General features: G+C 66.2%; 44 protein-coding genes. 15 read left to right on the forward strand and 29 right to left on the reverse strand.

The annotated features are described in order from the left end of the window. From HMPREF2883_RS01055 to dnaK, 5 genes are all read right to left on the reverse strand, one after another. Nucleotides 1-1,242: DUF418 domain-containing protein (locus HMPREF2883_RS01055; protein ID WP_070658371.1), on the reverse strand; the 1,242-nt coding region annotated here is incomplete at its 3' end. Between the two features lie 200 nt (nucleotides 1,243-1,442). Beyond that, nucleotides 1,443-1,955: a heat shock protein transcriptional repressor HspR gene (locus tag HMPREF2883_RS01060; protein WP_070658373.1), complete on the reverse strand. Its 513-nt coding sequence runs from the start codon at nucleotides 1,953-1,955 to the stop codon at nucleotides 1,443-1,445. Continuing rightward, entirely contained in the window at nucleotides 1,952-2,986 is a 1,035-nt protein-coding gene (locus HMPREF2883_RS01065) for a DnaJ C-terminal domain-containing protein (RefSeq protein WP_070658375.1), read from the reverse strand. Before HMPREF2883_RS01065 ends, HMPREF2883_RS01060 begins: the two co-directional genes overlap by 4 nt. 185 nt (nucleotides 2,987-3,171) lie before the next feature. Further along, complete coding sequence (locus tag HMPREF2883_RS01070; RefSeq protein WP_070658377.1) at nucleotides 3,172-3,801, reverse strand: nucleotide exchange factor GrpE; 630 nt, start codon at nucleotides 3,799-3,801, stop codon at nucleotides 3,172-3,174. Next, on the reverse strand, nucleotides 3,798-5,657 hold the full coding sequence (gene dnaK / locus HMPREF2883_RS01075) for a molecular chaperone DnaK (protein ID WP_070658379.1): 1,860 nt from the start codon (nucleotides 5,655-5,657) through the stop codon (nucleotides 3,798-3,800). The genes HMPREF2883_RS01070 and dnaK overlap by 4 nt, the downstream gene beginning before the upstream one ends. An 808-nt stretch (nucleotides 5,658-6,465) precedes the next feature. On the opposite strand from dnaK, the gene HMPREF2883_RS01080 reads away from it, so the two are divergent. The 3 genes from HMPREF2883_RS01080 to HMPREF2883_RS13815 are packed head-to-tail and all read left to right on the forward strand — an operon-like array spanning nucleotide 6,466 to nucleotide 7,138. Further along, the gene (locus tag HMPREF2883_RS01080) at nucleotides 6,466-6,693 is read left to right on the forward strand and encodes a hypothetical protein (RefSeq protein WP_070658381.1); all 228 of its coding nucleotides are present in this window, start codon (nucleotides 6,466-6,468) and stop codon (nucleotides 6,691-6,693) included. Nucleotides 6,694-6,698: 5 nt separating this feature from the next. Further along, nucleotides 6,699-6,968, forward strand: a complete 270-nt coding sequence (locus HMPREF2883_RS01085) for a hypothetical protein (protein WP_248371254.1) — start codon at nucleotides 6,699-6,701, stop codon at nucleotides 6,966-6,968. A gap of 2 nt (nucleotides 6,969-6,970) precedes the next feature. Then, a complete protein-coding gene (locus tag HMPREF2883_RS13815; protein ID WP_256277263.1) occupies nucleotides 6,971-7,138 on the forward strand; it encodes a hypothetical protein in 168 nt (55 codons plus the stop codon). 9 nt (nucleotides 7,139-7,147) lie between these two features. Here HMPREF2883_RS13815 and HMPREF2883_RS01090 read toward each other — a convergent pair whose 3' ends face one another. Further along, on the reverse strand, nucleotides 7,148-8,455 hold the full coding sequence (locus HMPREF2883_RS01090; protein ID WP_070658385.1) for a multidrug effflux MFS transporter: 1,308 nt from the start codon (nucleotides 8,453-8,455) through the stop codon (nucleotides 7,148-7,150). 128 nt (nucleotides 8,456-8,583) lie between these two features. Here HMPREF2883_RS01090 and HMPREF2883_RS01095 point away from each other — a divergent pair, with 128 nt between their 5' ends. Beyond that, nucleotides 8,584-9,990, forward strand: coding sequence for an ATP-binding protein (locus HMPREF2883_RS01095; protein ID WP_070658387.1), 1,407 nt, complete (start codon nucleotides 8,584-8,586; stop codon nucleotides 9,988-9,990). Continuing rightward, nucleotides 9,987-11,042, forward strand: a complete 1,056-nt coding sequence (locus HMPREF2883_RS01100) for a tetratricopeptide repeat protein (protein ID WP_070658389.1) — start codon at nucleotides 9,987-9,989, stop codon at nucleotides 11,040-11,042. The genes HMPREF2883_RS01095 and HMPREF2883_RS01100 overlap by 4 nt, the downstream gene beginning before the upstream one ends. 84 nt (nucleotides 11,043-11,126) lie before the next feature. Here HMPREF2883_RS01100 and HMPREF2883_RS01105 read toward each other — a convergent pair whose 3' ends face one another. From HMPREF2883_RS01105 to HMPREF2883_RS01130, 6 genes are all read right to left on the reverse strand, one after another. Then, the gene (locus HMPREF2883_RS01105; protein ID WP_070658391.1) at nucleotides 11,127-11,885 is read right to left on the reverse strand and encodes an ABC transporter ATP-binding protein; all 759 of its coding nucleotides are present in this window, start codon (nucleotides 11,883-11,885) and stop codon (nucleotides 11,127-11,129) included. Then, entirely contained in the window at nucleotides 11,882-13,057 is a 1,176-nt protein-coding gene (locus tag HMPREF2883_RS01110; protein ID WP_081384549.1) for a FecCD family ABC transporter permease, read from the reverse strand. The genes HMPREF2883_RS01105 and HMPREF2883_RS01110 overlap by 4 nt, the downstream gene beginning before the upstream one ends. Next, nucleotides 13,057-14,229, reverse strand: coding sequence for an ABC transporter substrate-binding protein (locus HMPREF2883_RS01115; protein WP_070658393.1), 1,173 nt, complete (start codon nucleotides 14,227-14,229; stop codon nucleotides 13,057-13,059). Before HMPREF2883_RS01115 ends, HMPREF2883_RS01110 begins: the two co-directional genes overlap by 1 nt. Nucleotides 14,230-14,406: 177 nt before the next feature. Continuing rightward, a complete protein-coding gene (locus HMPREF2883_RS01120) occupies nucleotides 14,407-15,549 on the reverse strand; it encodes a hypothetical protein (protein WP_070658395.1) in 1,143 nt (380 codons plus the stop codon). After that, entirely contained in the window at nucleotides 15,524-16,240 is a 717-nt protein-coding gene (locus HMPREF2883_RS01125) for an ABC transporter ATP-binding protein (RefSeq protein ID WP_070658397.1), read from the reverse strand. Before HMPREF2883_RS01125 ends, HMPREF2883_RS01120 begins: the two co-directional genes overlap by 26 nt. Then, the gene (locus tag HMPREF2883_RS01130; RefSeq protein WP_010615509.1) at nucleotides 16,237-16,440 is read right to left on the reverse strand and encodes a hypothetical protein; all 204 of its coding nucleotides are present in this window, start codon (nucleotides 16,438-16,440) and stop codon (nucleotides 16,237-16,239) included. The genes HMPREF2883_RS01125 and HMPREF2883_RS01130 overlap by 4 nt, the downstream gene beginning before the upstream one ends. Nucleotides 16,441-16,770: 330 nt before the next feature. Between HMPREF2883_RS01130 and HMPREF2883_RS01135 the strand changes: the two genes are divergently transcribed. Further along, entirely contained in the window at nucleotides 16,771-17,799 is a 1,029-nt protein-coding gene (locus HMPREF2883_RS01135) for a phosphodiester glycosidase family protein (protein WP_070658398.1), read from the forward strand. A 1-nt stretch (nucleotide 17,800) separates the two neighbouring features. Then, nucleotides 17,801-19,195: a bifunctional glycosyltransferase family 2/GtrA family protein gene (locus HMPREF2883_RS01140; protein ID WP_256277264.1), complete on the forward strand. Its 1,395-nt coding sequence runs from the start codon at nucleotides 17,801-17,803 to the stop codon at nucleotides 19,193-19,195. A 274-nt stretch (nucleotides 19,196-19,469) separates the two neighbouring features. Here HMPREF2883_RS01140 and HMPREF2883_RS01145 read toward each other — a convergent pair whose 3' ends face one another. Together HMPREF2883_RS01145 and HMPREF2883_RS01150 are read right to left on the reverse strand one after the other, a co-directional pair. Continuing rightward, entirely contained in the window at nucleotides 19,470-20,195 is a 726-nt protein-coding gene (locus HMPREF2883_RS01145) for a response regulator (RefSeq protein ID WP_070658400.1), read from the reverse strand. Beyond that, nucleotides 20,192-21,262: a sensor histidine kinase gene (locus HMPREF2883_RS01150; RefSeq protein WP_070658402.1), complete on the reverse strand. Its 1,071-nt coding sequence runs from the start codon at nucleotides 21,260-21,262 to the stop codon at nucleotides 20,192-20,194. Before HMPREF2883_RS01150 ends, HMPREF2883_RS01145 begins: the two co-directional genes overlap by 4 nt. Nucleotides 21,263-21,392: 130 nt before the next feature. Here HMPREF2883_RS01150 and HMPREF2883_RS01155 point away from each other — a divergent pair, with 130 nt between their 5' ends. The 5 genes from HMPREF2883_RS01155 (at nucleotide 21,393) to HMPREF2883_RS01175 (ending at nucleotide 25,277) form a co-directional block, all read left to right on the forward strand. After that, nucleotides 21,393-22,157 carry an ABC transporter ATP-binding protein gene (locus tag HMPREF2883_RS01155; RefSeq protein ID WP_070658404.1) on the forward strand — a complete coding sequence of 255 codons (765 nt, stop codon included), beginning with the start codon at nucleotides 21,393-21,395 and terminating at the stop codon, nucleotides 22,155-22,157. Beyond that, nucleotides 22,154-22,963, forward strand: a complete 810-nt coding sequence (locus tag HMPREF2883_RS01160; protein ID WP_070658406.1) for an ABC transporter — start codon at nucleotides 22,154-22,156, stop codon at nucleotides 22,961-22,963. The genes HMPREF2883_RS01155 and HMPREF2883_RS01160 overlap by 4 nt, the downstream gene beginning before the upstream one ends. After that, on the forward strand, nucleotides 22,960-23,703 hold the full coding sequence (locus HMPREF2883_RS01165) for a cupin (RefSeq protein ID WP_070658408.1): 744 nt from the start codon (nucleotides 22,960-22,962) through the stop codon (nucleotides 23,701-23,703). The genes HMPREF2883_RS01160 and HMPREF2883_RS01165 overlap by 4 nt, the downstream gene beginning before the upstream one ends. A gap of 207 nt (nucleotides 23,704-23,910) precedes the next feature. Next, on the forward strand, nucleotides 23,911-24,855 hold the full coding sequence (locus HMPREF2883_RS01170; RefSeq protein ID WP_070658411.1) for an HNH endonuclease: 945 nt from the start codon (nucleotides 23,911-23,913) through the stop codon (nucleotides 24,853-24,855). A 68-nt stretch (nucleotides 24,856-24,923) separates the two neighbouring features. Next, on the forward strand, nucleotides 24,924-25,277 hold the full coding sequence (locus HMPREF2883_RS01175) for a hypothetical protein (protein ID WP_256277265.1): 354 nt from the start codon (nucleotides 24,924-24,926) through the stop codon (nucleotides 25,275-25,277). Nucleotides 25,278-25,376: 99 nt separating this feature from the next. On the opposite strand, the gene HMPREF2883_RS01180 is transcribed toward HMPREF2883_RS01175, so the two are convergent. The 3 genes from HMPREF2883_RS01180 to HMPREF2883_RS01185 form a co-directional block, all read right to left on the reverse strand. Beyond that, nucleotides 25,377-26,456, reverse strand: a complete 1,080-nt coding sequence (locus HMPREF2883_RS01180) for a type I restriction enzyme HsdR N-terminal domain-containing protein (RefSeq protein WP_070658412.1) — start codon at nucleotides 26,454-26,456, stop codon at nucleotides 25,377-25,379. A gap of 456 nt (nucleotides 26,457-26,912) precedes the next feature. Beyond that, entirely contained in the window at nucleotides 26,913-27,470 is a 558-nt protein-coding gene (locus tag HMPREF2883_RS13820; protein WP_081384599.1) for an excalibur calcium-binding domain-containing protein, read from the reverse strand. A gap of 494 nt (nucleotides 27,471-27,964) precedes the next feature. Next, nucleotides 27,965-28,198 carry an excalibur calcium-binding domain-containing protein gene (locus HMPREF2883_RS01185; RefSeq protein ID WP_070658414.1) on the reverse strand — a complete coding sequence of 78 codons (234 nt, stop codon included), beginning with the start codon at nucleotides 28,196-28,198 and terminating at the stop codon, nucleotides 27,965-27,967. Between HMPREF2883_RS01185 and HMPREF2883_RS13825 the strand changes: the two genes are divergently transcribed. Continuing rightward, nucleotides 28,197-28,460, forward strand: coding sequence for a hypothetical protein (locus HMPREF2883_RS13825; RefSeq protein ID WP_081384598.1), 264 nt, complete (start codon nucleotides 28,197-28,199; stop codon nucleotides 28,458-28,460). The two genes, HMPREF2883_RS01185 and HMPREF2883_RS13825, sit on opposite strands and share 2 nt — an antisense overlap. 221 nt (nucleotides 28,461-28,681) lie before the next feature. On the opposite strand, the gene HMPREF2883_RS01190 is transcribed toward HMPREF2883_RS13825, so the two are convergent. Then, on the reverse strand, nucleotides 28,682-29,113 hold the full coding sequence (locus tag HMPREF2883_RS01190; protein WP_070658416.1) for an excalibur calcium-binding domain-containing protein: 432 nt from the start codon (nucleotides 29,111-29,113) through the stop codon (nucleotides 28,682-28,684). A 461-nt stretch (nucleotides 29,114-29,574) separates the two neighbouring features. Between HMPREF2883_RS01190 and HMPREF2883_RS01195 the strand changes: the two genes are divergently transcribed. Together HMPREF2883_RS01195 and HMPREF2883_RS01200 are read left to right on the forward strand one after the other, a co-directional pair. After that, on the forward strand, nucleotides 29,575-30,360 hold the full coding sequence (locus HMPREF2883_RS01195; protein WP_070658418.1) for a CPBP family intramembrane glutamic endopeptidase: 786 nt from the start codon (nucleotides 29,575-29,577) through the stop codon (nucleotides 30,358-30,360). A 462-nt stretch (nucleotides 30,361-30,822) separates the two neighbouring features. Further along, on the forward strand, nucleotides 30,823-31,461 hold the full coding sequence (locus HMPREF2883_RS01200) for a malonic semialdehyde reductase (RefSeq protein WP_070658421.1): 639 nt from the start codon (nucleotides 30,823-30,825) through the stop codon (nucleotides 31,459-31,461). Here HMPREF2883_RS01200 and HMPREF2883_RS01205 read toward each other — a convergent pair. From HMPREF2883_RS01205 to HMPREF2883_RS15365, 11 genes are all read right to left on the reverse strand, one after another. Then, nucleotides 31,456-31,857 (reverse strand): PIN domain-containing protein, encoded by a 402-nt coding sequence (locus HMPREF2883_RS01205; protein ID WP_070658423.1) that lies wholly within the window; start codon nucleotides 31,855-31,857, stop codon nucleotides 31,456-31,458. The genes HMPREF2883_RS01200 and HMPREF2883_RS01205 overlap by 6 nt on opposite strands. Next, on the reverse strand, nucleotides 31,854-32,165 hold the full coding sequence (locus HMPREF2883_RS01210) for a type II toxin-antitoxin system Phd/YefM family antitoxin (RefSeq protein ID WP_070658425.1): 312 nt from the start codon (nucleotides 32,163-32,165) through the stop codon (nucleotides 31,854-31,856). Before HMPREF2883_RS01210 ends, HMPREF2883_RS01205 begins: the two co-directional genes overlap by 4 nt. Before the next feature lie 97 nt (nucleotides 32,166-32,262). Then, nucleotides 32,263-32,652, reverse strand: a complete 390-nt coding sequence (locus HMPREF2883_RS01215; RefSeq protein WP_070658427.1) for a hypothetical protein — start codon at nucleotides 32,650-32,652, stop codon at nucleotides 32,263-32,265. Between the two features lie 125 nt (nucleotides 32,653-32,777). Beyond that, the gene (locus tag HMPREF2883_RS01220) at nucleotides 32,778-34,409 is read right to left on the reverse strand and encodes a catalase (RefSeq protein WP_256277270.1); all 1,632 of its coding nucleotides are present in this window, start codon (nucleotides 34,407-34,409) and stop codon (nucleotides 32,778-32,780) included. 347 nt (nucleotides 34,410-34,756) lie between these two features. After that, nucleotides 34,757-35,209: a hypothetical protein gene (locus tag HMPREF2883_RS01225; protein ID WP_070658431.1), complete on the reverse strand. Its 453-nt coding sequence runs from the start codon at nucleotides 35,207-35,209 to the stop codon at nucleotides 34,757-34,759. 113 nt (nucleotides 35,210-35,322) lie between these two features. Then, nucleotides 35,323-36,243 carry a hypothetical protein gene (locus HMPREF2883_RS14540; protein WP_141758979.1) on the reverse strand — a complete coding sequence of 307 codons (921 nt, stop codon included), beginning with the start codon at nucleotides 36,241-36,243 and terminating at the stop codon, nucleotides 35,323-35,325. Nucleotides 36,244-37,174: 931 nt separating this feature from the next. Further along, nucleotides 37,175-37,906: an anaerobic ribonucleoside-triphosphate reductase activating protein gene (locus HMPREF2883_RS01230; protein WP_256277266.1), complete on the reverse strand. Its 732-nt coding sequence runs from the start codon at nucleotides 37,904-37,906 to the stop codon at nucleotides 37,175-37,177. 22 nt (nucleotides 37,907-37,928) lie between these two features. Beyond that, on the reverse strand, nucleotides 37,929-38,165 hold the full coding sequence (locus HMPREF2883_RS01235; RefSeq protein WP_070658461.1) for a type II toxin-antitoxin system RelB family antitoxin: 237 nt from the start codon (nucleotides 38,163-38,165) through the stop codon (nucleotides 37,929-37,931). Nucleotides 38,166-38,314: 149 nt separating this feature from the next. Beyond that, the gene (locus HMPREF2883_RS01240; protein ID WP_070658433.1) at nucleotides 38,315-38,584 is read right to left on the reverse strand and encodes a type II toxin-antitoxin system RelE family toxin; all 270 of its coding nucleotides are present in this window, start codon (nucleotides 38,582-38,584) and stop codon (nucleotides 38,315-38,317) included. A 31-nt stretch (nucleotides 38,585-38,615) separates the two neighbouring features. Beyond that, the gene (locus tag HMPREF2883_RS01245; RefSeq protein ID WP_371080169.1) at nucleotides 38,616-40,631 is read right to left on the reverse strand and encodes a ribonucleoside triphosphate reductase; all 2,016 of its coding nucleotides are present in this window, start codon (nucleotides 40,629-40,631) and stop codon (nucleotides 38,616-38,618) included. A 560-nt stretch (nucleotides 40,632-41,191) separates the two neighbouring features. After that, nucleotides 41,192-41,500: an endonuclease domain-containing protein gene (locus HMPREF2883_RS15365; RefSeq protein ID WP_256277267.1), complete on the reverse strand. Its 309-nt coding sequence runs from the start codon at nucleotides 41,498-41,500 to the stop codon at nucleotides 41,192-41,194. Nucleotides 41,501-42,297 lie beyond the last annotated feature (797 nt).

Consider the following 42,297-nt stretch of genomic DNA (forward strand, 5'->3'; position numbering starts at 1 on the left):
GCGCTCGCTGCGGGCGACGGCGGTGCGCAGCAGGGTCTCGAAGGGGCCGGCATGACCACCGCGCTCCAGCAGGAGGCACAGGACCACGGTTGCCAGCCAGACACCCAGGGCGACGAGGGCGGCCGCGGCCTGCCCCATCCACAGGCGCCTGCCCGTCACCAGGAGCGGAATGATGCCGAAGATGATGCCGAACAGGATCGTCTGGCTCAGGTACACGGTCATGGAGCGGCGGCCGACGGCGGAGGCGAGCCGGCGCAGCCCCGTGAGCCGACCATCCGGCCTGGGTCCGCCGGCGTACAGCACCAGCAGTGCCAGCCAGCCGCAGGCGCCGGCCAGACCGAAGAACTCTGTGGCGGCGAAGTCCGTCGGCCAGCGCTGTATCGACGTCGCGAGCGTCAGCGCGCCGTGGAACGCCGCGAGCGCCCCCAGCGCCAAACCGCCCAGGCCCACCGAGATCAGCAAGCGACGGTGCCGCTCCGGCTGGGTGAGGATGTCGGTGTCGGCCAGGCGGGCGCCGATCACCACGGCGGGAATGATGAGGGCAATGAGGACCTGCACGACCAGCACGATGACCCACTGCACGATGTTGCTGCCGACCCAGAGCAGTGCCGCTGTGAGCGAGACCGACTGCTCCCCGGAGGCCGTCAGGGTGTCGCCGCCCGACAGGGTCCCGGAGGCCAGATACGTCCCCAGCGCCAGCACGGAGATGATGCCCCCGGTGAGGTAGAGCGCCGCGTAGTTCTTACGGGCCAGCAGGTTGGCCAGGAGGACGGCGACCAGCCCATAGGCGCCGATGATGTCACCGGGGAAGACGAGGCCGTGGACGAATCCGAACAGGAGCATCCACCAGCCGCGGCGCCGCACCAGGCGGTAGGCGTCAATGGTGGCCATCTCGCGGGCCCAGGCCGCCTCGTGCGGCATCGGCTCGCGGCCCTCCGGCGCGCCGGGAAGGGAAGCGAGGTAGGTCTGGGTCCCGGAGGCGATGCGTCGGTTGATCATGGTCATGAGCCCGAAGCCGAAGAGCATCGCGAACAGCGGGTAGGCCCGGTGGTCCACCAGCAGCGTGCGGACGAACATCCACCAGCCGTCAACGGAGGACACCGGCGGTTCGGCCCCGTTGGGCATCTTGTTCCATGACGGAACGTTGGCGACCGCGATGAGCAGGAGCATGAAGCCACGGGCCACGTCTGGGGCGGGGTATCGCACGCCCCGTGAACCGGTGAAGGAGGTTGTCATCCGCATGAGCGGAACCTTACGGGCGGTTGTAGACCGACGGCATCCGCCCGGAGAATGAGGTGCGGGGGCTGTCCGCTGGCCCCGCCTCAGTGGCTGACGGGCTCAGTGCCGTATCAGTGCCCGAGTCCAGAGCCCGCCGGCGCTCATCATTGCCCGCCGGCGCTCGTCATTGCCCGCCGGCGCTCGCCAGTCCCCGTCAGTGCCAGTCAGCGCCACCGACCCATGGGCACGAGAGCGGTGCTCACGCCTCCCGCAGTGCCCGCTGTCCCCGTCGCACCGGCGCGTGCGCGCCCCGCCTCGGGGTGGCGCGCGGCGGGTCCGCGGCCCTGGCGACCGGGCGCGACGACCTGAACCTCGCCGTCAGCGGCCGCCGCGAAGATCCGCTGGACGACGGCCTCGCGGCTGCGCATGCGGGCGTTGTCCGCCTCCAGCTCCTCCACGCGGGCCTCCAGGGCGAGGATGCGGCGGATGCCCTCGAGGTTGATGCCCTCCTGGGACAAGGACTGGATGCGGCGCAGGCGCTCGACGTCGCGGTGGGAGTAGCGCCGGCCCCGCCCGCTAGTCCGGGCGGGGCTGACCAGTCCGAGCCGGTCGTACTGGCGCAGGGTCTGGGGGTGCATCCCGGCAAGCTCGGCCGCCACCGAGACCACGTAGACCGCGCGCTCGGCGGCGTCGTCGGCCAGGTATCCCAGGCCCTGCCCGGCCCGGCGCCGGCTCACGTCGCCGCCTCCTCCATGAGGGTGGCCCGCGGGTCGGTGTCACCCATGGCCTCGTCGAAGGCGTTGAGCGCCTCCTTGGCGGCCTTGGAGAGCTTCTTGGGGACGGCCACCTCGATGGTCACCAGCAGGTCGCCGGTCTTCTTGCGGGTGGTGGCGCCCTTGCCGCGCAGGCGCATGACGGTGCCCGAGGAGGTGCCGGGCTTGATCTTGATCTTGGAGGTGCCGCCGTCGAGCAGGGGGACCTCGACCGTGGCGCCCAGGGCCGCCTCACGCAGGGTGACCGGCAGGTCCATGCGCAGGTTGGTGCCGTCGACCGGGTCAACGGAGTACACGGGGTGCTTCTTGATGCTGATGGTCACCACCATGTCGCCGTTCTCGCCGCCGTTCAGGCCGGCTCGGCCCTTGCCGCGCAGGCGGATCTTCTGGCCGTCGCGCACGCCCGCCGGGATGCGGACCTTCATGGTGCGTCCGTCCGCGGTGAGCTCCACCGTGGTCCCGGCGACGGCGTCGCGCAGGTCCAGCGCGGCCGAGGTCAGGACGTCGGCGCCCTTCTGCGGGCGGGGCTGGGGGGTGAAGCCGCCGAACCCGAAGGGGCCTGAGCGGCCGCCGGAGCGGGTGGGGCTGGGGGTGCCGCCGAACATGCGCAGCAGGTCGTCGAGGTCGGGCTCGCCTGCGGAGCCGCCGGTCTCGAAGCGGACACTGCCGCCCTGGCCGCCGAACATGGAGGAGAAGATGTCCTCGAAGCCGGCGCCGCCGGCCCCTCCCGGGCCTCCGGCCTGGAAGCGGGCGCCGCCTCCGGCCATGGAGCGGATCGCGTCGTACTGCTTGCGCTCGGCCTCGTCGGACAGGACGGCGTAGGCCTCTCCGATCTCCTTGAACTTCTCGGCCGCCGCGGCGTCGTCGGGGTTGCGGTCGGGGTGGTACTTCTTTGCGAGTGTGCGGTAGGCCTTCTTGATTGCGGCGGCGTCGGCGTCCTTACTCACGCCGAGGACCGCGTAGAAGTCCTTGGTCATCCAGTCCTGACTGGCCATGGTCGCGTCACCGCCTCCTTATCTGGGTGATCGTGGGGTTTCCTTACTGAAGCTGAAGATGGGGGCACCTCGGCCCTGGGGCCTCGGGCGTCCCGGTGCACCTGTCGGTCCGACGGCGGACCCGGACCGGCCAGAGCTGCTGGCTCGGGTCCGCCGTCGGGCCGAGGTGAGTGGTGCGGTGGGTATCAGGCCGGGTTGGCGACCTGGACGCGGGCGGCGCGCACAACGCGCTCACCCAGGCGGTATCCAGGCTGGAGGACCGCGGCGATGGTGGGCTCAGTGACCTCGCTAGACTCGGTGGCCATGAGGGCCTCGTGCAGCGTGGGGTCGAAGACCTCGCCCACGGCGCCGAAGCGCTCCAGGGAGTACTTCTCGGCCAGGATCGTCTCGAGCTTGCCGGCCGTGGTCTCGAAGGTGCCGGTCAGGTCGCCGTGCTGGCGGGCCAGCTCGATCTCGTCGAGGACCGGGATGAGGGCCTCGACGACGCCGGCCGCACCAGCGTCCCGGTGGGAGGCCGCGCCCTCACGGGAGCGGCGCACGAACCCCTGGTACTCCTGCTGGAGGTTGTAGAGGTCCGCCCGGGTCCGGGCCAGGTCGTCGGCCGCCTGAGCGGCCTGGGCCTGAGCCTGGGCCAAGAGGTCCTCCCCCGCCGCCTCCTCGGAGGCGGCGTCGGCCTGGCCGGCCTCGCCCTCGGACGCGCCCTGGGCGAGCTCCTCGCGGACGTCGTCGGACACCTCCTCGAAGGCCGACTCGACGGCCGCCTGGAGCTCGGGGTCGATGCCCTCGTCCTCAGGGGTGGGACCTGCCGAGGTCACTTGGAGTCCTCCTCGTCAACGATCTCGGCGTCCACAATGTCCTCGTCGTCGGAGGACGTGGAGCCACCGGCGGCGGAGGCGGCGTCACCCGCGGCCTGGGCGGCGGCGTCGGCCTGGTAGAGGGCCTCACCGACCTTCTGGGCCACCGAGCTCAGCTTCTCCTGAGCGGTCTTGACCGGCTCGATGTCGTCACCCTCGAGGGCCTTCTTGAGGTCGGCGACGGCCTCGGAGACCTCGGAGTGGACGTCCTCGGGCAGCTTGTCCTTGTTGTCCTTGAGGAGCTTCTCGATGGAGTAGGCCTGCTGCTCGGCGGAGTTGCGGGTCTCAGCGTCCTCGCGGCGCTTCTTGTCCTCCTCGGCGTGAGCCTCGGCCTCCTTGACCATGCGGTCGATGTCCTCCTTGGGCAGGGCGGAGCCGCCGGAGATGGTCATGGACTGCTCCTTGCCGGTGCCGCGGTCCTTGGCCGAGACGTGGACGATGCCGTTGGCGTCGATGTCGAAGGAGACCTCGATCTGGGGCACGCCGCGGGGGGCCGGGGCGATGCCGGTCAGCTCGAAGGTGCCCAGCGGCTTGTTGTCCCGGGCGAACTCGCGCTCGCCCTGGTAGACCTGGATGAGCACGGAGGGCTGGTTGTCCTCGGCGGTGGAGAAGACCTCGGAGCGCTTGGTCGGGATGGCCGTGTTGCGCTCGATGAGCTTGGTCATGACCCCGCCCTTGGTCTCGATGCCCAGGGACAGCGGCGTGACGTCGATGAGCAGGACGTCGCTGCGGTCGCCCTGGATGACACCGGCCTGGAGGGCCGCACCGATGGCGACGACCTCATCGGGGTTGACGCCCTTGTTGGGGTCCTTACCGGTCAGCTCGCGCACCACGTCGGCGACGGCGGGCATACGGGTGGAGCCGCCCACGAGGACCACGTGGTCGATGTCGGAAACCTTGACCCCGGCGTCCTTGATGACGTTGTGGAAGGGGATCTTGGTGCGCTCGAGCAGGTCCGCGGTCATCTCCTGGAAGTTGGAGCGGGTGAGCTTCTCATCGAGATGGATGGGGCCGGACTCGCTCATGGAGAGGTACTGCAGGTTGATGTTCGTGGAGGTCGCCGAGGACAGCTCCTTCTTGGCCTGCTCGGCGGCGTCCTTGAGGCGCTGCATGGCGATCTTGTCCTTGGACAGGTCCACGCCGTCCTTGCTCTTGACCTGCTTGACCAGCCAGTCGACGATGCGGGCGTCCCAGTCGTCACCGCCCAGGCGGTTGTCACCGTTGGTGGCGCGCACCTGGATGGTGGAGAAGCCATCGTCGTCCTTGCCGACCTCGAGCAGGGAGACGTCGAAGGTACCGCCACCGAGGTCGAAGACGAGGATGAGCTCGTCCTCCTTGCCCTTGTCCAGGCCGTAGGCCAGGGCCGCGGCGGTGGGCTCGTTGACGATGCGGTCCACGGTCAGGCCCGCGATGGTGCCGGCCTCCTTGGTGGCCTGGCGCTCGGCGTCGTTGAAGTAGGCCGGGACGGTGATGACCGCGTTGGTGACGGGCTCACCCAGGTAGGCCTCGGCGTCGGCCTTGAGCTTGGCCAGGATGCGGGCGCTGATCTCCTGGGCGGTGTACTTCTTGTCGTCGATCTCCACGGACCAGTCGGTGCCCATGTGGCGCTTGACCGAGGAGATGGTGCGGTCGACGTTGGTGACCGCCTGACGCTTGGCGATCTCGCCGACGAGGATTTCGCCGGACTTGGAGAAGGCGACGACGGAGGGGGTGGTGCGGCCGCCCTCGGCGTTCGGGATGATGGTGGGCTCGCCACCCTCGAGGACGGCGATAGCAGAGTTGGTGGTACCCAGGTCGATACCGACAGCGCGTGCCATGTGATGTGCTCCTTGTGCTTGCTGAGTTGTGGTCAGTCGATGTTTGAGGTGAGGGCCGGAGGTTCCGGCGCCTTCATGTTGAGTCGTATGCACTCAGGATTGTGATTGAGTCAGGCTCTGTCAACTTGACTGCATACAACCTTGAGTCTGACTGGCTCAACCCTGGCGGGCCGCAGTCCATTCCCGGAGTCAACAGTGACCTGCGACACAGGATTGCCATGCGAACACAGCGCGAGCCACCTGCCTCTCGAAGCGCCCTGGCCGCGACAGGGCGGACAGCTCCGGCTGCGCCAGAGCAGCGCACCCCAGCCGCACGGACTGCGATACCCGGCGAGGACTGCGCTCTCCTGCAGACGACTGGGGCCCCACCCGCGAGTTCTGTGAACGCAGTCCTCGTCAGTACGTTCTCGATCAGCCCGCCCAGCCCCACGCACCGCCGAAAGTGTCACGATTGGCGACTTTTCAGAGCCCACCAGCCTCGCCCCGCCACACTCCCCCTCCCCGCAACCAGCCCTGACCAGCACAGACGCCCCCAAGTCACCTCTGCGAGGTTGCCGACCGATGCCGTACGGCCCCCGAATAGTCGCCAATCGTGACACCAGTCCGCAGAAACGACAGGCCTGCACCGGCGTGGAGACATTCACCAGCCCGGTAGCCTGGCGCATATGAGCGCCCCGCTCGACGCCGATGTCAGCCAAGGCATCTGCGGCGCACGCTCACCGGGCGCACATTCCCGCAACAGCCGCCGGCTGACACTCCGGGACCACAACCCTCGACCGAACAACGCATCACAAGTTACCTTGGATCTGTGGACGATCCGATCATTGCCAGATCGGCGCTGAAGCACGGCCTGAGCGAGGCCGACATCCCTCACGCCTATCACCACCCCAACCGGGCCTGGGACATGGGAGATGGTTTCACCATGCTCCTGGGAGCCAACCGGGCTGCCCTTGTTCTCGAGATTGGCTACATTCAAGGCATCACCACAATCGTCATCGTCCACGCCATGCGTGCCCGAGAGAAGCTTCTGAGGTGATGACGATGCCCCGTACTGTTGACGAGATCCTGGCGCATGCCGACGAGCTGGCCGCTCGATTCGAGAGCTACGAGCCAGTCGAGGCCGATGAGGTCGACGTGGCCGCATTAGCGGCCTTGCGAGACGCGGTTGCTGAACAGGCCCAGGCCGAACGGCATGTCCTTGATGCCATCAGAGGTGCTCGGGACGCTGGGATGTCCTGGGCGGCCATTGGAAATATGGTCGGAACCTCCGGTGAGGCCGCCCGCCAGCGCTATCAGCCACTCGTGGCTTGAGGATGATCAAGCCACGCCAGAGGCGACAGGCCTGCGCTGACGTAGCGGCGTTCGCCAGGGCGGTGGAGGACCTGTCGGCCACCAGCATCGCCAAGTCCGTGGACCTCATCGGCGCCATCGAGCTGCCCCTCCCGACGAGGCGGCTGCGCTCAGCGAGTGCGCGCTGCTGACCGGAGCCTTCACCCGCCCAGGCGCTGCTGTCGGCGCTCGCTCGCCTGGGCGGCCAGGCGCTGCTTCTCGCCCCTCTCGCGCAGACCGAAGACCGCCAGGAGGTTCGCGATGGCACCGACGGCCACGATGACGACGCCGAAGGCCACGCCGCTGGCCTCCCCGGTCAGCCCCACCAGCGGGCTGACGAGTCCGCCGACGACGAACTGCAGAAAACCAAGCAGCGCGGAGCCGGTTCCCGCCCACCGGCCGGTGCGGTCGAGCGCGAGCGCGGGGGCGTTGCCCATCGACAGCCCCAGACAGGCCACGTGCGCCAGGAAGAGCGCCACGACCGCCACCAGCAGCGGTATCCGCACCGACCCGGCCACCGGCTCGCGCAGCCACATGAGGCACACCGCGGCGAAGACCGTGTCGACGACCAGCCCCGCAATGAGTCCGACCCTCACCTGGCGGGCCTGGGAGAAGCGGCGTACCAGAGACGCCGCCACCGCGATCGTCACCGTGACCGTCGTCCCGCACAGCCCGAAGACCGCCGTATAGGCCACCGTTCCCATGCCCAGCACGTTGCGCAGCACGAAGGGAGCCGCGGACAGGTAGGCCATGAGCAGCCCGAAGGACAGGGCATTGATGAGCAGAAGACGCACGAGGACGTGATCGCGGGCCAGCTCGCGGGTGCCGTCGAGCAGCATCCGCAGGCCGCCGTCGTGTCGCTGCTCGGCGGGCAGGGACTCGGGTACCCAGAGAAGGACCATGACCACGAGCAGCCCGGTGAAGGCGGCCACGACCCCCAGGATGCCGCGCCACCCGACGGGCTCGACGAGCACGCCCCCGAGAATCGGCGCCATCACCGGGGCGATGCCCTGAATCGCCATGACGACGCTGAGGGCCCGGGCGGCGGTGATCCCACGGGAGCGGTCGGAGATGACTGCCCGGCCCAGGACCATGCCGGCCGCGCCCCCAAGCCCCTGGAAGAAGCGGGCGATCAGGAGAACGGGCAGGCTCGGGGACAGAGCGGCGCCAACGCTGGCTGCCAGGGCGAGCACGCTGCCCCACAGCAGAAGGGGACGCCAGCCGACGCGGTCGGACAGGACCCCGATGCCCAGCTGGCCGAGCGCGATACCCACGAGGAACGTGGTCATCGTCAGCTGAACGCTGGAGGCGGAGACACCCAGGTCGTCGGCCATCTGGGCGAAGGCCGGCAGGTAGGCGTCGGTGGCCAGAGGTGCGACGGCGGCGAGCGCGGCCAGGGCGATGAGAAGCGTGGCGGGGAAGGCCGTCCTCAGCCCGTGGTCGGGCGAGGCGGCCGGCGAAGCTGTCATGGCCTGAGAGTACGGAGATTTCCGACCGAGGCGTCAGCACACACGTCCGTGATGCGGTGCACGGAGCGAAAGGCGTTCCACACAGTGACACCAGCACCCACGTCACTGTCCGCCTCTAGACTGACCGAGTGACCGACCCACTGATTGCTTCTTTGACACGTGCGGTGGAGGCCGCTCCGGACGACGTCCGGCTGCGCACCCATCTGGCTGAGCTCCTCATCGGGGTCGGTCGAGGCGCTGAAGCGGTGACTCACTGCGCCATCGCCCTTCAGCACGCCCCCACCGACGAGGCCGCCCGAGCCCTCATGTCCAGGGCGCTCTCGCCGCAGGCCGCTCAGGCGCCCGCCGAGAGGACAGCAGGTACGGCGCCAGAGCCGGCTGCCGAAGCGCCAGTACCGGCCGAGGCCTCTCACCCCTCACCGCCGCCCCCAGCACCCACCCCGCCACAGGCCCCGGCGGCCACCGGCTCGACGACGCCGGACGGCACCGGGAGCACCGGCGACTTCGACTGGCGGCGGGCTGAGGAGGACCTCGGCGGCGGACCGGCCGCACCTTTCGTGTCCTCGGAATCCTCGCAGTTCCCCGGGTCCTCCGACGCCGACCCGGCTCTCTCCGAGCCCCGTTCGGTCCAGGCCGACGGCCCCGGCGCCCCCACGGACTGGGAGGTGGAGCGGGCCGGCGTCCGTCTGGCCGACGTCGGAGGCATGACCGAGGTCAAGAACCGGCTGGAGGCGTCGTTCCTGGCTCCGATGCGCAATCCCGAGCTGCGCCGGCTCTACGGCAAGAGCCTGCGCGGCGGCCTGCTCCTGTACGGCCCGCCGGGGACGGGCAAGACCTTCATCGCCCGCGCCGTGGCCGGTGAGATGGGAGCCGGGTTCCTGTCGGTGACGATCTCCGACATCCTCGACCCCTATATCGGCAACTCCGAGGCCAATCTCCACAACATCTTCCAGCAGGCACGCAAGCACGCCCCCTGTGTCCTCTTCCTCGATGAGCTCGACGCCATCGGCATCAAGCGCTCCCTGGCACGCAACTCGAGCATGCGCAGCACCGTCAACCAGCTCCTCGAGGAGCTCGACGGCGTCAGCAGCGACAATGATGGCGTCTACCTGCTGGCCGCCACCAACGCCCCCTGGGACATCGATCCGGCGCTGCGCCGGCCGGGACGACTGGACCGGACCCTGCTCGTCCTGCCGCCGGACGAGCCGGCGCGCGCCGCCATCCTGCACACGCACCTGCGCGAGCGACCTGTGGAGGGCATCGATCTGCAGGCCCTGGCGCGGGCCACCGAGGGGCTGACCGGAGCGGACCTGTCGCACGTGTGCGACTCCGCCGCGGAGAACGCGCTCATGGACTCGGTGCGCACCGGCCGGCCTCGGCTCATGAACATGAAGGACATGTACGCGGCCCTCAAGGAGGTCCGCCCCTCGAGCGGACCCTGGTTCGAGACCGCGCGCGCCGTCGTCGAGTACGCCGACGTCTCCGGGGAGTATGCGGAGCTGCGCGAGTGGATGAAACGGCACCGCATGCTATGAGCGACGACGTCTACCGTCAGGAGATGGACCGGGCCGAGTGGCTCGCCGACGCCGGCCAGTACGAGCGGGCCATACAGATCCTGACTCGCTTGCTTGCCAACTACCCGGACGAGGCCGGCTCCATCTATATCGCGCTGTCGTCCGCTCAGGGCAGCGCGAATCGCCTCGAGGAGGCTGAGGCGGCGGCCCGCCGAGCCGTCGCGGCACTGCCGGACAGCCCCGACGCCCACCGGCTTCTGGCCTGTTCCCTGATCGACCAGGACAAAGAACCGGAGGCGGAGCGTTCATTGAGGACCGCCCTGGACCTGGACCCGCAGGACAGTCGGCTCTTCCATCTCATGTCTATGACGATGACCGAGATGGGGCGAACGGAGGAAGCCACGTTCTACGCGCGTGAGGCAGTCCGGCTCTCGCCGGGCTCGGCCAATCACCACACACTTTTGGCACGGGTGCAGATGGACACAGACGCGCAGGCGGCGGAGGCCTCCTTGCAGGAGGCGCTCGCCCTGGAACCCGCGCACGCCGGCGCTCTCCTCCACCTGGCGCAGCTGCGCCAGAACCAACGGGACCATGTCGGTGCCGCCAAGGCCACCGCCGCATACGCGGCTCACACCTCGGATCCGCTCCAGGCGCGTGCAGCCGTTGACGCCATCTTCTTAAGCACTGTGCGAGCCCTTCATCTCGGCTTGATCGCATGCATCGCACTCATGCTCATGTCAGCCGCTTTCGTGTGGCTGGTGAACCTGCCCACGTGGCTTCTTCTGCTGCCCCTGGCCCTGTGCGCAACCCTGACCTTCCGGGTGGTGGGACGACGGGTACGGGCACTGCGTACCGCCTTCGCCGGCCGCGGCCGGATCATGACGCGCTCCTTCATCCGACGTCACCGGCTCGCCACTGCCTGGACGCTGCTGCTCCTGCTCACGTGGCTCGCTCTCGGTGCGGGCACCATCGAACTCCTCATGGGCGGTATCGCCATCCTCGCCGGGGCTTTCGGGATGGGGATCCTGCTGCTGATCGGCGGCTTGATCGCCGCCCGCCTGTCGATGGACTGACACCGACCCCGGTGGCGAGACGTCCAGCAGGATGACGCGCGACCCGGCCGTGCGGCATACAGCGACTCACGACGACGAGCCGGCTCAAGCCCCCTGCTCGGCCTCGGGGGCGACCATGACGTGGTCGCCGTCGGGCACGATCCGTACCCGCAGCCCGTAGACCTCGGCGAGGATGTCGGGCTGAAGCACCTCGGCGGGCGGGCCCTCGGCACGGATCGTCCCGCCAGCAAGGATGGCGAGGCGGTCGCAGAAGCGGGCCGCCAGGTTGAGGTCGTGCAGGGCGACGACGGCGAGGCGGCCGGTGTCCCGGTGGCAGATCCGGCGCACGTGGGAGAGCACCGAGACCTGGCGGCGCAGGTCGAGGGCGGAGGTGGGCTCGTCGAGCAGGATGAGTCCGGGCTCGCGCACGAGCGTCTGAGCCAGGGCGATGAGCTGGCGTTGCCCGCCGGAGAGCTGGCCCAGCGGGCGGTCGGCCAGCTCGGCCACCCCGAGCTCGTCCAGGGCGCTCCAGGCCAGGTCGATGTCGGCCCGGCTCGTGTGCCAGGTCATGCCGCGCCGCGAGGCGGTGAGCACCGACTCCAGGGCGGTCAGGGCGGCGTCGCCGGGCAGGCCCTGCGGCATGTATCCGATCATGCCGCGCAGGTCGTGCCCCCGGCGCCCGGCGAAGGTCACCTCCCCCAGGTGGCGGCGCAGCTGGGCCACGCAGGTGACCAGAGTGGACTTACCGGCGCCGTTGGGGCCGAGCAGCCCGACCGTCTGGCCGGTCTCCCAGGTGGCGTCGACGCCCTTGAGGACGGCCCGCCTGCCGTAGGAGAAGGTGAGGTCGTTCAGGATAAGGCTCATGAACCGCTCCTGACCGCCGAGCGCTGGCGTCCGAAGATGATAGTGAGGAACACCGGCACACCCACCAGGGCGGTCAGGATGCCGACGGGTACGGCGACACCCGGCACGATGAGCTGGCTGGCGGTGTGGGCCGCGGTCAGCAGGGTGGCGCCGCACAGGATGGAGGCGGGCACGAGGAAGCGCTGGTCCTCCCCCACCAGGCCGCGGGCCATGTGCGGCCCCACGAGTCCCACGAATCCGATGATCCCAACGAAGGCCACGGACAGGGCGGCCAGCAACGAGACACCGACCAGGGTCCACGCGCGCAGGCGCGCCACGTTGATGCCCATGGCTGCGGCCCGCGCCTCCCCCAGGGTGACGGCGGTCAGCCGCCAGCCGTTGACCCAGAAGACGGGCGTGGCCACGATCAGGGCCGCCGAGACAGTGGCCACGGCCGGCCAGGTGGCGCGCATGAGGGAGCCCATTGACCAGAAGACGATCTGCTGGAGGCTCTCGGTGGAGGCCCGGTACTGCACGAGCGCCAGGAGCGCCTGGCAGCTGAAGACCAGGGCGATGCCCAGCAGGATCGTCATCTCCTTGGTCACCGAGGGGAGCCTGGAGACCATCGCGATGGTGAGGGAGGCCGCCAGCCCCGCCGTCATCGCCACGATCGGCAGGGTGGCGCCGGTGGCCACAGGCAGCACGAGGCCCGTGACGATGGCCAGCGCCGCCCCCAGGGCCGAGGCCGCCGAGATCCCCAGGGTGAAGGGCTCAGCCAGCGGGTTGTCGAGGATCGTCTGCATCTGCACGCCGGCCAGGGACAGTGCCCCGCCCACCAGGACCGCGAGCAGCGCCGGAGGCAGGCGCAGGTTGATGACGATGTTGGCGACCCATGGGTCGTAGTCGGCGTCGAAGAGGGCTCCGAGCACCTGGGCCGGGCTGAACCCCAGGGGCCCCACCATGAGGGCCACGAGGAAGACCGCCAGGAGCAGCGTGGCCAGCCCCAGGAGCATCGCGACTCGCCGCGCGGTTCGACGGCGGTAGGCGGCGTAGGCCGACGCCGCCGTGTCCGTGGGCGCATCGGCCGGCCCGTCGGCCCTCGTCGTCGACGCCGCACCATCCGGTACCCGGCCGGTATCGGACTGGTGCGCTGCGACGTCGTCGGAAGGAGCCGTGACGTGGGGGTCCCCCATCAGATCGCGGCGAAGAAGACGCCCTCGGCCTTCCAGGGCATGTGCTGCTCGTGGAAGTCCTTCCAGACCTTGGCGGGGTCGATGTCGGAGAAGGCCTCGGGGTTCTGCCACTTGGCGAAGGTGAGGTAGGCGATGAAGTTGTAGGGGGCGTCGTAGAACTGGTGGTAGATGCCGTAGACGTGCCGGTCGGTGAAGGCCTGGATCTGGTCGTAGCCGGGCTGATTCTTCAGCTGCTCCAGGCTGGCCTTGGCGGAGGCCTCATCGGCCTTGTAGCCGAGGTGGACGTAGCTGGTCTGGGCGGTGTCCTTGATCTTCTGCTGCTGCCACTCGCCGCCGGTGGCGATGATGTGCTGGGGGTTGGAGGCGATGACCTGCTCGGGGGTGAGCACGCCCTCCTCGCCGGACAGGAGGCTGTCGGCGATGTTGGTGCCGCCGGTGGCGGTGACGATCGCGCCGAGGTTGGCGGTGGAGTAGGTGGAGCCGGGGTCGTTGACGCCTGGGCCGCGCCACAGGAAGGTGGTGGGCTTGGAGCTCAGGGACTTCGCCTTGGCCACGATGGGATCGACCTGCTTCTTGTAGAAGTTGACGAAGGTCTCGGCCTCCTTGCGCTTGTCGAAGACGGCGCCCATGAGGGTGACCGAGGGGACGGTGTTCTTCACCGGGTCGCGGCGGAAGTCGGTGACGACGTAGGTGATCTTCTGGCCGTCCAGCTTCTCGAGGTAGCCCTTCTCCTTGGCGGAGTTGTAGGCGTCCAGAGTCATGATGAACACGTCGGGCTTGTGGCTCACCAGGGTCTCGATGGGCAGGCCGTCCTTGGCGATGTTGCCGATCTTCGGCAGCTCGGCGGCCTTGGGGGCCACGGAGAGGACCTTCTCGTAGAAGTCGGGGGCGGCCGTCTGGAGGTCCTCGCCCCAGGCGACCACCTTGTCGATGGGGTTGGTCTTGTTGAGGAAGGCCAGGGAGTAGACGTGGCGGGACTCGCTCAGGACGATTCTCTTGGGCTGAGCGCTGAAGGTGACCTTGCGGCCGACGACGTCGGTGACCTCGAAGCCGCCGCCGGAGGCGCCCGCCGAGGCGCCGGCGCTGGAGCCCTTGCCTGCACGGGAGGCGACTCCGCAACTGGCGAGGACGGCGGTCAGTGGGAGGGCCATGAGCAGGGTACGACGGCGCATAGGAGTCCTTCGGTGAGGCGAGGTTGAAAGCAGATCACCGAGGATATTAGGTCTACCTCAGTTAATTTGCCAAGTTGCGTGACCTAATTTTAGTAAGGCCATACAAACTTTACGGGAGGTATGTAGAGGTTGACACAGGGCCTCTCGCGACGAGTCGCCGCAGACCGGGCGGGCCGGCTACGGCGCGAGCACGTGAACGGCTACGACGGCGAGCAGCGCCGCGGCCGGAGGAAGGTACTTGCGCGGGTGACGCATGACGTCACGTTCAGACTTCCAGCCCGCCAGCGGCCAGTAGTTCTCCAGGAGGACCGCGGTCGACGCCCCGGCAAGTGAGGCTGCCACTCCGGCTGCAACCGCCTCCACGAGGCCGCCTCCCAGCCAGACGACCAGCGCGCCCACCAGACAGTTGGACATCAAGTACAACAGCGTGAGGTCTCTGGCGTAGGCCACGAAGACCCGCCTCGATCCGGGCGCAGCCATCACCACCGCGCGAGTGCTGAGATAGCGGGAGAAGTAGGCGTTCAACGGTGTGTTGACGACAACGAAGGCCATGGTCATCGGAATGCTCAGCCCACGACCGGCCATGACGTAGGTGAAGACCAGAGCGACCACAAGCATTATGAGAGTGTTGACCTGCGTGGTGCGCACGGTCGTCAGCTCGCCCAGGACCAGGCTGCGACGACCGCCTCCAACAGTGCCCACCTGCCTGCGTCGCACCCGCAGATCACGGGAGCACACGATCGCAGCCAGAGCGCAGACCGCGAAGAGGAGGGCCGAGGCCGCGGGCGCGAGCCACCACAGGAGCGTCCCGACGACGAGAGCCCCAGCGGCCGTCCAGCGCAGCCAGATCCTCTCCCCCGCCCACAGGATCAGCCCCAGTGCCCCGGCCCCCAGCCCGACGGCGACCATCTCCGCGGCCGTCGTTGCAGTCATGCCCATTCCGGGACTCCGGCCACTTCCTCCGCCACCGGTGAGCAGGACGAACAGGACGATGGGCGCGACCGCCTCCAGTAGGACGACGGCGTCGGCCACGAGGTAGGTGGCCCGGGCGAGCTCGTCGCGTCGCAGCGGGAAGCGGGCCAGGTCGTCCCAGCGCCCGGAGCCGATCCAGGTCGAGGCGATGGTGGCCGTCAGGCCGACGGCGGCCAGGACCAGCCCAGTGACCGCGACGCGCGGGTTGACACGGAGGTCGGTCGACGCCCCGAACCAGGCGGCCAGGGCGCACAGGATGGCGGCGCTCAGGACGGTCTGACGCCCCACGAACTGCCCGGTCACCGCCCTCAGGGCGGCTCGGCTAACTGACCAGCGCCGCCACGGCATCGGAGTCCTTGGGGGTGGTCAAGGGGCCGGTCATCCGGCCGGCGGAGAGCACGTAGAGGCGCCGGGTACAGCGAGTGAAGGACTCGGCGATGTGGGAGCTGAGCAGGACCGAGCGCCCGGATGCGGCCGCGTCGCTGATGCTGCGGTAGAGGAACTCGGTGGCGGCGAAGTCGAGGAAGTCGACGGGCTCATCCAGGAAGAGGAGGGGCGTGGTCAGGTAGAAGGCGGCGATGAGGTTGGCCTTCTTGCGTGAGCCGCTGGAGAGGTGGGAGAAGGATGTGGTCCGGTAGCGGCCGTAGTCGAAGCCCTCGATCAGCTCCTCGAGGCGGCTCCGGTCCGGGCGCAGGCGGTAGGCGCGCTCGAGGAAGCCGATGAAGGCCTCCAGGTTCCAGGTGGGGAAGGAGGAGTCGTCGGCGAGGCTGAGGTAGCGGGCGGCCTTGAAACGCTCGTCGCCCGGACGCACCTCCCGGCCCCGGTAGCGCAGGGCGCCCAGGCGCGCCCCGCGGTGGACGTCGCACAAGGAGGTGAGCATCGTGGTCTTACCGGCACCGTTGAGGCCGATGAGCCCCACGGCCTCGCCGACTTCGAGGGTGAAGGAGACATCAGTGAGAACCGGGCGGCCGCGCTCGTACCAGGCGGACAGGCCCTCGACCTCGAGGAGGTGGGCCGGGGCATCACCGACGGCGCTCATGAGCTCGGGGGCGTGCGGTCGTCTCGACCACGGCCTCGACCGTCGGAGGATGAACGGGCCAGCTGGATCAGGAAGAGCGCGGCAACAGCGATGGCGATGACCATGGCCGAGGTGTCTCCCCGCCGGAAGGAGACGACGGCCACCATCACGTTGAGCACCACAACCACAATGCGGATGATGCGCAGAGTCCGTTCCGACAATACGACCGCCTCCTTCTTCGCGGATTCTCACGGCGGGCAGCAGCCATCTATCCCCATCACTGTAGGCGCAGGCCAGGACCCTTGGAAGGATTTCAGGGACCATCTGCGCGCAAGACTCTCACCCTCCGGGAGTATTGACGCCTGACGCGCCGCCATTCCCCGACGTCGTTCTGACCGGCTCTTGGGCAACCGGCGCGATGTCGGAGGGCTGTGGCATGGTGGGGACGCCTTAGCCCTGCGCTCGGGCGGCCCCTGCGCCCGCCACGGCTTCACAGCAGACCCACAAGGTCAACCTACGCCCGGCACACACGGCGCCGACACGGTTGAGTCATGCACAGCTCCGACACCCTCAGCCCGCCCGAGTCGCCCCAGCCCGGCCAGGACCACGACTCCGGCCGGCGCGACCGCTCCTCGACGTCCCGCAAGCACCCGCGCCGCCGCTTCCTCCTGGGCGGCGCCGCCGTCCTGGGGCTAGCCGCCACCGGCACCAGCGCCTGGGCGCTCAACCGCTTCGTCATCGACCACGTGGAGGTCGGCGACGTCACCGCCCTGGAGGCCAAGGCGCAGAACACGGCCGCCTCGGCGACCCCGGCCACGAACGTGACGGTCGGGGACAACTCCTACTCCTCATCCAACACGAGCATCGGGATCCAGCAGGTCTCCACCGGATCGGGCAACGACACCGTCACCTACTACGTGGCCGACGTCAAGCTCACCAACGCCACCGACCTGCGCAGCGCCTTCGCCAACAACTCCTACGGCACCAACATCGTCGCCAAGCCCAGCACAATGGCCTCCGAGCACAACGCGATCCTGGCCATCAACGGCGACTACTACGGCTTCCGCAGCGACGGCATCCTCATCCGCAACGGCGTCATCTACCGCGACAGCGGCACGCGCGACGGCATGGCCTTCTACAGCGATGGGCGCGTGGAGGTCTACGACGAGACCACCACCAAGGCCCAGACGCTTCTGGACGCGGGCGTGTGGAACACGCTGTCCTTCGGGCCGGCGCTGGTCAACAACTCCAAGGTGCTCTCCGGCATCGACCAGGTCGAGGTGGACACCAACGTCGGCAACCACTCCATCCAGGGCAAGCAGCCGCGCACCGCCGTGGGGTGGGTGGAGACGAACCACCTCAAGCTCGTCGTCGTCGACGGCCGCAACGAGGGCTACTCGCGCGGCGTGACCATGAGCGAGCTCGCCCAGATCATGGCCGACCTGGGGTGCACCTGCGCCTACAACATCGACGGCGGCGGCTCGTCGGCCATGTACTTCAACGGCTCGATCATCAACCAGCCCTCCAACGGGGGCGAGCGCGACACCTCCGACATCCTCTACATCGCGAACGGAGCCTGAGATGAGCGGCACCGACAACCTCACCGGCACGGCCCAGACCCCGAGGACCCCGGCGACCGCGCAGGCGGTCACGCGCCGCTCCTCCTACCAGCAGTACCCGCAGTCCTACCCGACGGCGTACCCAACGACGCGGCTGAGCCGCTCCGGCGGCGAGCAGGCGACCGCGCGGATCATCGTGGGCGAAGCGCCCCGCCGGGCGGGACAGACGCAGGGCCGGGCAGCCGGGAACCGCACGGCCGCGGCGACCTCGCCGCGCATCCTGCCGCGGGTCATCGCCCCCGCGAACCGGACCTCCGCCAACCAGAAGACGGGCAACCGGACGACGGGCAACCGCCCGGCGGCGCGGACCGGTGGTACGCCTCGTCCCCGGGCGGCGGTGGCACTCGTGGTCCTCATCCCGGCCTACAAGCCCGATGAGCGCCTGGCCGTGCTCGTGGCCCGCCTGCGCGGGGCGCGCCGGGACTGCGCGGTGCTGGTTGTTGACGACGGCTCGGGGCCGCAGTACGCGCCCTTCTTCGCCGCCGCCCGCGCCCGCGGCGCCCAGGTGGTCAGCTACCCGGTCAACCAGGGCAAGGGCCAGGCGCTGCGCACGGGCCTGGCCCACGCGGCCGCCACCTGGCCCGACGCGGACGTGGTGTGCGCCGACGCCGACGGGCAGCACACGCCCTCGGACATTGAGGCCGTGGCCGCAAGGGTGCACGAGACCGGGCACATGACCCTGGGGGTGCGGCGCTTCACCGGGCCGGTGCCGCTGCGCAGCCGGATCGGTAACGACGTGACCGCCCTGCTGTTCCGGGGCGCGACCGGCTGGAGGCTGGGCGACACCCAGACGGGCCTGCGCGGCTACCCCGCCGGGCAGCTGGCCTGGCTGCAGGAGGTGCGCGGCGACCGCTACGAGTACGAGCTCTCCGCCTTGCTACGCGCTCACGAGCTGGGGATGGTGGTGGAGCAGGTGGAGATCGCCACGGTCTACGAGCCGGGCAACACCTCCTCCCACTTCCGGCCGTTGCAGGACTCGGCGCGGATCTATGCTCCGCTGCTGCGGTTCATGGGGGCGTCGCTGGCGAGCTTCGGGATCGACTGGCTGGGGGTCATGGTCATCTTCGCGATGACCGGCAGCCTGCTGGCGGCGGTCGTGGGGGCGCGGCTGGTGTCCGGGACGGCGAACTTCTTCATGAATCGCCGCGTCTTCCGGGCGCGGCGCGGCACCGTGGTGCGCACGGCGGTGCGCTACGTGATCCTGGCGGTAAGCCTGCTGGCGGCCAGCTACCTGGTGCTCAAGGCGCTCACCACGGTCGGGATCCCGCTGGGGATCGCCAAGATTCTCGGCGACGGGGCCATCTACGTGGCCAGCTATGTGGCGCAGCGCCGGCTGGTCTTCAAGGAGCGGGGGTGAGATCAGCCCGCCGGGGCCCGGCGGGAGGCTCCTTGGATAGCCGTGTTCTCGGAGACGATGTGCCGGCGTCGTCCCCGAGGGCACGGCTCTTGAGCAAATTTTGTCCATATGGGACGACTTTGAACGCCCCGATCGCCGAAACGCCACTACGCAAAATACTCTGACCTGCGCAAACGCAAATCTGGTTGTGCGAGTGAGCCGTCAAAGGCGTCCCGTTTGGACACTTTTCAGCCGAAGACGCCACTCGCCTCAGGCAGTGTCGCGGGCAGCAGCCTCAGCGGGAGCTGATGAGGCCGGACTCGTAGGCGGCAATGACGAGCTGGGCGCGGTCGCGGGCGCCCAGGCGGGCCAGGAGCGCGGTGATGTGGCTGCGGCAGGTGGCCCGGGTGATACCGAGCTCGACCTCGATCTCAGTGTTGGACAGGCCCCGGGCGATGAGCAGGAGGACCTCGCGCTGACGGGGCGTGAGGGCCTCGATATCACTGGCCCAGGTACTACGACGGGGGGCGCCGGCCGACGCCGTGCGCGGCATGCGGGCCACGAGGCGGGCCAGCACCTGGGGGCTGAGCAGCGACTGCCCCTCGTGGACGGTGCGTACGGCGTCGACGAGGGACTGCGGGTCGGTGTCCTTGAGCAGGAAGCCGCAGGCGCCGGCGCGCAGAGCGCCCAGGACGTAGTCATCGATCTCGAACATGGTCAGGATGAGGACGCGCGTGGCCGCGAGCGCCGGGTCGGCGCAGATCCGGGTGGTGGCCTCGATGCCGCTCAGGCCCGGCATCTGGATGTCCATGAGGATGACGTCGGGGCGCAGCTCGGCGGCCAGGGCGACCGCGCGGGCGCCGTCCTCGGCCAGGCCGACGACCCTCATGCCGGGCTCGGCCTCGAGCAGGGCGGCCAGGGTGGTGCGCAGGAGGGCCTGGTCCTCGGCGATGAGGACCCGGATGGGGGCATCCGGAGCCTCGCCGGTCTTGTCGATCAGCGCATCGGTGGGATCCGTCATGGGTTGCCCCTGTCGCTCCTGGGATCGGTATCCGCTGGCTCATTGGCGGGTCTGCGTTCCGGGCCCGCACTGTCTCTGGAACACCGGGTGCTGCCGGTGGGCCGGGCCGCATCATCGGCGGCAATGGGCAGGATGGCCTCGATGGCGAAGCCGGGGGCGTCGGCTCGGGGGCCGGCGGTCAGGGCCCCGCCGAGCGTAGTCAGGCGCTCGTGAAGTCCGCGCAGTCCTTGCCCGGCCCCGGGGTGAGGCTCCCAGCCGGTCGCGGGCCCGTCGTCGACGACGACGATGCGCAGCCGCTCCGGCTCGCGGCGGAGGGTCACGCGGGCGCACGTGGGGCCGGCGTGGCGGGCGGTGTTGGCCAGGGCCTCGGCCACGACCCGGGCAGCGGCCTGGGCCGTCGGAGCCGGGAGACCGTCGGCCATTGCCGCGGCTTGGGCGACGTCCGCATCTGTGCCGGTGTACACATCGGCGTCGAGATCGACGGTGACGCCGGTGCGGCGGGCCTTGCCGATCAGTTCCCGAAAGCTCTCGGCGAGGCTGTTGACGGGGACGGGTTCAGGTACTGGCGCGCCGCCCGGCGCTCCTGTCGAAACCGCCGCCACGACCCCGGGCGTCGGGGGCCTGCTCTCGTCGCGCAGGACGGCGAGCATGCGCCGCAACGCGTCGGTGGCCTCACGGGAGGCGGTCTCGACGTCGTCAAGTGCGGTCCGCAGCCCGTCGGGGGTGGTCTCGAGGCGCCGGGCCACGGCGCAGCGCACGGTGATCGCGCCGAGGTTGCCGGAGACGGCGTCGTGCAGCTCGCGGGCGATGACGAGGCGGTCCTCGGCGACGGCGCGCGCGGCGGTCTCCTGCGCCAGGCGCCGCTCGTAGGCACGCTGGTCGCGCCGCCGTAGCCACAGGGAGGCGGCGACGAGCCCGGCCATGACGAGCAGCACCGTCATCTGGGCGCGCTGAGAAGGATCCGGGGAGTAGCCGACCAGGGTGCCCAGGCCAAGAACAATCACGGTCAGCCCGGTGATGGCGCGCCCGAGCGGCGAGTGGCGCGGTGGGACGTCGGGGGCTGGCACGCGGCCAGTCTAGGAAGGCGGCTCGGGCGCTTCATCGAACCGGGGTCTGACGGACCTGGGTCTGAGGCGGCGGGGCAACCTCGGCTGGGCGGCCGATGCGCGCCGCCACTCGACGCGCTGGAGTTGGTCCATGATCAGTATTGAGAACCTCGTCAAGCGGCACGGGGCGCGGGAGGTGCTTCACGGCGTGAGCCTGCAGGCCCGTCCGGGCCGCGTCACCGGATTCGTGGGCCCGAACGGCGCCGGGAAGTCCTCGACCCTGCGGTGTCTGCTGGGGCTGGACCGGGCCGACGGCGGGCGGGCACTCATCGGCGGACACCCCTACCGCGAGCTGCGCGAACCACTGCGCACAGTGGGGGCGGTGCTTGACGGCTCGGGCGCGCACCCCTCGCGCACGGCCCGCGGTCACCTGGGTTGGGTGGCTTCGGGCGCGGGTATCAGTCGGCGACGGGTGGCTGAGGTGCTCGATGTCGTCGGGCTGAGTGAGGCGGCCGGGCGGCGGGTGCGCACCTTCTCCCTGGGAATGGGGCAGCGGCTGGGGCTGGCGACGGCGCTGCTGGGCGACCCGGAGGTGCTCATCCTCGATGAGCCGGTCAACGGCCTGGACCCGGAGGGGATCCGGTGGATCCGCATGCTGCTGCGACATCGGGCCGACGCCGGGGGTACGGTCCTGCTGTCCAGTCATGTTCTGGCCGAGCTGGCTGAGGTGGCCGACGACGTCGTTGTCATCGCCGGCGGGCGGGTGCGGGCTGCTGGGACGCTGGAGGAGGTCGCGGAGGGTTACGCGAACCTGGAGGAGGCGTTCTTCTCGCTGACCGCCCCGACTGGGGGCGAGGCCGACGGGCGGGCCAGCACAGTCAGCCAGGCGCAGCACCAGAACGGGGGCCGAGCATGAGCACGGCAATAGCACTGGTGCGCTCCCTCAAGGCGGAGGTGCGCAAGACGGTGGGCCTTCCGGGGGCCTGGCTGGGGGCGGCGCTGGCGATCGTCCTGCCGCTCCTGATCGAGTACTACACGGATCATGACCTGGCGGCGCGGCTGGCGGCCGGTGACCCGGACGCGCCGGCGCGGCTGGGCGACGTCGGCGTCATCGGGCTGTACGTGGGGACGACGGGGATCGTGGTGCTGGCGGTCAGTGTTGTGGTCAGCGAGTACGCAAGTGATCCGCGCACGAGTGGGGCTTCCGGCGCTCCGCGACAGGTGGCGACGACGATGCTGGTGCAGCCGCGGCGCGGGGCGTCGGTGGCCGCGAAGCTGCTCGTGGTGCTGGGGGCTGCGACGGTGCTGCTGGCGACGGCGTGGGCGGGGACTTTCGCGCTGTGCCGGCACCTGCTGGGGTCGAGCGTGCCCTTCGAGCCGGTGCCGTGGTGGATGCTGACGGGGATCCTGACGTGGTGGGTGTTCTCGGCGATGGCGTCGATGGCGCTGGCGATGGCGACGCGCAGCGCGCTGGTGTCGATGACGGTCCTCGTCGCGATGTCGACGATGATCTCGCCGGGGGTGCTGCTCATCAGGTCTACGGATGCGGCCCGGTTCCTGCCGGACACGGCGGCGGTGCGGCTCATTGCGAGCCCGACGACGCTCAACTACGACCGGCTCGTTGAGCTGCTGTCGATCCCAATGGCGGCCGCCGTCTGCGCGGCGTGGGCGGGCGGTTGCGCGGCGGTGTGCTGCTGGGTGTGGATGAGGCGGGACGCGTGAGCGGGACCGGTGCGACCAGCAGGGTGAGGGCTGCCGCAGGGGCGGCGACCGTCTGGGGGCGTGCGCTGCGCGCGGAGCTGGTGAAGGTGGTGACGCTGCCGGCGATGTGGTGGTCGGCGGCGGTGGCGGGCGCGGCGGCGGCCGCCACAATGATGTCGGCCCTGCAGAACGTGGTGGATGGGCGGGGCTTCGGATTCGAGGAGGTCACTCCGGTGTGGGCACTGGCGGTGCAGATCGGCTTCGTGGCGGCCGGGGTGGCCGCGGCGGGCGGCGAGCACTCCACGGCGCAGGGCGTGACGAGTCTGCTGGTGACGCCGGCGCGGGGGCGGCTGGCGGTGGCGCGGCTCATGGTGCTGACCGGTACGGGACTGGTGGCGGCGAGCGTCCTGGCCGGGGCGAGCCTGGCGGCGTGTCCGACGATGTCGACGGCGGCGCTGTGGGCGGCCGGGAGGACGGTGGTCTGGTTGACGGCGGTGCTGCTGCTGGCGGCCGGGCTCGGTGCGGCGCTGCGCAGCGTCATCGGTGCGTCGACGGCGGCCGTGGTGCTGGTGATTCTGGCGCCGCAGCTGGCCGTGTTCCTGGGCGACGCCGCCCGCTGGTTCCCGGGCCAGGCGGCCCAGATCTGGCTGGCGGCGGGCGCATCGCAGGCGGACGTCACCTCTGCCGGACTCATCATCCTGGCCTGGACGGCGGCCGCCCAGACGGCCGGCATCGTCCGGCTGGTGCGGGCGGATGCGTGAGGATCGGGACGCCACGAGTACGAGTTCAGGCGCCGCCCATCAAAGCCAGGGGTGGGAGCGGGTGAGGACGCCCCCACCCCTGTCCCTTGCCGACTAAACCCAGATCACTCAGCATCGTTCCAGCGCGGTATACTTCCACCTAGTGTCCTGCAACCGCGGGCAGGCATACCCCATATCTCAGCTGCTCATTTCATGAGGAATGCCACCATGGACCGGCAAATTTTTACTCCTTCAGAGGAGCGAGATGCCCACTTCGCCGCCATGCAGTGGTTTGAGGGCCAGCAGATGAGTGGCCACGAACTCTTAACCCACAGGGAGTTAATGAATGGGTTCGCCTGGCATGGCCACCACTTCCGCCTCACTCATCAATCCCAAGGGATCTGGAAGCCGCAAGAATTTAAGGCCGCACTGACATTCAAGACCGCAGCCCCCACTCCCGGAAAAGAAGCGCTGTACGCCGATCGGATCGATGACAGCGGGTTACTTCGTTACAAGTTCTCAGATACGAAGAAGTGGGCGAACGACGCAATGAAGGTAGCCGCGCAGCGGAACTATCCTCTCGCCTGGCTGGTGGGAGTGAAGCCGACCTCATCAACACTGTTTTATTATGCTCGGTTCCCCGCCTACATCGTCGACATCGACGAACGCAACGCAGAGTTCATCATCGCCATCGATGAGACAATACCGGCCACCTCAGGCCTCAAGGATTCTGGACAAATTGAGAAGAAGTACGTTTCCAGGTGGACGAAGGCGCGCATCCACCAACACGACTTCAGGGAGTACGTACTCAGTGCCTACCAGATCTCTTGCGCAGTCTGCGATCTTCCGCACGCACAGCTCTTGGAAGCCTCACACATCATCGCCGATTCCAAGGAAGCCGGCGTCCCTGAGGTCAGCAATGGTTTGGCACTGTGTAGACTCCACCACACCGCCTACGACCGGCATCTCCTCGGCATCGACGCCGACCGCCGCATCCACGTGGCGACACGAGCAAAGCGCATCGAGACTATCCACCTGCAAACAGGCTTACTGAAATTTGAAGGCCGCTCCCTGAAGCATGTGCCAGCCTCCAAACAGATGCATCCTGATGGCGACCGTCTTGCTGAGCGCTTCAAAGAGTTCCTCCAGGCAGAGGAGCAGACAGTCGGGTAGACCCCGAAGCTTCCAGCAAGCTACATGTAACACCAGAGAATGGGCTCCCATACTTGGAGGAGCCCACCATGATCTATCCGCGAGACATCACGACTGAAGCCGAGGCGGCGGTGCTTGAACACGCTGATCGCCTCGCCGCCGTCATCGGCAAGCACTGGCACCCCACGAACGAGACCGCCCGAGACGACGTCATGCTGCTTGTCGCCGACCTCCTGCGCGCGCACGCCGAGACAGGGATTGAGATGCAGACTTGGCGAGCGGCGCTCGACGTCGTGATGGATCATCTCGCCGCCGAGCCGGAAGGCGCCGATCTACTCCACCGCCTCGGACGACCTGCTTGGTTCACCGTCATCGGCACAACCAAGGACGGTCAGCGAGAGCCCGTCGCCGTCCTGCCGGGCCGGCGTCGCCTGGAGGTGTGACCATCGGTGCCTGGACCACACAGGTTCAGGCACCAACCGCAGCTGACGCCGTGAGCGCGGTAGCCGGCAAACACTAACAGCTCACCTACCTGGCCACCTCTATCGATAACGACGCGCAGCCTCGCGAAGCTGTTCGGCGTACTGATAGATATCTTCTAGACGACCGATCTGGTGACGAGTCTCGGTTTTATGCTCGTCAAGCAGTCCAAGATACTTCTTGTTCTTCCCGTTGAAGTGGAAGCGGCATATTGGCTTGCGATTAGAATCGTCAACCAGCACACCGAAATAGCTCTTGGTGTCACGATCAATGACTCGTTCCAACGAAATTTCCGACACCACAATCGCACGAACAATCATGTATGCTTGCTTTTCCTCCTCGGTGGTAACAATTCCCGACTTCTTATCATCACCCTCAATCTCACCCCGAACATTATCTTCTTCACTTTCAGGTGACGCAGAAACGGTTTCACCGAGCGCATTCTTGAGCCGCTCATTCACCTGATCTGCAAGAAACTGCCTGCACGCCTTCTCGACAACCCCTTGAAAGAACTCCCTCATTTTCGCAGTCAATGCACCGTCATACACCCGACGCGCAAACAACTGCACAAAATCCGCATCCGGTTCACCGAAAGCCTTCGCAATCTCCGCCCTAGTAGAGGATACGTACTTGAGCTCCTCGGCTGCTGTTAGCACCGAATCTAGGTCAAATGTTGCCTTAGTCAGCTTCTTCAACTCGGGGAGAATATACGTATCTACATTTAGAAGATCCAGACGGAGGAATGGCTTGGAATCCATAATATTGGGCTTGTCCAGATCGGTGTAAAAATGCCAGTATCTCCCGTTAGTCAGGACCCCAATCCTAGCATTAGATACAGAGAAGTAACGAACTAGCTGATTAGCATGCTCAAGCGACAGCGGTTCACCAACCTTTTTGGCTTCAACAAGAATCTGTATGGTCTCCTCGCGCTTGATGGCATAGTCAATTTTTTCGGCCTTCCGGCTACCAACATCGGCGACAAATTCCGGCACAACTTCATCTGGATCAAATACATCATACCCTAAAACGCTCTGAATGAAGGGCATGATGATCGCATTTTTAGTGGCTTCTTCGGTCTCAAGCGAACCGGCGTAGTCTCGCACACGGTTTGCTATATTGAGCAACGCATCTTCGAATGACATGAGTCCTCACTGACTGCCTCGGAACAACAGCTTTGTCGACTCGACATCATATACCAACCACTTTCCTCCCTCCCGCAACATTCAACATACAACTCGAACTTGTTGCCATACTGTTATTTACGTATAGAACTCGAGACAAGAGCCTAAGTCGCGTTGAGAGGTCACACCAAAGATGGCATACCTTCTTCCGAACCAATCGAAAGCTTCGCTCACTTCCACTGACGCACCAACACAGTATGCGCATTTCGTTCAAACCGAGCGGGCCGCTTATCCAGTGATGTCGCAGCCCAACACATTTTGACCTGCAGAAATCACCAGAAGAGCACTGCCAAGCAGACATACCCACTTGCGCCTCCGCCACATCTACTATATGTACAGCCGCATTTTCATGCCCTCTCCTAAATGCGTGAAAGCACCCAGAATTCCGATACGACCATTCCGTCGTCAATCGTATTTCTACTCACAAGCTATGCCGTCGTTATCGCGGTCCAGCTCACGCCGGTAACCAGACTGCCCTCGATAGAGCGGCGCCACACCGGCATCACGAGCCGCCTTGCAGTTGCGGTAGTAGACACCACTCGAGTCGGCTTCCGATCGAGTCGGTTCCTCACCTGTACCAGACGAAGTACCGCCTCCGGAATTTTCCTCACTCGTCTCCGGCGTTGGCTCCGCAGTCGGTGCAACGGGAACTGCCGCCAGTGGGGCGGGAGCCTCCGTCGCTGGCACCGGTGACGGCGAGTAGACAACTGTTGGCACTGGCGACGGGCTGTAGACAACCGTGGGGACAGGGGTTGGTGAGTACACCACGATAGGCGCCGAGGCGGCCTTTGACTGAGCCGGAACATCATCCGACGCGCCAGCAGCACCAAACCCAGCCCCAAGAACGAACGTCACAACATAAGGGACAAGCTTCCTCAGATTTTTCCAGCGCGTCGGCGTCGGACTGTAGTAGTTAGGACCGGCATAGGAATATGCTGACGAAGGCGGAGGAGAAGGAGGAGGAGGTAGGTTCATGTCACCTCAAGTCACGAGAAGGGATCATCACAGCTAGTCGAGAAATTAAGACGCCTCGACAAACCCAACACCAATGAAACATCGAATAATCAAATCACACTGCAGCCTACAGTCGCCTCCAGAAGCACATAGAGTGCTTAGTCGCTATACGTCATTCCCGTTACACCCCGCTGACCACTGGAGTTTAAACGCATCCTGTTACTTCTGCCCTCTTGGCCCATCTCCACTCAACTCATGCCATCTCAGTTCACATAATGCGCACAAATTCCACACTTCTCATATTAGAACCCACCAACATCCCAATCTATGAGGCTTATTCGCAACATCCATCGAAGGTGCTGTGACCTGCGCGGATGCCGGCGTCGGCTAGTCCTGTGAATAAGCCTCTATGTGTTTTGTTAGCAGGGCTTTGACGCAGCTGACAAAACACATGAAGAAGCGGGTGGATAACTTTGTTGGCAACCCCGTCATAAACGGAAGGAGCCATTGACGCCTTACTTGATCTCGCAGGCGATGCCATCCCCGTCACGATCCAGCCCAGACCGATAGCCGGGTTCACCTTGGTACAAGGGAGCAGCGCCTGCTGCCCTCGCAGCCTTACAGTTGGGGTAGTACGTGCTCTCCTGCTTCTGCTCCGGCGCAGGCGCGGGAGCCGCCCCACCACCGCCGGCCTGCGGCTCCGCCTCCTGTGTCGGCTCCGCCTCTTGTGTCGGCTCGGACTCCTGCATGAGAGGCTGTAACGGAGGCTGCGTCGTCGGGGCCTGCGTCGTCGGAATCGGCGACGGCGTCGGCGTAGGGGTGGGACGCGGTGTCGGGGTCGAAGTGGGAGACGGAGTCGGAGTAGGTGACGGCGAAGCAGTCGCCGTCGGCGAAGGTGCCGGTGTCGGCGAGCCCGCATCGTCAGCCACGGACGGGACCCCGCACCCGGCCAGTCCGCCGCAGACCGCGATGGCCAGAACCGCAGATGCCGACCTCACCACCGTCCTCTGACGACCCGACATCAGCGCGGCCAGCTGGCTGGCACCAGCGCGGGCCGACAGCAAAGATCCAGGACAAACAAGTGAATTCTTCATGAGAACCTCGAATAGGAAAAGTGAAAGACAATGTGTTGTGCCACGTCATGCGCATAGCAATCGACATGACAGGACACGTGGAGATGAATTCCGTAGTAGCGAGAGCCGACATCGGCTCTCCGCAGCAACAACCAGGCCTTACCCCTTCTTGTCGCAGGCGATGCCGTCCTTATCCCGATCCAGCTCGGGCCGATACCCAGGATCACCCTTGTACATCGGCGCAGCACCAGCAGCCTTGGCGTCGTCACAGTTAGCGTAGAACTCCTTCTGGGGCTCCGGTGTCGACTCCGACTTCTTCTGAGACTCCGACTCGGAGTTCGCCCCTGACTTGGAGTCCTCCCCCGAATCCGAGCCACTGAACCAGCCGCTCCCCCCACGCGAGTCGTCTGTGGGCTCCGCAGCAGGCTCCCCACTGGACTCTTCGGCCGGCGCTTCCTCGGAGCCGGCGGAGCCACCACCGGCATCCTGCTGAGACTCGGCCGGCGCAGCCGACGACGCAGCATCACTGCTGGTACTGGACACGTCGTCACAGCCGGCGAGCCCGACGCCAAGAACCAGAGCAAGGAGCACAGGAGCCGACGCCCTCAGCAGCCCCCGCCGCCTCGACGTCGAAGAAGACACTGATAAAACAGACGAACGGGAAAATATGGGAGGAATAGGGGACAAAACGGGCACATTCACGAGAGCCTCGAGTCAGGAGAAGGGATGATGGGCGGCTAGCCGATAGAATTGAAGCACTCTAGGGGCAGCAATAACTCACGCAGCCATAAAATGCAATCAGATTGATACACGTATTTTTCACAGTTACTGGAAGTAGAAATTGAAGTACGACTGCTTGACAATTGTCCCTTATTTTTACACTTAGTGCGCAGTCTTCCAACCCCACAACAGCCGACCACACATGCGCTCAGGCAGCTCAGCGAGGCTTAGGAGTCAACCCGGAGTCTGACGAACCAGGGTCTGAGAGACGCACCGAGGCTCAGCCGCCGGGGCGATGTGGCTCGCGGGCCGGCCGCCCCACACTTCCGGCCATGAGCACCTCCCGCACGTCCCTGTCCCAGCAGACACCGGCCGCCTCCGGGGCACCAGATCCAGCGCCGTCGGACTCCGCTCCGGTCTCGACTCCGACCGCAAGCACCCGACCCGACCGACTGAGCACCATCGCGCTGGTCATCTTCACAAGCGTCTACGCCTTCTTCTTCCCCCTCCACCTCGGCCACTTTCTCATCCCCGGGGACGCCGGCCCCTCAACCGGCCTCGCGCTCTACGTCGCTCTCTTCGCCGTCGGCTGCGTCGCCTTCCGCCGCCCGCTGGCCCAGGCCGCCCGTCAGGTAGCGGCCCGTAAGCGGCGGGCCATCCTCACTCTCATCGTGGGCGGACTCGCCACCTTGGTGATCGAGCTCGTCGGCGGCCTGGCGTCCTCGGCCCTGCTCAACTTCGCCGGCCTGTCCGGAGCAACCCTGCAGAATGACGCCAGCGTTGGCGAAGTCACGCGGATGTTCCCGCCGATCATCATCGTCGTCGTGCTCGGGATCGTGGGGCCGATTGTGGAGGAGATGTTCTTCCGCCAGCTCCTCATTGGGCTCATCGAGCGTTTCGCGCCGACCTGGGTGGCTGTTGTCGTCTCCAGCGTTCTGTTCGGTGCGCTGCACATGCACTCGTTCGCGCTCTCCGAGGTACTGAGTGTCATCCCGCACGCCTTCTTCGGGCTCAGCTGCGGGCTGCTCTATGTCAAGACCGACCGCAACCTGCTCTACCCGGCGAGCATCCACTGCCTCAACAACCTCAGCGCCTTCCTGCCCCTCCTCCTGTACTGAAACGACTCCTCGCCACCTGGCCCGGACTGGCCCGGACGTTGCGGGAGCATAAGCGTTTGCGCCAACACTCTCGCAACACCGGCTTCGGTTGCCTTGTCCTCGACCGCTTCACTGCGGACGGCGCCCGACGCGCCACCTCAGCACCAGGACACAAGGAGGCGATACCGACCGCCACAATCAGGCCGAGCACCAGGAGCGGCATTCTCATCCATGACTTCCTGCCTTATTCCCTGCGGCTCGGCCCGGAGCCTCACCCTCCATCGAGAAGAACGGCTACTTCTCAAGCAGCAAGGCTCAGGCCCTCACAGCACACACTCTGCACCGCACAGATCGCCTGCGCGACGGAGCCCCGCTGCGAGACCGGAGTCAGGAGGTCGAGGTGAGCAAGGGCGGAGAACAGCAAGGCTGCCTTGTCGGGACCACACCCGCCCCGGGGGAGACGACACGTGCTTCAATCGAGGCATGGCAGTCGTCTCCCCCGTTCCGGTTCCGGGCCCCGTGCCCGGCGAGTCCGTCCTGACCGAGTCCGATGCCTCGCTGCTGTTCGGCGGGGCACGCACCGCCTACACCTTCACCGACGAACCGGTGACGGACGCCCAGCTGCGGGCGATCCACGAGCTGGCCAAGTGGGCGCCGACGGCGGTCAACGCCCAGCCGTTGCGGGTGGCGGCCGTGCGGTCCCCCGCCGCCCGGGAGCGGTTACTGCCCTGTCTTCCCAGCGGTAATCGCGAGCAGGCCGCAGGGGCGCCTCTCACCCTCGTCTGCGCAGCCGACCGGTCCTTCGCCGGGTCCCTGCCGCGGTTGCACCCGCGCGGCGAGCGCTACCAGCGGCTGCTGGAGGAGGGCGGGGCGGAGATGCGGGCGCGGTGGGCGCGCGCCTCAGCACTGATCCAGACGGCCTACGTCATTCAGGCGATTCGCGCCGTCGGGCTGGCAGCCGGCCCCATGAACGGAGACGACGCCGAGGCGTTGGCGACCGAGTTCTTCGCCGGTCAGGACGTGGAGGTGCTGCTGGTCATCAACGTCGGCCACCCGGGGCCAGACGCCTACCAGGAGCGCAACCCGCGTTTGCCCTTCGAGGAGGTCTATCAGGTGCTATGAGCCCAGCGGGTCGATCGCGCCCAGCCCTCGGGACCGGGCGGCGTCGGCCAGGCGGGCGTCATGAGTGAGAACCGTGACAGGGTGGCGAGGGTCGTCCAGCAGCGTCGCAGTCGCCAGGTGAATGGCATCGAGAGACTTCAGCTCACCAGTCAGGGTGCTGGCGCGCTCAATGACATCCGGGCCGATCTCGACGAGCTCCACCCCCGCGATGAACTCATCGACCACGCGGATATCGAAGTGCTCTCGATGCGCTGCCCGAGCCATCTCCACCGTGAGCAGACAGGAGGAGATCAGCCCCTCGGTGGCATGCGCATCCATGATGAGCCTTGCGGCCTCATCGGCTCCGGGCTGGCCGAGGAGGGAGAGCAGCGCCACCGAGGTGTCGAGGTAGATCACCTGTCCTCCTCGCGCTCACCGAGGAGGAACTGCTCCAGGTCGAAGTCCTCAGGCACCCCCCACCGCCTGGCGGGCAGCGCCCAGTCGTCTGCGGCTCGACGGACCTTGCCCTCACGGACCATCCGCCCGTACCAGGTCTCGTCATCACGGATCGGGACGATCTGGGCGATCGGGCGGCCGCGGTCGGTGACCGTCACAGGCACACCAGTGAACTCGACCTCACGGTAGACCCGCCCGGCCTGCTGATTGACCTCCCGCAGTCCAACAGTCCTGCTCCCCGGAGAAACCGGCACACCCGCTGCACTCATGACACGAGAATACGACAAATGTTCTACATATACTACTTTGTGGCAGTGGGGGCGGAAGCGGGGTTGAAGGCTCGAGGTGCAGCGTCGCCCCTCTCGCTTACGGCCGGACGATCGAGCTGTCCTCACTGACGTAGGCGACCGCGAGCCGCTGCGTCCAGGCCATCTGGCCGACAATCTTGACCAGCGCGTTCGCGTCCGACCAGCCGACACTGATGTAGATGTAGTCGGTGCCGATGGTGTAGTCGGCGACCGGCAGCCCTTCGACCTCCCGCTCCTCCCGCTCCGCCTCGCTCAGCGCGTCGGGGCCGTTGTACGGCGGGAAGGCGCGGATGAGGTCGCGGTAGATGGACCTGATCGCCGGGGTGGAGCCGTCGATGGTGCTGAAGTCGCGCGGCCCGTCCCACTGGGCGACCATCTGCTTCCACCACCGGGGGAAGTCCTCATCGGTCGCGCAGTCCGGCTCGAAGATCAGGAGGTCGTAGCTCATGCCCCGAGGCTAGGAGTGCGCCCCGTCACCAACCATGGACACCGCTCCCCACTGCGATCCCCGACGGCGACCCACCGCCTCCGCTGGGAGGTGGCGGGCCGCCGTCGGGAACCGGGACGCAGTGCTCAGAGCACGTAGGGGTCGTTCATCGGGTCGGTCAGGGTGGTCGGGTCAGCCACGTTCGTGTCACGGCCGGCCGGGCCAAGGTTCGCAGCCGAGGCCGGGGCGGCAGGCGACGTCGGGACATCGAGCTCGACGTTGGCGCGGTTGCGCGCGAGCCACAGCTCGTAGGAGTCGGCGGTGGCGCCGTCGAGGTCCACGCTGTCGATGTCGATGCCCAGCGCCTGGGCCACGCCACGGCCGTAGTCGGGGTCCGCGTGGTAGCAGTTGAAGATGTGGCGGTGCTTGATCTGCAGGGTCGAGTCCCCCATGGCTCGGGCGGTGTTCTCGCACAGGACGAGCTGCTGCTCGGGTGTCATGGCGCGCCAGAGCATGCCGGGCTGGGTGTAGTAGTCGTGGTCGTCCTCGCGGAAGTCGTACATGGCGACGTCACCTCCGGCCTGGACGGGCTCGGAGAACTCGCGCGAGTCCCGCCAGTTGCCGTAGGAGTTGGGCTCGTAGGCGTTCTGGGACCCGGCGTTGCCGTCCACCCGCATGGCGCCGTCGCGGTGGAAGCCGTGGGGGCAGGCGACGCCACGCGGGGAGTTGACCGGAATCTGGTGGTGGTTGACGCCGAGGCGATAGCGCTGGGCGTCACCGTAGGAGAAGAGGCGGGCCTGGAGCATCCTGTCCGGCGAGTAGCCGATGCCGGGCACGATGTTCTGGGGTGTGAAGCCGGCCTGCTCGACGTCCTGGAAGTAGTTGTCGGGGTTCCTGTTGAGCTCGAGGACACCGACCTCCTGGAAGGGGAAGTCCGCCTTGGGCCACATCTTCGTCAGGTCGAAGGGGTTGAAGTCGGTCAGGGCCTCGGCCTGCTCGACGGTCATGGTCTGGACGTACATGGTCCAGCGGGGGTACTGGCCCTTCTCGATGGACTCGTACAGATCACGCTGGTTGGACTCGCGGTCCTGGGCGATGACGGTGGCGGCCTCCTGGTCCGTGAGGTTGGCGAGACCCTGCTGGGAGCGGAAGTGGAACTTCACCCAGGTGCGCACGCCCTCGGCGTTGATGAAGGAGTAGGCGTGCGAGGAGAAGCCGTGCATGTAGCGGTAGGACAGCGGGATGCCGCGGTCGGACATGGTGATGGTCACCTGGAGGAGCGACTCGGGCAGGCTGGTCCAGAAGTCCCAGTTGGTGTTGGGGCTGCGCAGGTTGGTGCGGGGGTCGCGCTTGACGGCGTGGTTGAGGTCGATGAATTTCTTCCCGTCACGGAAGAAGAAGACGGGGGTGTTGTTGCCGACGACGTCCCAGTTGCCCTCGGAGGTGAAGAACCGCATGGCGAAGCCGCGAATGTCGCGCTCGGCGTCGGCGGCCCCGCGTTCGCCGGCGACGGTGGAGAAGCGCATGAAGAGCTCGCACTGGTTGCCCTCGGCGGAGAAGATCGCGGCGCGGGTGAGCTCGGGGATGGCGCGGGTGACGGTGAAGGTGCCCCAGGCGCCTGAGCCCTTGGCGTGCATGCGGCGCTCGGGGATGACCTCACGGTTGAAGTGGGCGTGCTTCTCCAGCAGCCAGGCGTCCTGGAGGGCGACGGGGCCGCGGGGCCCGGCGGTCATGGAGTCCTGGTTGTTGTGGACGGGCGAGCCGTTGGCCATCGTCATACGGCCCTGACCGACGGCGTTGTTGCGGCTGGGCAGGTGCTCGCCGAGGCCGGCGCGGGACATGGGGCAGCCGGCGGGAGCACTGTCCTGAGAGGTCTCGGGCAGGTTGGTGTCGTTCATGGGTATCTCCTTGCTCGGCCAGCGGGCCGGGGTGTCGCAAGGCGCGAGGTGCGCCTGAGCCGGTCGGGGCGCCGTGGGTACCGCTGACCGCTGTCAGCCGCGACGACGAGATGACCGCCCGTCAGCAACCATAGTCGAACAATAAGGAAATGTCTCAGTAGTTGCTCCACTGAATGGGATCACTAATGTGTAGGCGGGTGCCGGCCGCCGCACTCACGCGGTTGGATTCACCTCGTGGCGTGCTGGACGACGTAGTCCACCCGGAGGCTGGAGGCGGGCTGCACCAGTTGTTCCGGTGGTCGCACGATCGCGTCGTCGTCGCTGACGTACGCCACGGCGAGCCGGTGCGTCCACGCGAGCTCGCTGACGGTCGTCACCAACGCATTGGCGGCCGACCAGCTGACACCGACGTATACCAGGTCTTCACCGATGGTGTAGTCGGCGACCGGCAGCCCCTGGGCGAGACGCGCATCGACCTCGTCATCACTCAACGCGTCAGGGCCGTTGAACGGAGGGAAAGTTCGGACGAGGTCGCGATAGAAGGACCTGATCGCCGGCGTGGCGCGCTCAATGCTGTCATAGTGACGCGGCTCCTCCCACTGGGAAACCCGATCCCACCACTGGGGAAAACCCTCATCCGTGACCGCGTCCGGCTCGAAGATCAGGATGTCGTAGCTCATGCTTCGAGGCTAGTAACGACAGCATCGATAGCGAAGAGAAACCGGGTAGATAAAGATCACTCTCGACGGATTCAATATCGGTAGATCTAAACCAAAACTCCTCAGCACCCCAGTCAACCCAAGCACCTATGCACACGCAATGTACTCTCCAGCAGATTAACAACAATCAACTCATCCCCCAACATAAAAGAGTTTGGCTGACCATTCTTCTCGTCAACACTTCGAGACAGCTCGCAACGAACGTGCTCATAAAGCTCAGAACTTCGACTGCGCTTCTTTAAATCCAACAAGAACGCCCGAAAAGCATCACTGACTTCACTCTTGACCCCCTCTTTAGATGAGATGAATTCATTAACAGCACACCCTCGGGTTAACCACTGAACCTGGGTGACGACAAAGGCCTCCACCAGAACTTCGGGAACAAGAGCAACCCAAGGAAACCCTAGAACTACAGTGCGCTGACAAAGCTCCACAGTTCTGATTATATTTTGCAACCCGCTCAGCAGTCCCGCTACATCGAGTTTATTTAAATTCTCATGACATAACCCGCACATCTCGGAATATTCCTCTAATTTCTTCAGCAACTCCAACCTACCTTTTTCGACGGTGTTGACCCAGCCCACAATCCCCCTGACGAACGATGCCACTACTGCGCACAACGAGAGCATCAAAGTCAACTTGACTCCCTGCTCGATAGTGACATTCTTGAAGACATCGATAATTTGCTTAATTTCCGCTTCACTATCGGCCGCAACGACTCGCTCGCACAGAGTTTTAAGAACCTCTCTGTTTTCAACAACACTTTGACCAAGAGCTGCTGAAACCAGCATTACCGCCATACCGAATCCCACAGACCTCACTGAATAACTTCGAATGAACTTCATACACCAAACCCTCAGAACATACTCACGCTCACGCCCTGGGACATAAATAAAGTACGCGGCAAGTGTTGCCACACACAACAACATACCCAAAATAAACAGAGTTAACCCCAACGAGCCAAGGTCGACCAAACCTCCAAAACTATCCTGCATGGACTTATCCTTGGAAAAAAATTCTTAAACTCCCGAAACAATGCCACATAACCAACGACAGTGACCATGAATAAAAACCAGTACATACAGGAAAATGATACATCGCAAATTCGTTGGAAGCAGTCACTGATTCGCCGAATCCATCCTTCCATTTTCCGGAACTCTCGCCACCATCCTTCCCAAGCCCGATGCGAACCGTCCTCTCTGTGTTGGATCGGAGAGCCTGAAGATACGACAGGCAGAGACCCGGCGCTCACGTCATGACGCAGACCCTTACCTCTATTAGATTGAAACTGCATTCGATCCAGAATAGCTAGCACCTGCTTCTTGCGTGACGGAGGCTCGCACACCACGCCTTCAGTTCCAGTATTTTTACTCATAAAACTATGATAACATGACACATTCGTGACACTTGGGTCGCACAGGATTTACATATCGACAGTGTCCTTAATTACGACACAAACAATGTGCTTCCTAGTTATCAGATCGGTCTCGCGAAATCCTCGATACTGCAATAGTTCAGACCAGAAGTTGCAAGCCAAAAACACCCCAAGCCCATGTATGCGCGGAATTGACATACCGAGGGCTCGCAATTCACACTAGCCATCATATGGGACGGCACGTCGTCAACGTTCAGCATTCACTCAAGGGCGGCAGATTTTACCGACACCCCTGCACTACACTGCTTACAGACAAGAACTTATATCAAATTTGCTTACAATCGAACATCGGCACAGAATGCGGAATGAAATCATTCTCACCTTGGCATTCGTAAGTGAGGAACTTCTCCGAGTCAGTCCAGACCAGGAGAGTGAAGAATGGACTCGTCACGTGTAGGCTTCCACAGTGCTCCTGATCTTGCCTCAACGCTCGTCAGGAGTTCCTCCTCAGGCGCCGATCTATACGATCAGCAAGTTCTCTGTTCCAAGTATTACGCCGGACGGTAGGTGAAGCGGTCCCAGCCCAGGGCCTCGATGCGCTCGGCCATGCGCTCGCACGTCCCGTCCCAGCCGGGTGCCACGACGTCGAATTCGCCGCTCGTCCCCTCGGAGCGGGCCTGCTGGAGGGCGTAGACCCGCGCCCCCGCCGCGTGCACCCGCCGGGCCACCTCGACGGTGTCGTCGGCTGTCACGTCTCCGGGCACCACGGTGGTGCGCACCTCGAAGTCCGGCCCGCCACGGCCGGCCGCCTCGATGAGCACCTCGAGGCTCTCCCAGGCCTTCGTGGCCGCGTTCGCCCGGCCGACCACCTGCCCGTAGTGCTCGGGCAGGGCCTTGATGTCCAGCCCCACCCAGTCGACGAGCCCGGCCTCGATCATGTCTCGCAGCCGCCGCGGGTAGGGCCCTGCCGTGTGCACCCCCACCTGGAAGCCCATGTCGATGACCTCGCGGGCGGCGTCGGCCAGGGCGTCCTGGCGCAGAGCCTCACCGCCAGTGAGCACGACGCCGTCGAGCAGCCTGCGCCGGCGGCGCAGCAGGGCGCGCACCTCCTCCCAGGCCACCTGGCCGGGCGTGCGGGTGGGGATGAGGTCCCGGTTGTGGCAGTAGAAGCAGTTCCAGGGGCAGCCCTGCAGGAAGACGGTCGCGGTCAGGTGGTCGGGCCAGTCGACCGTGCTCATGGGGACGAGCCCGGCGATCACCAGAGCATCAGCAGGGCAGGACAACCGGAATCACATCTCCTCAGCCTCAAGCATCGAGGCCGAGCGCCGCCGTGATCTCATCAAGGCGCCGCGTCTTGATCTCACCGCGCCGCGCCGCCTCTGCTTCCGCCTTCAACGCGTACGCGTACTCCAAGTCATCGATGTAGGACTCGACGGCCTCACGCACGTAGAACGTTGCCGAACGACCAGTCTGGCTCCCGAGGTCATCGAGCCGACGCTTGAGATCCTCTGGCAGCCGTACGCTCAGAACTGCAGTAGACATGTTTACAGCATAAGTGCCAGCCATTCTCTTCACAACTATCACGGACATGGAGTCCAGACATCCCCGAGACAAGGCGTCGGGGCGTCCACCACAGAAACGATGGACGCCCCGGCGCTTCGGTGACCCATTCACGAGCAAGCCTCGGGACGTCACCGGCCATAGACAACCGAGCGGTGGCCAACATCGAGCGCGAGGACCACACAGCGCTCGTCTTGGATGTCGATGATCACCCGGTAGTCCCCGACCCGGAGCCGGAACATCCCCGCGAGTGGTCCCGTCATCGGCTTCAGGAAGTCCCGTGGATCGTCAGCCCCCTGGATTTCCCGCAGCTTGTCGAACACACGCTTCCTGACGCTGTGGTCAAGTCGCTTCACCGCCTTCTCGGCGCGAGGCGTGAACTCAACGCTCCAGTCCGCCACCTACCCTCCTTTCCTTCTTCGTCGCGGATCCTCAGGCGCTGACCGCGCTCAGGCGCGAGACGGCCGGGCCGTGGCCGCCGGCGGCGACCTCGGTGAACATCTGCCGCTCGGCGTACTCGCCCTTCTTGCCGATGTTGAAGGAGCGCACCGGGCGGAAGTAGCCCATGACGCGCGTCCACACCTCGCACTCGACCGGCTCGGCCTCAGGATGAAGCTCGGCGCACTTGTCGCAGGTGAGGTGCTCGCCTGCCAGGTACCCGTGGACCGGGCAGATGGAGAAGGTCGGCGTGATGGTGATGTAGGGCGTGCGGAAGGCGGTCAGGGAGCGGCGCACGAGCTCCTTGCAGGCGGCGGCCGAGGAGATGCGCTCGTTCATGTACAGGTGCAGGACGGTGCCGCCGGTGTACTTGGTCTGGAGCTCCTCCTGCATCTCCTGGGCCTCGAAGGGGTCATCGGTGTAGCCCACCGGGATCTGGGAGGAGTTCGTGTAGTAGGGGTTGGTCTCCGTACCGGCCTGGAGGATGCCGGGGTAGCGCTTGCGGTCCTCCTTGGCGAAACGGTAGGTGGTGCCCTCGGCCGGGGTGGCCTCGAGGTTGTAGAGGTGGCCGGTGGCCTCCTGGAACTCGACCATCTTGTCGCGCACGTGGTCCAGGAGGCGCACGCACATGGCGTGGCCGCGCGGATCGGTCAGGTCGTAGGCGTCGTGGGTGAAGTTGCGGACCATCTCGTTCATGCCGTTGACGCCCAGGGTGGAGAAGTGGTTGTCCAGGGTGCCCAGGTACCGCTTGGTGAAGGGGAACAGGCCGGCGTCGATGTGGTGCTGGATGACGGTGCGCTTGAGCTCCAGGGTGTCGCGGCCGATCTCGAGCAGCTCGTCGAGCCGGGCGGTCAGGGCGGCTTCGTCGTCGGCGTAGAGGTAGCCGAGCCGGGCCATGTTGATGGTGACGACACCGACCGAGCCGGTCTGCTCAGCCGAGCCGAACAGGCCGTTGCCGCGCTTGAGCAGCTCGCGCAGGTCGAGCTGGAGACGGCAGCACATGGAGCGGATCATCCCGGGGTCGAGCTCGGAGTTGATGAAGTTCTGGAAGTAGGGCAGGCCGTACTTCGCGGTCATGGTGAACAGCAGCTCGGTGTTGGGGGCGTCCCAGTCGAAATCGCGGGTGATGTTGTAGGTGGGGATGGGGAAGGTGAAGACGCGGCCCTCGGCGTCACCCTCGGTCATGACCTCCATGAAGGCACGGTTGATGAGGTCCATCTCCGCCTGGAGGTCGCCGTAGGCGAAGTCGCAGACGTCGTCGCCGATGAGGGGGTGCTCGTCGGCCAGATCCGCGGGGCAGGTCCAGTCGAAGGTGAGGTTGGTGAACGGCGTCTGGGTGCCCCAGCGCGAGGGGACGTTGAGGTTGAAGATGAGCTCCTGCATGCACTGCTTGACCTGCTCGTAGGTCATGTCGTCCAGGCGGACGAAGGGCGCCATGTAGGTGTCGAAGGAGGAGAAGGCCTGGGCGCCGGCCCACTCGTTCTGAAGCGTGCCCAGGAAGTTGACGATCTGCCCGACCGCCGAGGAGAAGTGCTTGGCGGGGCCGGCGGCGATGGCGCCGGGGACGCCGTTGAAGCCCTGCTGGAGGAGGTCCTTGAGGGACCAGCCGGCGCAGTAGCCGGCGAACATGTCCAGGTCGTGGATGTGGAGGTCCGCGTTGCGGTGGGCCTGGCCGGCGACGGCCGGGTAGACCTGGCTGAGCCAGTAGTTGGCGACGACCTTGCCGGAGGTGTTGAGCATCATCCCACCCAGCGAGTAGCCCTGGTTGGCGTTGGCGTTGACGCGCCAGTCGGAACGGTCCAGATACTCGGTGATGGTGGCGATGGCGTCCACGGTGGGGCGCTCGCCACGGGCGACGGCTGAGTCGGCCGAGCCGGGGGCCACGAGGCGCGGGTCGGTGGCGGGGGTGGCGGTTGAGGTGGAGGTGGCGGTGGCGACCGGAGCCGAGGCCGGGCCATCGAGGGGGCTCGGGGCAGCAGTGTCAGCGGGGGCGGGGTGGTTCTCGAGCACAGGTCTCTCCGATGGTCCTTCTCGTTCCTGTTCACGGCCCCACCGAGCATGGATGGGGCCGGTTCTTCCGGGTGCCGTCAGCGGCTGCACACTGCCTGCTGGGAGCGGGGCGGTCAGCGGCACCGGTGCCGACCATACTCCCAAATCACACCGATGAGACACATCATCTTGTGTCTTAATTGTATCTCAACCACAACATCTTGCGATAGAGGTGAGGACTTTTGTCCCGATAGGTGACGCCTTCCCGCGCGATCTCGCGGATGCCGTCGGAACTGGAACGCGAGCCGACAGGACCGCCCAGAGAGGACATATGAGGTCCAGATCACTCCTGCCCGGCGTGTTGGAACGAGGTCGGGAGCGCGCCCCTCATCCCTACGCGCGATCGCTCTGCGCACGATCCACGTGCCCCGGCATCGTTGCCGCCGGCCGCCTGTCATCCCCGACGAAGAGGCATCACCGGAGCTGCGGAAGACCCTTTCGAGGGGCTCTGTGTCCAAATCTGTGACAAAGAGGCCCGAACAACTTTTGCTGAGCAACAGAAACCGCGGAATCATGCGGTTTTACCTGGCGCGCTCTGTGCCCGTCGCCGCCTTTGTCACAGATTTGGACACTCCCCACCGCTCCAAGGCCCTCTGCACGTCCGGAACGACCTGATGCGCATAGACGTCCTTCCTCGTGAAGCGCAGCGGTAGGAAGCCGCGGGCGACAAGCCGGCGGTCGCGCCAGCGGTCGAGGCCGAACTGGTACTCGTCGCAGTGGTAGGTGTAGCCGTCGAGCTCCACGACCACCCATCCCTCGATCACCAGGTCCACCTCGCCGACGCCCTCGATCTCCCCCCCGTCCTCGAAGCTCAGGCCTGCAAGCCTCAAGGTCCATTCGCGCCAGCGTCTCCAACGGGGAACGGGCCCGGTCACTGGCGCGATCGAGCCGAGCGAGCGCCCGAGCCGAGCCGGGGCCGCGCAGCAGGCCGCGAACCTGCTCAGCAGTGACCCGCTCATCGTGAAGTGCTGCGTCAAGAGCGATGAGCGGAGAGTCGTCCTGGACGTGGCAGCGCAGGAAACGAGCCAGCACCTCAGGGAGCGGCTGAACCGGGTAAGAGGATGGCGATATACGAGTCCAGTACCGGTCTGCATGGAGCACCTCCCGCCCGGCAGTCGAGAATCGCCTGCCGGGCGTAACCACAAGATGAACCTGCTCGGCCCCTTGGGCCACGGGAAGCCCGTAGTAGCGCATAGCGGCCTGGCAGGTGAGGAGCCCTCCATGAATGCGCGCCAGAACAACGGCGCGCTCAGCACCCGGGATACCGACAACCCCATGCTCATAGGCAATGAACTCACCGGCCCTCACGAGTGAGGCGATGTGACGGCGCTGGGTGCGAGTCGGCTCCAGGTCCCGAACGCGCACAGCGCCGTAGCAGCCACGAACAACGGCGAGCAGGTCTGTGCCCAAGGTGCTCATGGAGCCCATTGCCGCCCGCTTGCGGAGTAGGCGCAACCCGGCCGCCGTCACTCTGTGGACAGCTGGAGCATCCGTCAGCCTGTGGCCTCCGGGGCCCATCGAAGTGTCACCGATGTCGTGACACAGAACTGTCACCCATGTCCCGAGACGCAACACCCCAGTAGCCAAGGCATGGAGGCTTATTCACAGCATCCGTCAAAAGTGCTGT

Source organism: Actinomyces sp. HMSC075C01, assembly GCF_001812965.1.
In the GTDB taxonomy this organism is placed as follows: domain Bacteria; phylum Actinomycetota; class Actinomycetes; order Actinomycetales; family Actinomycetaceae; genus Actinomyces; species Actinomyces acetigenes.

Bases quoted from the DNA above. Each gene is read 5' to 3' on its own strand.
- HMPREF2883_RS01175 (WP_256277265.1), top strand. From the start codon at position 24,924: ATGATCTATCCGCGAGACATCACGACTGAAGCCGAGGCGGCGGTGCTT.
- HMPREF2883_RS01220 (WP_256277270.1), bottom strand. From the start codon at position 34,409: ATGACGATGGCCAACGGCTCGCCCGTCCACAACAACCAGGACTCCATG.
- HMPREF2883_RS01115 (WP_070658393.1), bottom strand. From the start codon at position 14,229: ATGCGCCGTCGTACCCTGCTCATGGCCCTCCCACTGACCGCCGTCCTC.
- HMPREF2883_RS01120 (WP_070658395.1), bottom strand. From the start codon at position 15,549: ATGCCGTGGCGGCGCTGGTCAGTTAGCCGAGCCGCCCTGAGGGCGGTG.
- HMPREF2883_RS01110 (WP_081384549.1), bottom strand. From the start codon at position 13,057: ATGGGGGACCCCCACGTCACGGCTCCTTCCGACGACGTCGCAGCGCAC.
- HMPREF2883_RS13815 (WP_256277263.1), top strand. From the start codon at position 6,971: ATGATCAAGCCACGCCAGAGGCGACAGGCCTGCGCTGACGTAGCGGCG.
- HMPREF2883_RS13825 (WP_081384598.1), top strand. From the start codon at position 28,197: ATGAGAGGCTGTAACGGAGGCTGCGTCGTCGGGGCCTGCGTCGTCGGA.
- HMPREF2883_RS01105 (WP_070658391.1), bottom strand. From the start codon at position 11,885: ATGAGCCTTATCCTGAACGACCTCACCTTCTCCTACGGCAGGCGGGCC.
- HMPREF2883_RS13820 (WP_081384599.1), bottom strand. From the start codon at position 27,470: ATGAACCTACCTCCTCCTCCTTCTCCTCCGCCTTCGTCAGCATATTCC.
- dnaK (WP_070658379.1), bottom strand. From the start codon at position 5,657: ATGGCACGCGCTGTCGGTATCGACCTGGGTACCACCAACTCTGCTATC.
- HMPREF2883_RS01100 (WP_070658389.1), top strand. From the start codon at position 9,987: ATGAGCGACGACGTCTACCGTCAGGAGATGGACCGGGCCGAGTGGCTC.
- HMPREF2883_RS01155 (WP_070658404.1), top strand. From the start codon at position 21,393: ATGATCAGTATTGAGAACCTCGTCAAGCGGCACGGGGCGCGGGAGGTG.
- HMPREF2883_RS01185 (WP_070658414.1), bottom strand. From the start codon at position 28,198: ATGCAGGAGTCCGAGCCGACACAAGAGGCGGAGCCGACACAGGAGGCG.
- HMPREF2883_RS01145 (WP_070658400.1), bottom strand. From the start codon at position 20,195: ATGACGGATCCCACCGATGCGCTGATCGACAAGACCGGCGAGGCTCCG.
- HMPREF2883_RS01160 (WP_070658406.1), top strand. From the start codon at position 22,154: ATGAGCACGGCAATAGCACTGGTGCGCTCCCTCAAGGCGGAGGTGCGC.
- HMPREF2883_RS01210 (WP_070658425.1), bottom strand. From the start codon at position 32,165: ATGAGTGCAGCGGGTGTGCCGGTTTCTCCGGGGAGCAGGACTGTTGGA.
- HMPREF2883_RS01215 (WP_070658427.1), bottom strand. From the start codon at position 32,652: ATGAGCTACGACCTCCTGATCTTCGAGCCGGACTGCGCGACCGATGAG.
- HMPREF2883_RS01235 (WP_070658461.1), bottom strand. From the start codon at position 38,165: ATGTCTACTGCAGTTCTGAGCGTACGGCTGCCAGAGGATCTCAAGCGT.
- HMPREF2883_RS01085 (WP_248371254.1), top strand. From the start codon at position 6,699: ATGCCCCGTACTGTTGACGAGATCCTGGCGCATGCCGACGAGCTGGCC.
- HMPREF2883_RS01125 (WP_070658397.1), bottom strand. From the start codon at position 16,240: ATGAGCGCCGTCGGTGATGCCCCGGCCCACCTCCTCGAGGTCGAGGGC.
- HMPREF2883_RS01180 (WP_070658412.1), bottom strand. From the start codon at position 26,456: ATGTCATTCGAAGATGCGTTGCTCAATATAGCAAACCGTGTGCGAGAC.
- HMPREF2883_RS01200 (WP_070658421.1), top strand. From the start codon at position 30,823: ATGGCAGTCGTCTCCCCCGTTCCGGTTCCGGGCCCCGTGCCCGGCGAG.
- HMPREF2883_RS01225 (WP_070658431.1), bottom strand. From the start codon at position 35,209: ATGAGCTACGACATCCTGATCTTCGAGCCGGACGCGGTCACGGATGAG.
- HMPREF2883_RS01090 (WP_070658385.1), bottom strand. From the start codon at position 8,455: ATGACAGCTTCGCCGGCCGCCTCGCCCGACCACGGGCTGAGGACGGCC.
- HMPREF2883_RS01135 (WP_070658398.1), top strand. From the start codon at position 16,771: ATGCACAGCTCCGACACCCTCAGCCCGCCCGAGTCGCCCCAGCCCGGC.
- HMPREF2883_RS01065 (WP_070658375.1), bottom strand. From the start codon at position 2,986: ATGGCCAGTCAGGACTGGATGACCAAGGACTTCTACGCGGTCCTCGGC.
- HMPREF2883_RS01170 (WP_070658411.1), top strand. From the start codon at position 23,911: ATGGACCGGCAAATTTTTACTCCTTCAGAGGAGCGAGATGCCCACTTC.
- HMPREF2883_RS01195 (WP_070658418.1), top strand. From the start codon at position 29,575: ATGAGCACCTCCCGCACGTCCCTGTCCCAGCAGACACCGGCCGCCTCC.
- HMPREF2883_RS14540 (WP_141758979.1), bottom strand. From the start codon at position 36,243: ATGCAGGATAGTTTTGGAGGTTTGGTCGACCTTGGCTCGTTGGGGTTA.
- HMPREF2883_RS01140 (WP_256277264.1), top strand. From the start codon at position 17,801: ATGAGCGGCACCGACAACCTCACCGGCACGGCCCAGACCCCGAGGACC.